Source organism: Lysinibacillus canaveralius, from assembly GCF_047301505.1.
In the GTDB taxonomy this organism is placed as follows: domain Bacteria; phylum Bacillota; class Bacilli; order Bacillales_A; family Planococcaceae; genus Lysinibacillus_B.
Genome location: NZ_CP154840.1, coordinates 4,416,568 through 4,457,500, shown reverse-complemented (window position 1 = coordinate 4,457,500; position 40,933 = coordinate 4,416,568). Strand labels below are relative to the sequence as shown.

38 protein-coding genes (2 of these 38 running past the window's edge) are annotated in these 40,933 nt (G+C 40.8%); 29 read left to right on the top strand and 9 right to left on the bottom strand.

All coding sequences use genetic code 11. The annotated features are described in order from the left end of the window. The 7 genes from AA0Y26_RS22455 to dnaA all read right to left on the bottom strand — a co-directional run. Positions 1–743: the 5' portion of an HD-GYP domain-containing protein gene (locus tag AA0Y26_RS22455; RefSeq protein ID WP_413364193.1), read on the bottom strand. The gene continues 349 nt to the left of window position 1, outside the view; the window shows 743 of its 1,092 coding nt (coding positions 1–743); it begins with the start codon at positions 741–743; the stop codon falls past the left edge of the window. A gap of 202 nt (positions 744–945) precedes the next feature. After that, positions 946–3,423, bottom strand: coding sequence for a DNA gyrase subunit A (gene gyrA / locus AA0Y26_RS22450; protein WP_413364192.1), 2,478 nt, complete (start codon positions 3,421–3,423; stop codon positions 946–948). Between the two features lie 28 nt (positions 3,424–3,451). After that, on the bottom strand, positions 3,452–5,377 hold the full coding sequence (gene gyrB / locus AA0Y26_RS22445) for a DNA topoisomerase (ATP-hydrolyzing) subunit B (protein WP_413368356.1): 1,926 nt from the start codon (positions 5,375–5,377) through the stop codon (positions 3,452–3,454). Positions 5,378–5,445: 68 nt separating this feature from the next. Beyond that, positions 5,446–6,558, bottom strand: coding sequence for a DNA replication/repair protein RecF (gene recF, locus AA0Y26_RS22440; RefSeq protein WP_413364191.1), 1,113 nt, complete (start codon positions 6,556–6,558; stop codon positions 5,446–5,448). Beyond that, a complete protein-coding gene (yaaA, locus tag AA0Y26_RS22435; protein ID WP_413364190.1) occupies positions 6,558–6,785 on the bottom strand; it encodes a S4 domain-containing protein YaaA in 228 nt (75 codons plus the stop codon). Before yaaA ends, recF begins: the two co-directional genes overlap by 1 nt. 131 nt (positions 6,786–6,916) lie before the next feature. Further along, positions 6,917–8,053 carry a DNA polymerase III subunit beta gene (gene dnaN, locus AA0Y26_RS22430; RefSeq protein ID WP_413364189.1) on the bottom strand — a complete coding sequence of 379 codons (1,137 nt, stop codon included), beginning with the start codon at positions 8,051–8,053 and terminating at the stop codon, positions 6,917–6,919. A 168-nt stretch (positions 8,054–8,221) separates the two neighbouring features. Beyond that, positions 8,222–9,565, bottom strand: a complete 1,344-nt coding sequence (gene dnaA, locus AA0Y26_RS22425) for a chromosomal replication initiator protein DnaA (protein ID WP_413364188.1) — start codon at positions 9,563–9,565, stop codon at positions 8,222–8,224. A 530-nt stretch (positions 9,566–10,095) separates the two neighbouring features. Between dnaA and rpmH the strand changes: the two genes are divergently transcribed. From rpmH to AA0Y26_RS22370, 11 genes are all read left to right on the top strand, one after another. Next, positions 10,096–10,230, top strand: a complete 135-nt coding sequence (rpmH, locus tag AA0Y26_RS22420) for a 50S ribosomal protein L34 (RefSeq protein ID WP_036152184.1) — start codon at positions 10,096–10,098, stop codon at positions 10,228–10,230. Between the two features lie 84 nt (positions 10,231–10,314). Beyond that, entirely contained in the window at positions 10,315–10,674 is a 360-nt protein-coding gene (rnpA, locus tag AA0Y26_RS22415; RefSeq protein WP_413364187.1) for a ribonuclease P protein component, read from the top strand. A 95-nt stretch (positions 10,675–10,769) separates the two neighbouring features. Continuing rightward, positions 10,770–11,534 (top strand): membrane protein insertase YidC, encoded by a 765-nt coding sequence (yidC, locus tag AA0Y26_RS22410; RefSeq protein WP_413364186.1) that lies wholly within the window; start codon positions 10,770–10,772, stop codon positions 11,532–11,534. Further along, entirely contained in the window at positions 11,534–12,373 is an 840-nt protein-coding gene (gene jag / locus AA0Y26_RS22405; protein WP_413364185.1) for an RNA-binding cell elongation regulator Jag/EloR, read from the top strand. Before yidC ends, jag begins: the two co-directional genes overlap by 1 nt. 450 nt (positions 12,374–12,823) lie before the next feature. Then, positions 12,824–14,209 carry a tRNA uridine-5-carboxymethylaminomethyl(34) synthesis GTPase MnmE gene (mnmE, locus tag AA0Y26_RS22400; RefSeq protein WP_413364184.1) on the top strand — a complete coding sequence of 462 codons (1,386 nt, stop codon included), beginning with the start codon at positions 12,824–12,826 and terminating at the stop codon, positions 14,207–14,209. A gap of 171 nt (positions 14,210–14,380) precedes the next feature. Then, positions 14,381–16,279 carry a tRNA uridine-5-carboxymethylaminomethyl(34) synthesis enzyme MnmG gene (gene mnmG / locus AA0Y26_RS22395; protein ID WP_413364183.1) on the top strand — a complete coding sequence of 633 codons (1,899 nt, stop codon included), beginning with the start codon at positions 14,381–14,383 and terminating at the stop codon, positions 16,277–16,279. A gap of 133 nt (positions 16,280–16,412) precedes the next feature. Next, complete coding sequence (gene rsmG, locus AA0Y26_RS22390) at positions 16,413–17,129, top strand: 16S rRNA (guanine(527)-N(7))-methyltransferase RsmG (RefSeq protein ID WP_413364182.1); 717 nt, start codon at positions 16,413–16,415, stop codon at positions 17,127–17,129. Positions 17,130–17,292: 163 nt separating this feature from the next. After that, positions 17,293–18,180 carry a nucleoid occlusion protein gene (gene noc, locus AA0Y26_RS22385; RefSeq protein WP_413364181.1) on the top strand — a complete coding sequence of 296 codons (888 nt, stop codon included), beginning with the start codon at positions 17,293–17,295 and terminating at the stop codon, positions 18,178–18,180. Positions 18,181–18,388: 208 nt separating this feature from the next. Next, on the top strand, positions 18,389–19,150 hold the full coding sequence (locus tag AA0Y26_RS22380; protein ID WP_413364180.1) for a ParA family protein: 762 nt from the start codon (positions 18,389–18,391) through the stop codon (positions 19,148–19,150). Continuing rightward, positions 19,143–19,991, top strand: coding sequence for a ParB/RepB/Spo0J family partition protein (locus tag AA0Y26_RS22375; protein WP_413364179.1), 849 nt, complete (start codon positions 19,143–19,145; stop codon positions 19,989–19,991). The genes AA0Y26_RS22380 and AA0Y26_RS22375 overlap by 8 nt, the downstream gene beginning before the upstream one ends. 53 nt (positions 19,992–20,044) lie before the next feature. Further along, positions 20,045–20,758, top strand: coding sequence for a DUF554 domain-containing protein (locus AA0Y26_RS22370; protein WP_413364178.1), 714 nt, complete (start codon positions 20,045–20,047; stop codon positions 20,756–20,758). Here the strand turns inward: AA0Y26_RS22370 and yyaC are convergent. Next, complete coding sequence (gene yyaC / locus AA0Y26_RS22365) at positions 20,678–21,304, bottom strand: spore protease YyaC (RefSeq protein ID WP_413364177.1); 627 nt, start codon at positions 21,302–21,304, stop codon at positions 20,678–20,680. The two genes, AA0Y26_RS22370 and yyaC, sit on opposite strands and share 81 nt — an antisense overlap. Before the next feature lie 108 nt (positions 21,305–21,412). On the opposite strand from yyaC, the gene AA0Y26_RS22360 reads away from it, so the two are divergent. The 3 genes from AA0Y26_RS22360 to ychF all read left to right on the top strand — a co-directional run bounded on the left by AA0Y26_RS22360 (position 21,413) and on the right by ychF (position 23,717). Continuing rightward, positions 21,413–22,282: a mechanosensitive ion channel family protein gene (locus AA0Y26_RS22360; protein ID WP_413364176.1), complete on the top strand. Its 870-nt coding sequence runs from the start codon at positions 21,413–21,415 to the stop codon at positions 22,280–22,282. Continuing rightward, positions 22,282–22,482 (top strand): DUF951 domain-containing protein, encoded by a 201-nt coding sequence (locus AA0Y26_RS22355; protein WP_413364175.1) that lies wholly within the window; start codon positions 22,282–22,284, stop codon positions 22,480–22,482. Before AA0Y26_RS22360 ends, AA0Y26_RS22355 begins: the two co-directional genes overlap by 1 nt. Before the next feature lie 134 nt (positions 22,483–22,616). Beyond that, entirely contained in the window at positions 22,617–23,717 is a 1,101-nt protein-coding gene (ychF, locus tag AA0Y26_RS22350; RefSeq protein WP_413364174.1) for a redox-regulated ATPase YchF, read from the top strand. A 48-nt stretch (positions 23,718–23,765) separates the two neighbouring features. Here the strand turns inward: ychF and AA0Y26_RS22345 are convergent, their stop codons facing one another. Beyond that, the gene (locus AA0Y26_RS22345) at positions 23,766–24,305 is read right to left on the bottom strand and encodes a DUF3267 domain-containing protein (protein ID WP_413364173.1); all 540 of its coding nucleotides are present in this window, start codon (positions 24,303–24,305) and stop codon (positions 23,766–23,768) included. Between the two features lie 238 nt (positions 24,306–24,543). Here AA0Y26_RS22345 and rpsF point away from each other — a divergent pair, with 238 nt between their 5' ends. The 15 genes from rpsF to AA0Y26_RS22270 form a co-directional block, all read left to right on the top strand. Then, entirely contained in the window at positions 24,544–24,834 is a 291-nt protein-coding gene (gene rpsF / locus AA0Y26_RS22340) for a 30S ribosomal protein S6 (protein ID WP_413364172.1), read from the top strand. 39 nt (positions 24,835–24,873) lie between these two features. Then, the gene (gene ssb / locus AA0Y26_RS22335) at positions 24,874–25,434 is read left to right on the top strand and encodes a single-stranded DNA-binding protein (RefSeq protein WP_413364171.1); all 561 of its coding nucleotides are present in this window, start codon (positions 24,874–24,876) and stop codon (positions 25,432–25,434) included. A gap of 44 nt (positions 25,435–25,478) precedes the next feature. Beyond that, positions 25,479–25,715: a 30S ribosomal protein S18 gene (rpsR, locus tag AA0Y26_RS22330; RefSeq protein ID WP_036152155.1), complete on the top strand. Its 237-nt coding sequence runs from the start codon at positions 25,479–25,481 to the stop codon at positions 25,713–25,715. Positions 25,716–26,068: 353 nt separating this feature from the next. After that, on the top strand, positions 26,069–27,010 hold the full coding sequence (locus AA0Y26_RS22325; protein WP_413364170.1) for a YybS family protein: 942 nt from the start codon (positions 26,069–26,071) through the stop codon (positions 27,008–27,010). 13 nt (positions 27,011–27,023) lie between these two features. Further along, a complete protein-coding gene (locus tag AA0Y26_RS22320; protein WP_413364169.1) occupies positions 27,024–28,997 on the top strand; it encodes a DHH family phosphoesterase in 1,974 nt (657 codons plus the stop codon). Beyond that, positions 28,997–29,443, top strand: a complete 447-nt coding sequence (gene rplI / locus AA0Y26_RS22315; protein WP_413364168.1) for a 50S ribosomal protein L9 — start codon at positions 28,997–28,999, stop codon at positions 29,441–29,443. The genes AA0Y26_RS22320 and rplI overlap by 1 nt, the downstream gene beginning before the upstream one ends. 13 nt (positions 29,444–29,456) lie before the next feature. Then, positions 29,457–30,812 carry a replicative DNA helicase gene (gene dnaB / locus AA0Y26_RS22310; protein ID WP_413364167.1) on the top strand — a complete coding sequence of 452 codons (1,356 nt, stop codon included), beginning with the start codon at positions 29,457–29,459 and terminating at the stop codon, positions 30,810–30,812. 144 nt (positions 30,813–30,956) lie between these two features. Continuing rightward, positions 30,957–32,243, top strand: coding sequence for an adenylosuccinate synthase (locus tag AA0Y26_RS22305; RefSeq protein ID WP_413364166.1), 1,287 nt, complete (start codon positions 30,957–30,959; stop codon positions 32,241–32,243). A 304-nt stretch (positions 32,244–32,547) separates the two neighbouring features. Then, a complete protein-coding gene (locus tag AA0Y26_RS22300) occupies positions 32,548–34,011 on the top strand; it encodes a peptidoglycan DD-metalloendopeptidase family protein (protein ID WP_413364165.1) in 1,464 nt (487 codons plus the stop codon). 150 nt (positions 34,012–34,161) lie between these two features. Further along, positions 34,162–34,872 (top strand): response regulator YycF, encoded by a 711-nt coding sequence (yycF, locus tag AA0Y26_RS22295; protein WP_413364164.1) that lies wholly within the window; start codon positions 34,162–34,164, stop codon positions 34,870–34,872. Positions 34,873–34,877: 5 nt separating this feature from the next. After that, positions 34,878–36,707, top strand: a complete 1,830-nt coding sequence (walK, locus tag AA0Y26_RS22290; RefSeq protein WP_413364163.1) for a cell wall metabolism sensor histidine kinase WalK — start codon at positions 34,878–34,880, stop codon at positions 36,705–36,707. Then, positions 36,704–38,032, top strand: a complete 1,329-nt coding sequence (locus tag AA0Y26_RS22285; RefSeq protein WP_413364162.1) for a YycH family regulatory protein — start codon at positions 36,704–36,706, stop codon at positions 38,030–38,032. Before walK ends, AA0Y26_RS22285 begins: the two co-directional genes overlap by 4 nt. Continuing rightward, positions 38,019–38,831 (top strand): two-component system regulatory protein YycI, encoded by an 813-nt coding sequence (locus tag AA0Y26_RS22280; RefSeq protein ID WP_413364161.1) that lies wholly within the window; start codon positions 38,019–38,021, stop codon positions 38,829–38,831. Before AA0Y26_RS22285 ends, AA0Y26_RS22280 begins: the two co-directional genes overlap by 14 nt. A gap of 13 nt (positions 38,832–38,844) precedes the next feature. Further along, positions 38,845–39,633, top strand: a complete 789-nt coding sequence (locus AA0Y26_RS22275) for an MBL fold metallo-hydrolase (protein WP_413364160.1) — start codon at positions 38,845–38,847, stop codon at positions 39,631–39,633. 116 nt (positions 39,634–39,749) lie between these two features. Beyond that, on the top strand, positions 39,750–40,933 hold the 5' portion of the coding sequence (locus tag AA0Y26_RS22270; protein ID WP_413364159.1) for a S1C family serine protease. The gene runs 124 nt beyond the window's last position; only the first 1,184 of its 1,308 coding nucleotides appear in the window; its start codon is at positions 39,750–39,752; its stop codon lies beyond the right edge, outside the window.

The following is a 40,933-nucleotide window of genomic DNA, read 5'->3' as shown; positions in this document are numbered from 1 at the left end:
GCATCCCGATTCCCTTCTGGATACCCACTGCCATCCAATCTTTCGTGATGAGAGTAAATTGCTTTCTTCATATCAGATTTCAACGCAGTTAAATCTTTTACCATTTGATAGCTGTAAACGGGGTGCTTACGTATTTCTAAAAACTCCTGCTCTGAAAGGGCTGTTTTTTTATCCTTTACCCTGGCAGGAATTTTAGCCATTCCGCAGTCTGCCAACATTCCTGCCAGTGCCATTTGAATAGCTGTACCTTTATCATAACCAATTTTTTGCACAATACTGCTTGAAATCAACCCTGTGGCTATACAGTGGTGATATAAATAATCTTTAGGATTTGAATAGCTATTTAAATCAAATATATGAGAACGTTCTCCTAATACTATCTCTATTAACGGGATCATTGTATTACGGACTTTTGTGATATCGACCCTTGCTCCTGCCTGCCAATTTTGAAATTCTTTCTTTAAATATGCTACTCCTTCTTCATAGTAACGAAGGAAAGGCGTAATAGTTGGAACCGGCACGTCGATGATTACCTCTTTACCATTTATTTCTGTAGGTGCGGGTACCTCTTCATCTTTAAATATTAAAACTCTTGAAATATTGAACGCTTTTAACACATGCAGGTGTTCATAATTAATTTTTGTATTTTTCTGTATAATAGAATATTTTGTATTAGCAAAAATGTCTTCAGCTACAACTTTTCCTGGCATCAACTCTGATATGTACATATATGTAGCATCCATTGCTAAAGACCACCTTTTAATTAGTAATTTTCTTTCATTGTAACGGAGCATGTAAACAAATGGAAGGATTAAATTGAGTTTTATAATAGTTCCTTTGTTGCCTTTGCGACTTTTAATAAATTCTTACTAATAGAATATCTTTTCTTTCCGTCTAAATAAAAAGGAACAATCGACCTGCAGAAGGTCGGTTGTTCCTCATTTATTACTCGACTGATGCTTCGGCTTCCTCTATATCCTCTACATCTGCATCGTCTTCTTTATTTACTTTTGCAACTGTCGCTACTAATTCCTCATCAGACAAGCGAATTAAGCGAACTCCCTGCGTGCTGCGGCCAATGACCGAAATATCATTGACATCCATCCGAATCAACATGCCATTAATTGTGATCAGCATGATATCCTCAGAACCATCAACTGTTTTCACGGCACACATTGGTCCATTCTTCTCAGTTACTTGTATTGTTTTAATACCTACACCGCCGCGACTCTGCAGACGATATTCAGATTCAGGCGTACGCTTTCCGTAACCTTTTTCTGTTACGACTAGAATCTCCTGACCTTCTTCTAAAATCTCCATCCCCACTACATAATCGTCTTTACGAAGCTTAATACCTCGCACACCCGATGCTGTACGGCCCATAGAGCGAATATCTTCTTCGTTAAAGCGGACGAGCATACCATTATGTGTACCAATAATTATTTGCTTTTTGCCATCCGTTAAACGAACAGAAATTAAATCATCATCCTCACGCAGGCTAATTGCTATCAATCCATTTGTACGGATATTAGCAAATTGAGAAACCGGCGTACGTTTTGTGATGCCTGTTTTTGTTGTAAAAATGAAGAATGCATCCTCATCATATGATTCTATGCGAATCATAGCTGTAACATGTTCACCCTTTGCAATATTCAGCAAGTTAACAATCGGCAAACCTTTTGCTGTACGGCCATATTCGGGGATTTCATAACCCTTTGCCTTAAATACGCGCCCTTTAGACGTAAAGAATAAAATCGTATCATGCGTAGAAGTAGACAAGAGATGCTCGACAAAATCATCTTCGTTTGTTCCCATTCCTTGCACGCCGCGTCCTCCACGTTTTTGACTGCGGTACGTATTTGCGGCCAATCGTTTAATATACCCATTGTGTGTTAACGTAACTACTGAATTTTCACGTGGGATTAAATCTTCGTCTTCAATCGATTCCAAACCACCAGCAGTAATTTCTGTGCGGCGTACATCATTGTAGCGCTCTTTAATCTCGTTTAACTCATTGCGGATAATTTCAAGAACTTTCGCCTCATCAGCCAAAATTGCTTTTAATTCTGCAATCAGAATTTGCAGCTCCTGATATTCTGCTTCAATTTTCTCACGTTCTAAACCACTTAAACGAACAAGACGCATATCTAAAATCGCCTGTGCTTGCCGCTCCGTTAAATTGAAACGTTCCATCAGAACAGGTTTCGCCTCATCCCCGCTGCGAGAGCTGCGGATGATCGTAATAATTTCATCGATATGATCTAACGCTATACGTAAGCCTTCTAAAATATGCGCTCGGTCTTCTGCTTTACGCAACTCAAAAGCTGTACGACGCTTAATGACTACCTTTTGATGCTCTAAATAATAATAGAGCATCTCTTTCAAACTTAATACACGTGGCTGACCGTCTACTAATGCCAGCATATTAACACCAAATGTAGACTGCATTGGTGTTTGTTTATAAAGATTGTTTAAGATGACATTCGCATTCGCATCACGGCGTACCTCGATTACGATGCGCATCCCATTACGATCTGACTCATCACGAAGATGAGTAATACCGTCAATCTTCTTATCACGCACAAGCTCTGCAATTTTTTCAATCAGCTTCGCTTTGTTTACTTGATAAGGTAATTCATATACTAAAATTGTTTCCTTGCCATTTGATTTTTGCTCGATTTCTACCTTCGCTCGAATAGTAATCGAACCACGACCTGTTTCGTAGGCACGGCGAATACCGGAACGGCCTAAAATTTGACCTCCTGTAGGGAAATCTGGCCCAGGAATAATTTCCATTAGCTCTTCTGTTGTAATTGCTGCGTTCTCCGATACAGCTAATACCCCGTCAATAACCTCACCTAATTGATGCGGCGGAATGTTTGTTGCCATCCCTACTGCGATACCAGCTGCACCATTTACAAGCAAGTTTGGAATACGTGCCGGTAATACAAGGGGTTCACGCTCACTACCATCATAGTTTGGGCCATAGTCAATCGTATCTTTATTAATGTCACGCAGCATTTCCATCGCAATTTTGGACATACGGGATTCTGTATAACGCATCGCCGCCGCTCCATCACCATCGACAGAACCAAAGTTTCCGTGTCCATCCACCAGCATATAGCGGTAGCTGAAATCCTGCGCCATACGTACCATCGCTTCATAAATAGAAGAGTCACCGTGCGGGTGGAATTTACCCATTACGTCCCCGACGATACGAGCACTCTTTTTATATGGCTTATCTGCAGTGTTTCCTAACTCTTGCATGCCGTATAAAATACGTCGATGTACAGGTTTAAGGCCGTCACGTACGTCTGGTAAGGCACGTGAAACAATAACACTCATAGCATAGCTTAAGAATGATGTTTTAATTTCAGTTGTAATATTTCTAGACTCAATGTTTCCATGTTGAATGTCAGACACAATAAGGACCTCCTTCCATTTGCACTAACTAAATATCTAAATCTTGTACATACACTGCATTTTCTTCAATAAAATCACGACGTGGGCCTACTTCATCCCCCATTAGATGGTCGAAAATCTTATCTGCTTCAATCGCATCGTCAAGATTTACACGAATCAATGTGCGGTGTTCTGGATCCATCGTTGTATCCCAAAGCTGTTCTGCATTCATTTCCCCCAGACCTTTATAGCGCTGTACGTTCGGTTTCGGAACGCTTGGTAGACGATCCAGGATTTCTGTCAGCTCTTCGTTTGAATAGCAGTATTCTACATGTTTACCTTGTTTCACCTGATAAAGAGGCGGTTTCGCTGCATATACATAGCCAGCCTCGATTAATGGGCGCATGAAGCGGAAGAAGAACGTAAGCAATAATACACGAATATGTGCACCATCAACGTCCGCATCCGTCATAATAACAATTTTATGGTAACGGGCTTTATTTAAATCAAACTCTTCACCAATACCTGTACCAAATGCCGTAATCATGGCACGGATCTCCGCATTGGAAAGAATACGGTCAAGACGGGCTTTTTCAACGTTCAGAATTTTACCACGCAGAGGCAAAATTGCCTGGAAGTGGCGATCTCGTCCTGATTTAGCAGACCCGCCGGCAGAGTCACCCTCTACAATATAGATCTCACATTCTTCAGGATTTGTGGATGAACAGTCAGCAAGCTTACCCGGAAGACTTGACACTTCTAGTGCCGATTTACGACGTGTAAACTCACGTGCTTTCTTCGCTGCTACCCGTGCACGGGCTGCCATTGTTCCTTTTTCAATAATTTGACGAGCAATTGAAGGGTTTTCAAGTAAAAAGCGTTCAAATCCTTCAGCAAATAGCTGATTTGTAATTTGGCTGACTTCTGAGTTTCCAAGCTTTGTTTTCGTTTGACCTTCAAATTGAGGATCTGGATGTTTTACTGACACAATGGCTGTTAACCCTTCACGGACATCTTCCCCCGTCAAGTTTGCGTCATTTTCCTTAATGAGGCTTCCTTTACGCGCATAATCATTAATAACACGTGTTAAAGCTGTCTTAAATCCAGATTCATGCGTACCGCCTTCATACGTATTGATATTATTAGCGAATGACATAATCGTCGAATTGAAACCTGCATTATATTGCATAGCGATTTCAACTGAAATGCCATCCTTTTCGCCAAAGACATCAATTGGTTCATGAATTGGCTCTTTATTAGCATTTAAGTGTTCTACATAAGAACGAATACCACCCTCGTAGTGGAATACATTCTCGCGTACTTCTTCTCCACGTTCATCACGAATAATAATACGGATGCCACGATTTAAATAAGCGAGTTCACGGCAACGAGTCGCTAAAATATCGAATTCATACTCCGTTGTTTCGCGGAAAATTTCGCTATCTGCCTTGAAGCGGGTTGTTGTACCTGTCTCTTCTGCATCACCAATAATTTTCAATGGCTGAACTGTTTGGCCGCGTTCAAATTTAATTGAGTGAATATGTCCATCCCGCTTTACATATACTTCTGTAGCAATGGACAACGCGTTTACAACTGAGGCACCTACACCGTGTAGACCGCCGGATACTTTGTACCCGCCTCCGCCGAATTTACCGCCAGCATGAAGTACTGTCATAATAACTTCAACAGCTGGAAGCCCCATCTTCTCCTGAATACTTACTGGGATACCACGTCCGTTATCTTCTACACGAATCCAATTGTCTGGCTCGATCGCTACTGTGATATCTGTACAAAATCCAGCTAGCGCTTCATCGATACTATTATCAACGATTTCCCATACAAGATGGTGCAACCCTTTTGAACTGGTAGAACCGATATACATCCCCGGACGTTTTCGTACCGCCTCTAAGCCTTCTAGAACTTGTATTTGATCAGCATCATAATTTTGCTGTACTTTGTTTTCCTCTAAAGCCACCTTGTTCACCTACTCTTTCGTAACCTCAGTCTACATCTATTCAATAGGCATTTTGCCCAAAAAAAATATTATTCAATATCCCCTTGTTTCACGTGGAACATTTTTGCACTTTGAATCGTTTCGTGATGGATACCATCTACGCTTGTCGTTGTGACGAACGTCTGTACTTCACCTTGTATCGTATTTAGCAAGTGAGACTGACGATAGTCATCCAATTCGGACAATACATCATCCAGCAGCAAAATGGGCGCTTCTTTTGTCTCCTGCTTAATTAATTCAATTTCTGCAAGCTTGAGCGACAAAGCTGTTGTACGCTGTTGTCCCTGCGAACCAAATACTTGTACATCATAATCATTGACAAAGAACTGCAAATCATCTCGATGTGGACCTACTAGAGTCACTCCACGGTCTATTTCTCTTTGTTTGGCTTCCGCTATTTTTCTTTCCAGATGTGCTGCCATTTCTTCAGCTGTCCAGCTTGATTCCATTTCACTGACAGTCCGATACTTAATGACAAGCTTCTCTTTCCCTTGAGAAATGCCCGCATGAATAGGTTCAGCCCATGCCTGTAATAACTCCATAAATTCATAGCGCTTCCGTATGATTTTTATAGCTGCCTGCACATATTGCTCCGTATAGACTTCCAGCATGACATCGTTTGTTAAGGCGGATCGGCCCTGATTTGCCTTCAAGTAATGATTACGCTGTTTCAAAATTTTTTGGAAGGTTAATAAGTCATGTAAATAAACCGGTGATATTTGCCCGATTTCCATATCAATAAAGCGACGTCTAATTTGAGGACTCCCTTTTACAACATTTAAATCTTCTGGAGCAAACATGACCACATTCATTTGTCCGACATACTCGCTGAGGCGAGACTGCTCTAAATGGTTTATTTTTCCTTTTTTACCTTTTTTGGATAATGTCAATTCGATTGGCACAGGACCATAACGTTTCTGTACAACACCTTCTATTTTACCATAGTCTTGTTCCCAACGTATCAATTCTTTATCGTTCGACGTACGATGAGATTTTGCCATAGCCAATACATAGATAGACTCCATGACATTTGTTTTTCCTTGCGCGTTTTCTCCAATGAAGACATTAATCTTCGGAGAGAATTCTAAAGCAAGTGATTCATAATTTCGGTAATTCGTTAGCTGCAAGCGCTCGATGTTCATTATTCGGCCCCGTTCTCGCCTACAATTCGAAAACGGCCGATACCTGGGATATTCACTACATCTCCGTCTCGCAGTTTACGTCCACGGCGGTCGTCTATCTCTCCGTTCACATAGACGTCGTGTTCAGATAAAAACCATTTAGCCATGCCTCCTGAACTGATCGCATCTGTCATTTTCAGCAATTGGCCTAGCGTTACAAACTCTGTATCAATTACGATGTCCTTCAAAATATTTCATCCTCCGATTAACAAATTTCATCCTTCTATCATACCAAAAAACTATACAAGAAGTAAAAAAAGAGCCGCTTCAAATTATATTTGAAACAACTCTCTTCCTTTGCTTGGATAGCCAGTGCTTTTTAATATGTGCGGACTGGAAGAATCAATTGTAAGATAGCATCGTCATGAACGGAACGTAAAATAAATGGACGCATTGCTCCTGTAAACTGGATGATGACATCTTGTCCATCAATTGCTTTTAAGGCCTCCATCATATATTTTGCACTGAATGAAATTTTCAGTGTGTCCCCTTCTAATGATTCTACCTGGATTTGCTCTTGAACTTTCCCAATCTCCGGTGAATTAGATGAGATCTCAATCGTATTTCCTTCTAGTGTTTCGAAGCGAACTACGTTGTTACGGTCTTCACGTGCTAATAAAGATGCACGGTCAATGGCTTGCAATAATGACTTGCCGTCCAAGGTAACATTAGTTTGATAGTTTTCTGGAATCAAACGAGATGTATCTGGATAATTTCCTTCCAGCAGGCGAGAGAAGAATAACATATTATTTGCTTTAAACAGCACTTGTTGGTTTGTCATAACTATTTGTACAGGGTTTGTAGAATCTTCTAAAATCTTATTCAGCTCGTTCAAACTCTTACCTGGGATGACTACATTGGATACCCCTGAAGGTAACTGTTCTAATTTTGTTTTACGACGTGCTAAACGATGGCTGTCTGTTGCGACGCATATTAATTCATCATCCTGAATATTCCAGTTTACCCCTGTTAGTACAGGACGGCTTTCTGACGTTGCTACAGCAAATACAGTCTCACGAATAATTGACTTAAGCAGATCCGCTGGAATAGTAAATTGTTGATCTGCAGATACTTCCGGCAATAGAGGATATTCAACAGCATCTTGTCCGATTAGATGGAATTCTGATTTTCCTGAACGAATATATGTGGCAAAGCCGTTTGTTACTTCAATTTCTACGTCATTTGTCGGTAATTTACGCACGATTTCATTAAACATTCGAGCTTGTAAAACAATCGATCCTGTAGTAGTGATTGTCATAATTTGTTCGCCATTCTCTTCGGCAGGAATGAATGTTTGGATTGTAATATCTTGGTCGCTACCAGTTAAACTTAAGCCTTCATTTGATACATCGATTTTAATTCCTGTCAAAATGGGTACAGTAGTTTTAGAGCTGACTGCCTTCATTACATCGTTTAAACCTGCTAAAAGATGATCGCGCATTATTTCAAATTTCATGTTCTTACCTCGCTTATATAATTATTTATTTTTTTAAAAGATTAATAGATATAGTAATAGGGCCTGTGGATTTGTGGATAAGTACCCTTTTATGGCATAAAATCAGTCTATCCACATGTAGATAGACTGTGTATAACTCAGGCAAAAAATACCTCACTTATCCACAACTTATTTACCGAGCATATTGCGGATTTGTTTAATGTCCTGCTGCAATATTTGGTCATTCTTTAACATAGATGCAATTTTTTCATGAGCATGAATCACTGTTGTATGATCACGCCCCCCAAACTCTTCTCCAATTTTAGGTAAAGAAAAATCTGTAAGCTCACGGGATAAATACATTGCTACTTGACGCGGGAAAGCAATTGACTTTGTACGTTTTTTAGCAGAAAAGTCTTCTAACCGGATGCTATAGTGTTCGCCAACAGCATTTTGAATATCTAAAATGGAAATCATGCGCGGCTTTGCGTTTGGCATGATGTCTTTCAATGCAGCTGCCGCCAATTCAGGAGTAACTTCTTCGTTGACAAGAGAAGAATAGGCAACCACCCGAATTAACGCACCTTCTAATTCCCGAATATTTGAATCAATTTGGTTAGCGATATAAAGCATTACTTCATTTGGAATTTCCAGTTCATCCGCTTTTGCTTTTTTACGCAAAATCGCAATACGTGTTTCGAGATCCGGTGGTGCAATATCTGTAATCAGCCCCCACTCGAAGCGTGAACGCAAGCGATCTTCCAATGTAGGAATCTCTTTAGGTGGACGATCACTGGAGATGACAATCTGTTTTGATTCCTCATGCAGCGTATTAAATGTATGGAAAAATTCTTCTTGCGTTGACTCTTTTCCAGCTAAAAATTGAATGTCATCAATTAACAGTACGTCAACATTTCGGTATTTATTACGAAAATCAATCGCTTTATTATCACGGATGGAGTTAATAAATTCATTCGTAAATTTCTCCGAAGACAGATACACGACTTTAGCGTTTGGATTATGCTCTAGAACATAATGACCAATTGCATGCATTAAGTGTGTCTTCCCCAATCCAACTCCCCCATAGATGAAGAATGGATTGTAGGCTTTTGCCGGTGCCTCGGCTACAGCAAGTGAAGCTGCGTGTGCGAACCGGTTGCCAGAACCAATAACAAACGTATCAAATGTATATTTCGGGTTGAGCATTCCTGGTGAAATATCGTGCTGATCTGTTGCTTTGGCTTGAATTTTTGGTGCTGGCAATTCGAAATCATCCGCATCCTGGTCTTTTTGAACAACAAATTTAATCAGTAAGTCTTCACCTGTAAGCTCAGTCAAAATGCCCGTAATTAAATGGACATAATGGTTCTCCAGCCAATCCCGTGCAAAGGAATTTGGTGCCGCAATGGTTACATTAGTTCCTTTATGAGAAAGGAGCTTTGTTGACTTTAACCAAGTTTCGAAACTCGGTTTTGATATTTTTTGTTCAACTTTTGCCAGGACGTTATTCCATAACTGCTCTAAATGTTCCAAGCTATTTTCGTCCCTTCATACAATATTCTCTATCAAAAACATAGAAGCTATTTATTTTTATCTATTTTTCTGTTACATTCACATAGTCACAGCTTGTGGATAAATTCTATTCCCTGGATGTGAAAAAAACTGTCCACAGATTATTAACAATTGTGGATAAAATATTTCCCAGAAAACTCGTCCACAAGGGAAAACATGATTATCGTATCAAAAAAGATGAGGCATTTCAATACTTTAAAGAACTTATCCACATGATTCATGTTTATTTATTTTAAAATTATCCACAGGCTATGAGTTTGTGAAAAAAGTGTAGATAAGAGATGTGGATAAATATTTTTGAAACAAAAAATATCCACAGTTATTCTGTATAAATAAGAATACGTTTGTGGATAAACATAAATTCCATTGTCTTGGACATTGATAGACTTTTTATATTAAACGTTGACAAAATAATTGCTTTTTATATATAATGGTCGAGTCTGTATGTTAAGAAAAATATAAGGACACTCATTTAGGAGGTGCAATATAGAATGAAACGCACATATCAACCATCGAAACGTAAGCACAGCAAAGTACACGGTTTCCGTGCACGTATGAGCACGAAAAACGGACGTAAAGTATTGGCTGCACGTCGTCGTAAAGGTCGTAAAGTTTTATCAGCATAAGCCCACTGAGCCTCATCAGTGGTCTTTTTTTTCATTATTTTTCATAATTGGATTGAAAAATGAGATAGATGGAGCTGGTAAACGGTGAATAAACGCCAACGGATCAAAAAGAATGAAGAATTTCAAAAGGTGTTTAAAAAAGGAAAGTCGTTTGCGAATCGCCAGTTTGTCGTTTATTGCTTAAAGAAGGAAGGACAAACGGAGTTTCGCATTGGCTTATCCGTAAGTAAGAAGATAGGGAAAGCGGTCACGCGTAACCAAATTAAGCGCTATATTCGCCAAACATTTCTTGAGTTAAAAGAGGACGTTCGCCAAGATATGGATTATGTTATCATCGCCAGAAATCAGGCGGCCACATTAGATTTTCATGAAACAAAGAAAAGTTTGGAACATGTATTGAGAATTGCCAAAGTATTAAAGAGGAATCGGTCAGAACGGGATTGAGGATTCTCGAAATAATTAGTAGAGTGTAAGCGTCTACGCATGGTAAAATAAGCTCTATAAAGAAAATTGAATAGTTGCTTTAGGGGGAAGAAGGCTTGAAGAAAAGACTTGGGGTCATTCTTACACTTGTATCGGTAGCCTTATTACTGTCTGGGTGTACAGAATTCGATCAACCGATTTCAGCTGAAAGCAAAGGCTTTTGGAATGAATTTATCGTTTGGCCATTAGTATCAGTCATCAAATATTTCTCAGATCTTTTAGGTACTTATGCGTTCGGGATTATTGCGGTAACAATCATTATCCGTTTAGCAATCTTACCATTAACAATTAAGCAAATTAAGAGTTCAAAGAAAATGCAGGAAATTCAGCCGAAGATGAAGGAGCTGCAGGCAAAATACAGCTCTAAAGATGCGGTTACTCAGCAAAAGTATCAGCAAGAGATGATGGCATTGATGCAATCATCGGGTGTCAACCCGCTTGCAGGATGTTTACCGATCTTTATTCAGATGCCGATTTTAATCGGATTCTACCATGCAATCAGCCGTATGAATGCAACATCTGTTTATGAATTAGGGACATTCCTATCGGTCCCGCTTGCAGAACCTAGTATTTTATTTGCGGTTATTGCCGGTTTAATTCAGTTCGTTGTGTTATTTACTGGTCCTGCAGTGGATAATCCACAAATGAAGGTCATGATGTATATCATGCCATTAATGATCATCGGTTTCGGTGCATTTTTGCCAGCCGCATTATCTTTATACTGGATTGTCGGAAACATCATTTCAGTATTACAAAACCTTGTGATTTACAAACCTTGGAATAAAAAAACTGATGCTACTATTACAGGAGGAGCAAAATAGTGAACCAACTTACGCAATTAGGCGCGACAGTAAATGAAGCGATCTCATTAGCGTTACAAAAGCTTGGCAAGACCCGTGAACAAGTAGAAGTAGAAGTTTTGCAAGAAGGTAAAAAAGGATTTTTAGGTTTTGGCGCACGTGATGCGGAAGTACGCATTACAATAAAAGAAGATGTACGGTCAGCTGTTAAAAAAGAAGAAGCAGTGCCATCGGAAGTTACACCTCACTCCAATACACCGTTGGAGGAGGAGCCGAAAGAGGCTGCATCTGCTGTATCATCAGCAGATGAAGTAATGAGCAGTGAACTTTCTGACATGCCGGCTGTTAATGAAAACGGGGACGAGCCAGTTCAAAACGTGAATGATGATCGATCTACCATGCAAGAACAGGATCCAATTGAAGAAACAAAGACGTATTTAAACAATATTGCTTTGGAATTGGGAGTTACCGATTTAAAAATCCATACGGAATCTGAAGGAAAATATGTATCATTCAGGCTGGAAAGTGAGAAAGCTGCATTTTTAATCGGAAAACGGGGTCAGACATTGAATGCCTTACAGCAATTAACGCAGCTCGTTCTGAATAAAAGCGCAAAATCTTTCATGCTGGTGAGACTGGATGTAGAAGATTACCGTGAACGCCGCCAAGCGTCATTGGAACAACTGGCAGAACGTATGGCTGATAAAGCTATTCGTACACGCAGAAAAGTGACATTGGAGCCGATGCCGTCGTATGAACGGAAAATTATTCATAACGTACTGGCAAATCGATTAGATATCGAAACATATTCGGAGGGAATTGAGCCGAATCGTTATTTAGTGATTGAACCAATCAAATAATATACAGACATTGACGGGGGCGTCGCAGTTTGCGGCGCCTCTGTTTTTATTTTTTTATTAGAGTTATGACCAGCATTTAATAGAAAGCACCAAGTTCTTTTAATGATAGATGTACAGGCGACCTAGGGCATGTTATGCGAGGCATCTTGCACTTGTTAAAAGTAAGTCGGTGTTTTAGTACTTTTCATTGTTTAGTATGAGTTTTATTTAGTAGTTGGGAAAGCTATTATTAGTGTTGTATTTCCCTCTATTTTGAATCTTGTTTGCTTTAGATTTTGCTGAAAATATGTTAGGCTAAATTGTTAGTAAATAAGGTAGGTCGGTAAAAAAAGTTATCCACATGTGGATAATCCTTTGGGCAAGAAGAAAGCCGAATCTGGGATAAAATTACGGCAAATGTAATGGATTAAGGAAAACCAGAATGAAACGGCTCTTATAGGAGGATTTAAAATGGAGTTTGATACAATAGCTGCAATCTCTACACCGATGGGTGAGGGAGCAATTGCCATTGTTCGCTTAAGCGGAGACGAGGCAGTTGAAATTGCAGATAAAATATTTAAATCGCCAACTGGTAAACGGTTAACAGAAGTGGCGACGCACACAATACATTATGGACATCTAATCAACCCGAAGAATCATGAGGTTATAGAGGAAGTAATGCTTTCATTAATGCGGGGACCAAAAACTTTTACACGGGAAGATGTAGTAGAAATTAACTGCCATGGCGGTTTAGTTTCCGTTAATCGGGTATTACAGCTTGTTCTAGCGAATGGTGCCCGTCTTGCAGAGCCGGGTGAATTTACAAAACGTGCGTTTTTGAATGGACGAATCGATTTGTCGCAGGCAGAAGCGGTTATGGACTTAATTCGTGCCAAAACGGATCGGGCAATGAATGTGGCGCTTGGTCAGATGGATGGGAAGCTGTCACGCTTAATTCAATCACTTAGACAAGCGCTGCTTGAGACGTTAGCCCAGGTAGAAGTAAATATTGATTATCCGGAATATGATGATGTAGAAGAGATGACGGTACCAGTTTTGCTTGAAAAGTGTGCCTGGGTACGCGATGAAATCAAAAAGCTGCTGCAGACATCATCTCAGGGGAAAATCCTTCGTGAAGGGCTATCTACTGTCATTTTAGGCCGGCCAAATGTAGGAAAGTCCTCTTTATTAAATAGTTTAGTTCATGAAAATAAAGCGATTGTAACCGATATAGCAGGTACAACTCGTGATATTATAGAGGAATATGTGAATGTTCGCGGAGTGCCGCTGCGTCTTGTGGATACAGCTGGAATTCGTGAAACAGAGGATATTGTAGAACGAATTGGTGTTGAGCGTTCGCGCGAAGCTTTAAAGGGCGCGGATCTCATTCTTCTTGTCCTAAATTATGGAGAGGAATTGACACCGGAGGACGAACGATTATTTGAAACCATTCAGCATATGGATTTTATCGTTGTGGTAAACAAAACGGATATCCCTCAAAAAACCGATTTAGATCGTGTCCAAGAGCTTGCTGGTAATCACCGCGTTGTCACGACTTCGTTGTTAAAAGAAGAGGGTGTAATGGAGTTAGAAGAAGCTATTGCTGCCTTATTCTTTGAAGGACAGATTGAAGCTGGGGATCTGACATATGTATCAAATGCTCGTCATATTGCACTTCTGCATCAGGCAGAGGCAACGATTGAAGATGCTCTGGCAGCCGCTGAAGCAGGTGTTCCAGTTGATATGGTGCAGATTGATGTTACCCGCACATGGGAATTACTCGGTGAAATTATCGGTGATACAGTGCAGGAAAGTTTAATTAACCAGTTATTCTCGCAATTCTGTTTAGGAAAATAAGCAGATATAAACGATTCTGCCCAGCGGATAGAAAAGACAACAGCTTTAAGAATACCCTCAAGAAAAGAGCGTGGTCTTAGCCTATTTTGGCTAAGAAGTGCCTTTCTAATGATAAATTGAAGTTAGTCTTGTGAAATATAGAATGCTACACACAGAAAGGAAGAACCAAGCATGCCAACACAATATGAGGCAGGCACTTTTGATGTTATCGTGGTCGGCGCCGGCCATGCAGGTGCAGAGGCGGCTTACGCTGCTGCGAAAACAGGTGCGAATACACTAATGCTTACAATCAATCTAGATATGATTGCTTTCATGCCATGTAACCCTTCAGTCGGCGGCCCGGCTAAAGGAATCGTTGTACGCGAGATCGATGCATTAGGCGGCGCAATGGGTAAAGTCATTGATAAAACGCATATCCAAATGCGTATGTTAAACACAGGTAAAGGACCCGCAGTTCGTGCATTACGCGCGCAGGCAGATAAAATTCTTTATCAGCATGAAATGAAGCGTCTGCTAGAAGAGGAGCCGAACCTTCAAATTCATCAAGCAATGGTCGATGAGCTTATCGTGGAAGACGGAGAAGTACGCGGCGTCATCACACAGGTAGGTGCCATTTATCGTGCTAAAGCGGTCGTTATTACAACAGGTACATTCTTACGCGGCGAAATCATTATCGGGGATTTGAAATATTCTTCAGGTCCAAATAACCAGCAGCCATCCATCAAGCTCGCGGATAACTTGAAAGAGCTTGGCTTTGACCTCGTCCGCTTTAAAACAGGTACACCACCGCGGGTAAACAGCCGCACAATTGATTATTCAAAAACGGAAATTCAACCTGGTGATGATGTACCCCGTGCATTCAGTTTTGAAACAACAGAATACATTATGGATCAGCTGCCATGCTGGCTAACATATACTAGTGAGAAGACACATGAAATTATTGAGTCCAACCTGCACCTTTCACCCATGTATTCAGGTATGATTAAAGGAACTGGTCCTCGCTACTGCCCGTCCATCGAAGATAAAGTGGTTCGTTTTAATGATAAACCGCGTCACCAAATCTTCCTTGAACCGGAAGGACGAAATACACGTGAGGTATATGTGCAGGGCTTCTCAACGAGTTTGCCTGAGCATGTTCAAAAGAAAATGCTGGCGACAATTCCTGGATTGGAAAATGCAGAAATGATGCGTGCAGGCTATGCTATTGAATATGATGCAGTCGTGCCAACACAGCTATGGCCGACACTGGAGACAAAACGTATTAAAAACCTTTATACTGCAGGTCAAATTAACGGAACATCTGGTTATGAAGAGGCAGCTGCACAAGGCTTGATGGCGGGTATGAACGCTGCAGCTAATGTGCTGGGCAAGGAAGAAGTCATTCTATCTCGTTCTGATGCTTATATTGGTGTGTTAATTGATGATCTCGTAACAAAAGGGACAAATGAGCCGTATCGTTTACTGACATCACGTGCTGAATACCGTTTGCTGCTTCGTCATGATAATGCAGATCTTCGTTTAACAGATATCGGTTATAAAATTGGTATGATATCGGATGAGCGCTATGCAAAATTCCAAGAGAAGCGTCAGCAAATCGAGAATGAAATTGCCCGTCTCCGGGATATTATTGTAAAGCCGAATGAAAAAACGCAGGAAACAATTCGTTCAGTCGGCGGTACCGAGCTGAAGGATGGTATTCGTGCATCCGATCTCGTAAAGCGTACAGAAATGACGTACGATTTAGTAGCTGGTTTAATTGAGCCGGCAGGCATTGAGTTTTCGGAAGAAGTGAGAGAGCAAATTGAAATTCAACTGAAATATGAAGGCTATATCCAAAAAGCATTACAGCAAGTGGATAAGCTGAAAAAAATGGAAGATAAGAAAATACCTGAAAATATCGATTATGATGCTATTTCAGGATTGGCAACAGAAGCCCGCCAGAAACTAAAAGATGTTCGTCCATTATCGATTGCTCAAGCAAGTCGTATTTCAGGAGTAAATCCGGCAGATATTTCTATCCTTCTCGTATATATCGAGCAGGGAAAGATTGCCCGCGTAGCGCATGACTAATCAAGAAGAGGCAACAAATAAGGATTGAGATGAAGCCCTTTTTATAAGTGGATTAGTCTAGTGTTCTTTTCTAATCCGCTAAACAAGGAGCGTTCGAATGTATCGGACGCTCCATTTTATAAAGGAGAGACATATGAACGAAAAACAATTTATTGAAGCGCTTGCCGCAAAAGGCATAGAACTTTCAGATGAACAGATTGCCCAATTTCGAAAATATTTCGAGCTATTGGTTGAGTGGAATGAAAAAATGAATTTAACAGCTATCACAGATTTAGAGGGCGTTTATTTAAAACATTTTTACGATTCTATCAGTCCGTCCCTTTATTTTGATTTCACGAAGGTAAAGTCTGTATGTGATGTAGGAGCTGGAGCTGGTTTTCCATCCATTCCAATTAAAATCTGTTTTCCACATCTGCATGTAACAATCGTTGATTCATTAAATAAACGAATCACATTCCTTAACCATTTAAGCGAAGAACTTGGATTGGATCATATGGAGTTTGTCCATGCACGTGCGGAAGAATTTGGCCAAAATGTGAAATACCGTGAGCAATTTGATGTAGTCACGGCTCGAGCAGTGGCAAGATTGTCTGTTTTATCAGAGCTTTGTATTCCCCTTGCTAAACAAGGAGGCTCTTTTGTTGCATTAAAGGCTGCTGCAGGAGCTGAAGAATTGAAGGACGCAAAAAAGGCGATTTCCACATTAGGGGCAGCTTTAAAAGAAGAGTTTAGTTTCCTTCTTCCTGTAGAGGAAAGTGAGCGTTCATTATTCGTTTTCGACAAAATTAAACAAACACCAAAAAAGTATCCTCGCAAACCGGGTGTGCCAAATAAAACGCCGATTCAGTAAAAAAAAGCGGAAATTAGAAATAATTCGTCAGTTTGAAGCATATACATTTATATTTACGACAAAATGCATGAAATTATCGATTATTGGACTATGTACATTTTCCCTAGAATCATAAATAATAATAATATTGAGCAAGTTAGTTTCTTAAAGGTGGTGCCTTTGGATGAAGAGTCCTTTTTCACGTTGGTTCGGAGGCGGAAAGCAGGAATCCGAAGTGGAAAGTGAAGTAGAAGTGGTGAGTACAGCTACAGAAGAAGTAGTGAAAATTCCAATTGAAAAAATAGTTCCGAATCGTTTCCAGCCTCGAACAGTTTTTGATGATGAAAAAATCGAAGAGTTATCAAGAACGATTCATACTCATGGAGTCATTCAGCCAATCGTCTTACGTCCAAGCTCGGAAGCAGAAGGAATGTATGAAATTATTGCAGGTGAACGACGATACCGTGCAATGAAAAAATTAGAATGGAAAGAAGTACCAGCAATTGTCCGCACATTAAATGATAAAGAAACAGCTTCGATTGCGCTGATTGAAAATTTGCAGCGCGAAGAATTAACAGCAATCGAAGAAGCATTGGCATATCAGCAATTGCTAGAACTTCATTCACTAACGCAGGAAGCACTTGCTCAACGTCTTGGAAAAGGGCAGTCAACAGTGGCGAACAAAATCCGTCTGCTGAAACTTCCGCAATTTGTGCAAGATGCTATTTTACAAAGAGAAATCAGTGAGCGACATGCACGTGCGTTAATTTCGGTTAAAGATGAGCAGCTTCAAATGCAGCTGATTGCGGCAGTGAAAGAATATGATTGGAATGTTCGGCAGCTTGAAGATCAAATTCAACAAATCCTGCATCCTCAGGAGGAAGAGCCGGAGGAGAAGCCAAAACCAAAAAGAGCGCAAAGAAAAGCAATTAGTAAGGACGTACGAATTGCGCTTAATACAATTAAACAATCGTTATCAATGGTCACAAAGAGCGGAATCGATGTGAAAACCGAAGAGGAAGATAACGATGATTATTATCAAATCACGGTAAAAATACCGAAAAGAAAATAGCATATAGCTCCCGGACAAGCTAGTTCGGGAGTTTTTTAGATTATAAGTGGGCCTAGTTTGTGTACAATAACATCCAATAACTTTAAATTTATGAATATTTTGACGACTCGTCGCTTCCTTTTTGCTAAAATAAAAGAGTATTAGTTTAGAAAGTTTCGTGTAAATAGAAAGCGATTAAACGAATAATGTGTTGAAAGCAGGTGCACAAATGGGAAGAACTATTGCCATTGCGAATCAAAAGGGCGGCGTTGGTAAAACAACCACATCTGTAAATTTAAGCGCGTGTCTCGCTTATTTAGGGAAGAAAACGCTCCTGATAGATATTGATCCACAAGGAAATGCTTCAAGTGGTGTAGGAATCAATAAGAAGGAAATTGAAGGTTGTATTTATGATGTATTAATTGAGGACGAGCCGATGGAGTCCTATATTCATGAAACAAAAATTGAGCATTTATGGATTGTTCCGGCCACTATGTCTCTAGCTGGCGCAGAAATCGAGCTCGTGTCAGCCATTTCACGCGAAGTCCGTCTAAAGCGAGCATTAGATGAAGTGAAGGATGATTTTGATTACATTATCATTGATTGCCCGCCTTCATTAGGACTTCTGACGATTAATGCACTGACGGCAGCCGATGGCGTATTAATTCCTGTACAATGCGAGTATTATGCGTTAGAGGGTCTAAGCCAGCTGCTATCGACAGTGCGCCTTGTTCAGAAGCACTTAAATAAGGAGCTCGTTATTGAAGGTGTACTGCTTACTATGCTGGATGCACGAACGAACCTAGGTCTGCAGGTAATTGAAGAAGTGAAGAAGTATTTCCGTGAGAAGGTGTACAAGTCAATCATACCTCGTAATGTCCGGCTGAGTGAGGCACCAAGTCATGGAAAACCAATTATTTTATATGATGTAAGGTCGCGGGGATCAGATACGTATACAGAGCTAGCAAGGGAAGTGATTAAAAATGGCTAAAGGATTAGGAAAAGGAATTAGTGCATTTTTTCCTGAAGAATCCATACATAGCGATAATACGGTAGAGTATATCGTTGTAAATAAATTGATCGTTAACCCATATCAGCCACGCAAGATTTTTAAGGAAGAAGCGCTTGAAGAGCTGGCCGAATCAATTAAAGAGCATGGAATTATTCAGCCGCTTGTTGTACGAAAATCAGGCAAGAAATATGAGATTATCGCAGGTGAGCGCCGTTTCCGAGCTGCCAAAATGGCTGGCTTAAAGGAAGTCCCAGCCATCATTAAAGAGATGACTGAACAGCAGATGATGGAAATTGCCATCTTAGAAAACCTCCAGCGCGAGGACTTAACCCCTGTTGAAGAAGCAGAAGCCTATAGCAGTTTGATTGAAAAGTTAAATTTTACACAAGAAGAGCTGGCAAAGCGCCTAGGGAAAAGCCGGTCGCATATTGCAAACCATATTCGTCTTTTACAGCTTCCGGAAGAGGTGCGCAGCTTTATAAATGCAGGCAAATTGTCAATGGGACATGGGCGTACGTTACTTGGTCTAAAAAACAAGGAAAGTATAAAAGACATAGCTGACCGGGTCATTACCCAGGGACTTAATGTCCGCCAGGTGGAGGCGCTTGTACAACAATTGAATAGCGATGTTTCACATGGAACAAAAGAAAAGCCAAAGAAGGACGTTTTTGTCCAGGCGACGGAGTCTCATTTACGGGAGTATTTCGGTACAGGTGTTCAAATAAGAAAGAATAAAAACAAAGGGAAAATTGAAATTGAGTTTTATTCAGAGGATGATTTAGAGCGTATTTTAGAAATCTTAAAGGTTCAAATAGATTAGATGGAGAGCTCTCATATAAGAGGGCTCTATTTTATTGGAAGAGGAGCTTACTCATGGTTTTACTCGGATCATTGTTAAATGCTTTATTTATCATCATTGGAGCACTTTTCGGAAGGCTGTTTCAAAATATACCAGAAAAGATGAAGGAAACGGCTTTGTCTATTATTGGCCTTGCCGTAGCTGTACTCGGTATTCAGATGGGCTTTGAAAGCAGTAATTTTGTTATTGTTATCATTAGTCTGGTAGTTGGGGCAGTATTAGGTGAATGGCTAGATTTAGAGCGCTGGTTCAAACGTTTCGGTCAATGGGTTGAGAAGCTAGTAGAAAAAAATCCAAACAAGAACAGCAAAGGGTCTATTGCAGATGGATTTGTGACGGCAACACTTATCTTTGTTATCGGTTCGATGGCCATTATTGGAGCACTTGATAGCGGGCTTCGGAATGATCACGATGTCCTTATCACAAAAGGAATCATAGACGGCTTCACGGCTGTTATTCTTGCTTCCACATTAGGAATAGGTGTATTAATATCTGCGTTTCCTGTATTTATTTACCAGGGTGCCATTGCTCTTTTAGCTGGAGTTATCAGTACATATATTCCGGAAGCCGCACTTGATCTGTTCATCCAAGAAATGACAGCTACAGGTGGGGTTATGATTATGGCTATAGGTCTTAATATTGCTGGGCTAACGAAAATTCGAGTAGCCAATTTGCTGCCGGGCATTGCGATAGTCGGCCTGATTGTTGCCATATTGTTTGTTTTTTAGTAGATGGCGCTGCCAGGCAAGTGTTAGAGAACGAGCGATTGTCATACTCATCGAATGCGTTACATGCAGGCGTGTATTTTGTAGTACCATTGCTTCCATAAAGCCGCCTACGTTTACTACTCCTTTTATAGAAAGATCGCCTATTGGTGGTAATTCTTTTTTTACTGCCTTTCCAGGGTATAGAGCCCCGTCTTTTACAATAATTGAACCAATGGAACCTTCTTCACCAAGACATGCGTCAATTGCTACAATGAAAGGATAGGGCGTGCTTGTTTCAAGCTCAGCCTGTGTTTCTAGTAAATTGAGGGCATGAACCGGTTTTTCGAGTGTGCCAAGCACTTTGAATGGAAAAGCGTAATCCTGAATCAATTGATTGCCGACAAGAGGGCCGAGAGCATCACCTGTAGAGCGGTCAGTACCGATACAACAGAAGATAAGCTGTTCATGATCAAATGGAATATGCTGCAAAAATAGTTCACTTAGTTGCCAAACAGCACTTGTTTTTTCATAATGAATAACATAATGAAATACAGGGGTTGGTTGCATAAAATAACCTCACTTTATTATGGGGTTTTCTGGTATTCCGTATTAAAAACCCGTTTTATTTAGGCAGTATATTCAAATTTGTACATTGTTATACAAGAGGTGGTAAATATGGCAAATGGAACTGCACAAGATCCGGTGGAAGATTTGAAGGTCCTCCAGCGGTTGGCCAAACAGTTCTGGGATTATCTAAAAAGTGAAGAATTATGGAGTTTCATCATTGTAGCCTCCATTAAAATTATTGTTATAACGGTAGTTTCCTACTTAGTAGTACGAATCGGAAATAAATTAATTGAGAAGTTTTTTGCTATACGCATGCGGGCACCGCTTCGTTACTCAGAGCGCCGTCAGCGGACAATCTTAAAGCTTCTGCAAAATGTCCTTTCGTATCTCGTCTATTTCTCAGCGATTATAGGGATATTATCAGCGCTGAACATCCAGGTAGCCGGTCTTCTTGCCGGGGCAGGGATTGCATCAGTCGCTATCGCATTTGGAGCGCAAAGTTTAGTGAAAGATATTATTAGCGGATTCTTTATTATTTTTGAGGATCAGTTCGGTGTAGGTGACTATATTAAGCTGAACACGGCAGAAGGAACAGTAGTGGAAATCGGTCTTCGGACAACCAAAATTACGGGTGTTACAGGAGAACAGCACATCATCCCTAATGGATCGATTGGAGCTGTAATTAATTATTCAGTCAATGATACTTCAACCTTTGTAGATTTCGTTGTGCCGACAACGGTCAGCTTGCCCGAAATCGAAAAAAAGGTAGAAACGTATTTACAAGCCCTTTTTGATGAATATGAAGAATTGACAAATGTACCGGTTCTTACAGGAGTGCAAAACTTCAACCCAGAGACAGTAACACTGCGTATTAAAATTGAAACAGCCACAATGCAGCACGCAAAGATGACGGGGATTATACGCCGGGACTTAATGACGCTGCTTGAAGAATATGATGTGCAGGTGGAGGGAGAATAATGGAAGCAAAGAAGTTTGAATTGAATGATGTTGTAGAGATGAAAAAGCAGCATCCGTGCGGGACAAATGCTTGGAAGATTATCCGTATGGGAGCGGATATTCGAATCAAGTGTCAAGGCTGCGGTCATAGTGTGATGATTCCTCGCCGCGAATTTGAAAAAAAGATGAAAAAGGTCATTAACACAGTAAGTGAAGCATAAATAGAGGCCCATTAGACTTTTTAACGCTGAATCAATATAATAGATAAGGTTATAAAAAAGCCTTCACGTATAGAGATAACATAAGCAAAAAATTAGGAAACCACTTACTGAACATAGAAAGGTTGTGTCCATCAATGGCATTAACAGCTGGAATTGTCGGTTTGCCAAACGTAGGTAAATCTACATTATTCAATGCAATTACAAAGGCGGGGGCACTTGCTGCCAACTACCCATTCGCAACAATCGATCCAAACGTAGGAATTGTAGAGGTTCCAGATGCGCGTTTAGATAAATTAACAGAATTGGTTACACCAAAGAAAACAGTTCCGACTGCTTTTGAGTTTACGGATATCGCAGGAATTGTAAAAGGAGCTTCAAAAGGCGAAGGGCTGGGCAATAAATTTCTAGCTCACATTCGTGAAGTAGATGCAATCTGTCAGGTAGTACGCTGCTTTGAGGATGAAAATATCACGCACGTAGCAGGTTCAGTTAACCCGATCGATGATATTGAAGTCATTAATTTAGAATTGATTTTAGCAGATATGGAATCAGTGGAAAAACGTCTGCAGCGTGTATCTAAAATGGCGAAGCAAAAGGATAAAGAGGCATTAATGGAAGAGCCGGTATTGCTGAAAGTAAAAGAAGTACTAGAAGCTGAAAAGCCAGCGCGTGCTGCTGACCTTTCTGATGATGAAATGAAAGTAATCAAAGGTCTTCACCTATTAACGGTTAAGCCAATGCTATATGTAGCGAATGTATCAGAAGATGAAGTGGCAGATCCTGCTAATAATAAGTACTTGAAAATGGTACAAGAATATGCGGCTAATGAAGGCTCTCAAGTCATTGTTGTTTGTGCGAAAGTAGAAGAGGAGATCTCTGAACTAGATGACGAAGAAAAAGCAATGTTCCTAGAAGAGCTGGGTATTAAAGAATCAGGGTTAGATCAGTTAATTCGTGCTTCTTACAACCTGCTTGGATTGGCGACTTATTTTACAGCTGGTGTACAAGAAGTTCGTGCATGGACATTCCGTAAAGGGATGAAGGCGCCGCAATGTGCAGGTATCATCCATACAGACTTTGAACGTGGCTTTATCCGTGCAGAGACGGTATCTTATGACGATTTAGTAGCTGCTGGCTCTATGGCAGCTGCAAAAGAGGCAGGCAAGGTGCGTCTCGAAGGAAAAGAATATGTCGTACAGGACGGCGACGTTATGCTATTTAGATTTAACGTATAATCTTATACAATAAATAAACCGGTTCGCTTTATGCGAGCCGGTCTTTTTTTATCTTTCATATACATATAGTTTTGGCTCTTTGGGATCATCTTCTATTTGAGCATCATTTGGAAATTTACGCAGTTCCTTGTACATCGCAAAGTCACCAACCGCACCTGCTATCAAAAACGCCCCAACAAGGATGACGGTGTAATTGTTGAGCCAAAAACCAATTAGTGCTGGAATAACACCGGTAGCCCAAAAAGGCAGCAGGAGTGCTTTTTTCATGGCAGCATTTGAAAGACGCTCAGTAGTAGTCGCATAGGCAACTCCTTTTTTTAAATCAATACCATAGGATAATGAACGGATTGGCGCCTTGCCAAAAATAATAAAGCCCAGTAGATGAAATGCTTCATGCAAAATAATCAGTAAAATATAATAGGCGCTAAATAAAATGATTGATAGGATAATCGAATCGAAAGAAAGTTCCATTTTTTGCGGCTGAAAGACAAAGTTCAGGCCAATAAGCAATAGACTTACTATTACTGTACAAATAATATTTTGTTTGATCACTTTCTGTAAATCTAATTGGATGACATATGGCTGCATAGAAGGCCCCCCTTTAATAATGAAGATTATAAAGGAAAACACTTGTAAATGGAAAAACGCATGATATAATAAGAATATATGTTCGTATATTGAGTATTTAGTTTCTCTATTAATCCTACTTTAATGTTGAACATCTAATCTATCTATGTTACAATTCATTGATGTGAGTAATACACGTTACTTACTCCTTGCTCCCGCATAGTCGGAGAGCCCAAGTCCATAAGGAGGTGCACAATAGATGAGAAAGTATGAATTAATGTACATCGTACGCCCGAACATTGAAGAAGAAGCGAAAAAAGCTTTAGTAGCTCGTTTCGATGAAATCTTAACTTCAAACGGCGCTGAAATCATCGAGTCTAAAGAGTGGGGCAAACGTCGCCTTGCTTACGAAATCAACGACTTCCGCGAAGGTTTTTACCAAATCGTGAAAGTAAACGCTGGTTCTGAAGCAATCGATGAGTACACTCGTTTAGCTAACATCAGCGAAGACATTATCCGTCACATCGCTGTACGCGAAGAAGAAAAATAATTTTTGAACAACATGCTGAAATGAGGAGGTTGAATACGGATGATTAACCGTGTCGTATTAGTTGGTAGACTTACGAAGGATCCAGAGCTTCGTTATACACCGAGTGGCGTTCCAATGGCACGCTTTACAGTTGCTGTAAACCGTCCATTCTCGAACCAGCAAGGCGAAAAAGAAGCTGACTTCATCGGTTGCATTGCTTGGCGAAAGCAAGCTGAAAACTTGGCGAACTTCATGAAAAAAGGAAGTTTGATCGGAGTAGAAGGTCGTATTCAAACGGGCAGCTTTGAAGGACAAGATGGTAAGCGCGTTTATACAACAGATGTCGTTGCAGACGCTGTGCAGTTCCTAGAACCGCGTGGAGGCGGCAATGCTTCACAAAATATGCCAAACCAGCAGTATGGTGGAGGAAATTATGGAGGCGGCCAGCCGTCTTACAATAATCCACCGCAACCGCAGTTTGGTGGCGCTCCTCAAGATTCGTTTGGTTATCAGCAAAATCAACCACCTCAGAATCAGCAAAATTATACACGTATGGATGAAGACCCATTTGCGAACAGCAAAGGGCCAATCGAAGTATCAGAGGATGATTTACCATTCTAATCGCTTCGCATCCACCCAACAATAATTAAAGGAGGACAACGCTAATGGCACCACGTCGCGGAGGCCGCAAACGCCGTAAAGTTTGCTACTTCACTTCAAACAACATTACGCACATCGACTACAAAGATGTAGATCTTTTAAAGAAATTCATCTCTGAGCGCGGTAAAATTTTACCACGTCGCGTAACTGGCACAAGTGCAAAGTACCAACGTAAATTAACTTCTGCAATCAAAGTTGCTCGTATCATGGCATTACTTCCATTCGTAGCAGAAGACAAATAAGATAATTGAACCCGGTGAAATCTTTTGATTTCACCGGGTTTTATTTTTATTGAGGAAAGAAAAAGTGCAACAATATGAAGAATGGATTGGAAAGGGGTATTTATCAATAAATCATCAGTCTACACTATATATCAGAAATGAGTAAGAATTTGAGCAAGCTGCAGGCCTCTCTTTAAAGGTTATCGTAGAAGACAAGTATTTTAGTGCATTTGTCTTTAAAAAGCATTCAATATAAAATAGAAAGATAAGAAAATGGAAGCATTTGTTCTACTATGGTTTTTGTTTGTCTACGTAAAAGATGGTACAATAGAGAAAGTGAAAAAATGCTTTGACTGATAAAAAGGAAGGTTTTTATGCCGAATAATCAAACAAAAGCTATGACGCAGGGTGCGATGATGATCGCTTTATTTTTACTATTGGTAGCATTGGCGTTTTATGTGCCGTTAATCAATTTACTAGCCTTTATCTTCGCACCGCTGCCCCTTGCCTGGTATAGCGCTACCTATAACAGGAAATTAGCAATTGGTGTAAGTTTATTAGCCGTTGCTGCAAGTATTTTGGTAGGAAATGTATTAATTGTTCCGCTTGCTCTTATCTTGGCCATTGTCGGTCTGGTTATAGGGGTTTGTTTACGGGAAAAGAAAAGCAAAATTTATTTAATGATGGCAGCGGGAACGGCCATCCTCCTTACTTTTGCAATTCAGTTTATACTATTAGTACGCTTCTTTGATATGAATTTTATTGAAGAAAGCTTGCAATTTGCCCGTGATACGTATGAGGAGTCATTGCAATACTCCGCAAAACTTACGGGTGGAGAGGTACAAATAGAAGATCAGCTAAAGCAAGCGTTCGATATGATGGAAATGACGATGCCGGCAAATATAACGATTTCTGTATTTGTCCTTGCTTTCATGTGGATACTTGTTCTCCTGCCCCTTTTAAATAGGTTAAAGGTAGAGGTGCCAAAGTTTCCTCCATTCCGTGACATGCGTCTGCCACGTGCAATATTATGGTATTACCTGATTGTGTTATCGATCAATCTATTTATACAGCCGGAGTATGGTTCAGCGTTTTATGTAGTAATGCTGAATTTATCAATGATCCTTTGGGTATTGTTAACGGTACAAGGGATTTCATTCCTTCATTTTGTCATTGATGCGTTCCATTACCCCCGCTTTTTAAAGGTTCTGGCAACCATCGTTGCGATTCCGATGTATTCCTTCATTGTATTAGTAGGTATTATCGATTTAGGCTTTAATTTGCGGGAGTGGGTTAAAGCGAAGAGTGAAAAATGAGGAGCTGATCAAAATGGGGATTTTTAGGAAACGCTCAATCCGATATCCGCTTTTGTACTTATCGATTTTATCGGTAGTTACAGCTGCCTTACTATTCTATGTAAACATATGGGTTGGCCTTGGATATATAGTCGCTGCAAGTATAATCCTGTATTACGGCTGGAAGGTTGAACAAATTGCATATATAGAGACGGAGAAGCACATTGAATCACTTTCTTTCCGCTTGAAAAAAGTAGGGGAAGAAGCGTTTTTACACATGCCATTTGGGATTATATTGGTTGATGATCAATATAAAATCGAGTGGGCCAATCCCTTTATGCTGAATGCAGCAGAAGCGGAAAGTTTAATTGGAGAAGAAGTCTTCAAATTATCAGATGGACTAATGGCCATCTCAAAACCGGAAGAATTAAAAGAACTGACTGTGACGATAGGGGAACGGAAATATCGTGTCTATTCGAAGCCGGAAGAGAGGCTGCTATACTTTTTCGATATTACGGAACAAGTAGAAATTGAGACCCAGTATTATGCGGATCGTACTGTCCTAGCCATTTTATTCATCGATAATTATGATGAAATTACACAGGCCATGGATGATCAGACACGCAGTATGACGAACTCTACCGTTACCTCCATCGTTAATGAATGGGCTGCCGAATACGGTATTTTTGTTAAACGAGTTTCCTCGGATCGCTTCCTGGCGGTCTTGAATGAATCTATTCTGGAGGAATTAGAACAGAAAAAGTTTTCTATTTTAGATAATATTCGAGAAAGAACTATGCAAAAAAACTTATCTCTGACATTGAGTGTTGGGGTAGGGGCTGGATCGCCATCATTGACTGAACTTGGTGAGCTAGCACAATCCAGTCTGGATTTAGTACTTGGACGCGGCGGCGACCAAGTAGCGATTAAACAGCCAGACGGCAAGCTGCGTTTCTATGGAGGCAAAACCAATCCTGTAGAAAAGCGGACGCGAGTACGGGCGCGGGTAATATCCCATGCCTTGCGTGATTTGATTCAGGACAGTGACCAGGTATTTGTTATGGGACATAAAAATCCCGATATGGACTCTATTGGGGCTGCAATCGGTGTACGTAAAATGGCAGAAATGAATAAGGTAGATGGTTATGTCGTATTAAATTTCCAAGAGTTGAATGGAAGTGTAAGACGCTTGATGAATGAGATTGAGGCGAATAATAATGATCTTTATAGCCGCTTTATTTCGCCGGAAGAAGTGCTCTCCCGTATTACCCATAAATCCTTACTTGTTATTGTAGATACACATAAGCCAGCTATGGTTATTGACAGCTCTCTCCTTAACAGGACCGAAAAGGTTGTCATTATTGACCACCATCGCAGAGGGGAAGACTTTATAGAAAATCCTACACTTGTCTATATGGAGCCTTATGCATCATCTACTGCTGAACTTGTGACAGAGCTATTGGAATACCAGCCGAAAAACACAAAAATTACGAGCCTAGAGGCAACATCTTTATTATCGGGCATTATCGTAGATACAAAGAGCTTTACGTTAAGAACCGGAGCTCGTACATTTGAGGCTGCTTCTTACCTTCGTACCCATGGAGCTGATACAATTTTAATTCAGCGTCTATTAAAAGAGGATATAGATACGTATATCGAGCGCTCTAAGCTCATTCAGACAGTAGACTTTGTAAAGCCTGGTATTGCGGTAGCACATGGAGATGACAGCCGGATATACGATTCAGTGCTGATTGCCCAGACTGCTGATATTCTACTGACGATGAAAGATGTTTCGGCTTCGTTCGTTATCGCCCATCGCCAAGATGGTCTCATCGGTATTAGTGCCCGCTCACTTGGAGAGGTGAATGTCCAGCTCGTAATGGAGAAGCTTGGAGGCGGTGGCCACTTGACAAATGCGGCTACGCAAATGGAAGCTAATTCAATCGAAGAAGTAAAACAATACTTAACAAATGCTATTAGAGAAGTACTTGAAGGGAGTAATGAGTAATGAAAGTAGTGTTTTTGAAAGATGTTAAAGGTAGAGGAAAAAAAGGAGAAATTAAGGAGGTTGCAGAAGGATATGCACGCAACTTCCTAATCAAAAATGGCCATGCAGTGGAAGCAACAAATGCGGCATTAAGCCAGCTGCAAGGACAGAAGCGTCTGGAAGAGAAGAATGCTGCAGCAGAATTACAGGCGGCAAAAGATTTAAAAGAGCAAATCGAGAAACTTGAAGTGACAGTAAAAGCAAAATCAGGCGAAGGCGGTCGTCTTTTCGGATCCGTTTCTACTAAGCAAATTGCAGATGAACTTCAAAAGACACATGGTATTAAAATCGACAAACGTAAAATGGATTGCAATGAAGGTATCCGTTCTTTAGGATACACAAATGTACCAGTGAAGCTTCATCATGAAGTGAAAGCAACACTTAAAGTACATGTGATTGCAGAGTAGGGAGTAAACAACAATGAACGAATCCATGATGGACCGCGTTCCACCGCATAACCATGAAGCAGAACAATCGGTTATCGGTGCTATCTTCCTTGAACCTCAAGCTCTGATTACAGCGTCTGAAATTTTAATGCCTGCTGACTTCTATCGTACTGCGCATCAGAAAATTTTCGAGACGATGCTGCGCTTAAGCGATCAAGGGAAAGCGATAGATGTTGTAACAGTGACAGAGGAGCTCTCAGCTAAAAAAGAGCTGGAGGATGTAGGCGGGCTCTCTTATTTATCAGAGCTTGCAAACGCCGTACCAACAGCTGCGAATATATCGCATTATGCTAAAATTGTAGAAGAAAAGTCCATCCTCCGCAGGTTGATTCGTACTGCCACGAAGATTGTAGAGGATGGTTATACACGTGAAGATGAGGTAGAGGCACTTCTTTCAGAAGCTGAAAAGAAGATGATGGAAGTAGCGAACCGCAAAAATGCGGGAGATTTCAAGCACGTAAAGGATGTACTTGTTCAAACGTATGATAATATCGAGCAACTTCAAGCACGTGAAGGAGAAATAACGGGGATTCCTACAGGTTTCCGTGATTTAGATCGTATTACGGCAGGCTTCCAGCGAAATGATTTGATTATCGTGGCTGCCCGGCCTTCAGTAGGGAAAACGGCCTTTGCTTTAAACATTGCTCAAAGTGTAGCAGTAAAGGCTCGGGAAAATGTCGCTATCTTCTCCCTGGAGATGGGGGCAGATCAGCTTGTCATGCGTATGCTTTGTGCCGAAGGAAACATCGATGCTCAGGTGCTAAGGACAGGAGCCCTACAGGAAGAGGATTGGCGGAAGCTGACGATGGCTATGGGAAGTCTATCCAACTCCGGCATTTTCATCGATGATACACCGGGGGTACGAGTTAATGAAATTCGGGCCAAATGCCGTCGTCTGGCACAGGAGCAAGGTCTAGGGATGATCATGATCGACTACCTGCAGCTTATTCAAGGCAGCGGGAAACCAGGCGAGAACCGTCAGCAGGAGGTATCGGAAATTTCCCGCTCGCTAAAAGGCCTGGCTCGTGAGTTAAAAGTACCGGTCATCGCACTTTCCCAGCTCTCCCGTGGCGTAGAGCAGCGTCAGGACAAGCGTCCGATGATGAGTGACCTGCGTGAATCAGGAAGTATCGAGCAGGATGCCGATATTGTAGCGTTCCTTTACCGGGATGATTACTATGATAAGGAATCAGAAAGTAAAAACCAAATTGAAATCATCCTTGCAAAGCAGCGTAATGGTCCTACGGGGACAGTTACGCTTGCATTCAAAAAAGAGTTTAATAAATTCTTAGATGTGGATTGGTCGCAAGTAGCGCCTCCACCAGCATAATAAGGAAAATAGTATGACAAAAACACGAACATTAAAAATCTACTAGATTTTTATGTTCGTGTTTTTTGTTGACGCAGAGGAAATGAGATTGTTACAATAAAAGGGTTCAATCAAGAGCGATTAATTGTCTTCGGAGGTGCAAATATGTCATCAGTTGTTGTTGTAGGTACACAATGGGGAGATGAAGGAAAAGGGAAAATCACTGACTTCCTCTCTAAAAAGGCAGATATTATTGCTCGTTTTGCGGGTGGAGATAACGCCGGTCATACAATTAAATTTGACGGTGAAACATATAAGCTACATTTAATTCCATCGGGTATTTTCTATCAGGATAAAATCTCGGTGATGGGGAATGGGTTGGTTATTAACCCAAAATCTTTAGTAACAGAACTACAAGGGCTGCAGGCGCGAGGAGTGGATACATCAAACTTGCGCATTTCCAATCGTGCCCACATTATTCTGCCTTATCATATCCATCAAGATAAAGTAGAAGAGGCTTCACGTGGAGACCAAAAAATCGGTACTACATGTAAAGGGATCGGTCCATGCTATCAGGATAAAGTAGCTCGTATTGGTATCCGCGTAGCTGATTTATTGGATAAAGAAGTATTTGAACAAAAGCTTCGTGCCAATGTTGCATTAAAGAATAAATTATTCGAGAAGTTTTATGAAGTAGAAGGAATTCCATTTGAAGATATTTTTGAAGAGTACTATGGCTATGGACAAGAGATTGCACAATATGTAACAGATACATCAAAGATTTTAAATGATGTATTAGATGAAGGCGGCCGTGTATTGTTTGAAGGTGCTCAAGGTGTCATGCTGGATATCGATCAGGGTACATACCCGTTCGTTACATCATCCAACCCGGTTGCAGGAGGGGTTGCCATTGGAGCAGGTGTAGGCCCTTCTAAAGTTTCCCGTGTTGTAGGTGTATGTAAGGCTTATACTTCCCGTGTGGGTGACGGGCCATTCCCGACTGAATTGTTTGATGAGAAAGGTCATCATATCCGTGAAGTAGGCCGCGAATATGGAACAACGACAGGCCGCCCACGTCGTGTTGGATGGTTCGATTCCGTTGTTGTACGTCATTCACGCCGCGTATCGGGTATTACGGATTTAGCATTGAATTCAATCGATGTACTATCAGGACTGGAAACAGTAAAGATTTGTACGGCTTATGAATATAACGGGGAAATCATTACAGAATATCCTGCAAACCTTCACATCATTGAACAGTGTAAACCTGTGTATGAAGAGCTTCCAGGTTGGAGTGAAGATATCACAGGCGTTCGTACAATGGAAGAATTGCCAGAAAACGCACGCCGCTATGTAGAACGTGTTGTAGAATTGACAGGTATTCAGCTAATGACGTTCTCGGTTGGACCGGCACGTGAACAAACAAATGTAGTAAATGCCATTTGGGAATAGAAATAACAGCTTCTTGGGAATGAAAAGCCCAGGGAGCTTTTTTCTGTTTTAGAAAAAGAAAGGGAATATTTCCTTATAGGATAGAATCATAAAAAGGAAAGAACAGTATGTAAAGAGGGAGAGACAGAAATATATAACTCTTTATTAGGTAAAAGGAATTATTTCAGAAATAATACAATTTCATTACAAAACGCTATAATTCTCCAATCTGAAAATGCAATATGATAAATTATAGAAGTGTGATTTTTTAGATAAAAAATAACTACTTCATATATTTATTGGATTGTTTTTTGGAAGGAGCTTTATGATGAGTTTGAGAGAGAAAAGGACAGGTGAGCGGCGAAGCTTTTCAAGAAGCTTGAAAGACCATAGTGTCAAAATTACATTTGTCGCTGCACTACTCATAGCTGGTACATTTACTCCTGATTCTGCAAGCGCAGATTCAAAGGATTCTTTTAAAGAAATCTATCATCTTTATAACGGAGATGAATATATTGGGGCAGTATCGGATCGAGACACTGTCGATGGAATGATTGAAAAGAAAAAGCAAGATGCTAGTAATCAATACAAGGAATTTAAAGTAGATGCAGGTTCTAACATTACTATTATTCCTGAACAAGTGTTTACAGTCGCTGTGAATGAAACAGAAACAATAGAAAAGCTCGCAAGTTCTCTAGTAGTAGAAGCAGAGGCACATGCTCTTTTAGTGAACGGAAAAGCAGTTGCCTATGTAAAAGATGCAAGCGATTATGAGAAAGCAATCAATCTATTGAAACTTCAATATGTTTCCCAGCAGGACTTGGATGCATTAAATAAAGGTGCTGCTACAGAGTTAGTACCCCTTAATCAAAATAATCAAACACGTGTAACGGAAATTTCTTTGAAGGAAACAGTTGCAGGGGAAGAAGCAAAGGTTGACCCTTCGAAAATCCTTACGCCTGAACAGGCAGTTGAACTGCTGCTGTCTGGAACGCTTGAAAAAGAAACTTACAAAGTACAACAAGGTGATGTACTAGGTTCAATTGCAAGTGCACATAATTTAAGTCTTAAAGAGCTATTAGCGCTGAATCCGGGGCTAACAGAGACATCTCTTTTAAAAATCGGACAGCCGCTGAATGTTACAGTTGAAAAACCGCTTGTAACAGTCAAAGTAGTGCTGCAGAAGTTCAAGGTAGAAACGATTGATTTCAAGAAAATCACTGAAAAAGATGCGACAATGTTAAAGGGCGAATCAAAAGTGAAACAAGAAGGAAAGGCGGGGCAAAAGGATGTCCTGTATACGATTACTTCTGAAAATGGTGTTCGTACAGACAAGCAGGTTACGACTGAAGTAGTGACAGCTGAACCAGTGGATTACATTAACGTCATCGGCACTAAAGTGATTCCTTCGCGTGGTACTGGTACATTTTCATGGCCGACAGTCGGCGGCTACATATCCAGCCATATGGGGGCTCGCTGGGGCACTCAGCACCGAGGCATTGATATTGCTCGTCCATCTAATTATACAATCAAGGCCTCTGATAATGGAGTTGTGACATTTACAGGATGGGATGGAACATACGGCAATAAAATTGTCATCAACCATAATAATGGTTATGAAACAATCTACGCCCATTTATCATCTATCACTGTATCGGTAGGACAAGTTGTCGGCCAAGGCTCGAAAATTGGGGTTATGGGCTCTACAGGTAACTCAACAGGTACACACCTTCATTTTGAAGTCCATAAAAACGGCTCACTCGTAAATCCATTATCTTTATTACGATAAACAAGTAGACAGTCCGCATCCACGGGCTGTCCTTTTTTTCCTGCCGAGAGTATTTCTTGGGAAATAACTGCAGGTATATACGTGTTTGATGCAAGTAAAGAAAAAGCGTGATAGAGTAAGAATATATTGCAATGCGAAAGGAAGATAGAAATGAGTAAAACGATTTTAGTAGTTGACGATGAAAAACCAATCGCAGATATTTTACAGTTTAATTTAATTAAAGAAGGATATACGGTTATTTGCGCCTACGATGGAGACGAGGCATTATCCCGCGTAGAGGAGCAACAACCGGATTTAATGTTATTAGATATCATGCTGCCAAAAAGAGATGGTATGGAAGTTTGCCGAGAGATCCGTAAAAAATACGACTTCCCCATTATTATGCTGACAGCAAAAGGTTCTGAAATTGATAAGGTTCTAGGACTGGAAATGGGTGCCGATGACTATGTGACAAAGCCATTTAGTACGCGTGAATTGATTGCCCGTGTTAAGGCCAATATGCGTCGCTTAAATGTTGCGTCACAGGCAGATGAGCCGGTGGAGGAATCAAATAATATCACAGTAGGTTCCCTAATCATCCAGCCGGATGCCTACCTTGTTTTAAAACGCGGAGAGGCAATTGAGCTGACACACCGTGAATTTGAACTATTACACTATCTTGCTAAGCATATCGGTCAAGTAATGACGCGTGAACACCTGCTCCAAACAGTATGGGGCTACGATTACTTTGGCGATGTTCGTACTGTGGATGTGACAATCCGCCGTCTACGCGAGAAAATCGAGGATAATCCGAGCCATCCAACATGGATTGTGACGAGACGAGGTGTAGGGTATTATCTGCGAAATCCTGAACAGGAGTAAGGTGCATGCAAAAGGTAAGCTTTTTTAAATCTATTCATGTAAAGCTTGTATTAATCTATGTACTATTAATTATTATGGCCATTCAGATTATCGGCCTTTATTTTTCAAAAGAGCTGGAAGAGAATTTAACTGAAAACTTCAAGGAATCTATTGAACAGCGTATTGACCTTGCCCAATATAGTATACGGGAAGAGATACTTAGGGAACGGGATGAATCAATGCCTACGATAGAAGGAAGCCTAGCTGCCATTTTACGTGAATTCTCTACAACAGACATTAATGAGATTCTTATCATTGATGAACGTGATCGTGTGCTCGCTACATCGGATGCTAATAATCAGATGCTTGTTGGGCAGAAATGGGCCTCAGACATTGTAAAAACAGCAGTATCTACAAAGGGCCGGCAGGAAGCTGTATGGCTCGATGACGATAACCGTGTATGGGTGCTGGCTACACCAATTTTGGATACAGTAGGGCCAAATGGTGAAGTAATCGGGACCATTTATATAGAATCTGATATTGAACGTGTCTTTGAGCAAATGGGCGAAATCAACCAAATCTTTGCGATTGGTACAGCAATGGCCCTTATTATAACGATTGTATTAGGTATTCTTGTAGCCCGGACGATTACGCGGCCAATTTCCGATATGCGTCGTCAAGCGCAAGCAATGTCAAAAGGCAACTTTTCACGTAAGGTGCGTGTATACGGAACAGATGAAATCGGGCAGCTGGCGATTGCTTTCAACAATATGACGAACCGTCTGCAGGAGGCTCAATCTACGACAGAAGCAGAACGCCGCAAGCTGGCAAGTGTTCTTACTAATATGACTGATGGTGTTATTGCGACAGACCGGAAAGGGCGGATTATTTTAATCAATGATCCGGCACTGGACCTTCTGCATGTTTCGCGCGAGATGACTTTAAATCGGCCAATTGCTTCTGTGCTTGGTGTCGAACAGGAATATAGCTTTGAAGACTTGATTTATATGAAGGACTCAGTCAATTTGAATTTCAGCACGACGGATGCTCCGTATATATTACGGGCAAACTTTTCCGTTATTCAAAAGGAAACAGGTTTTGTTAACGGTCTAATTACCGTCCTGCATGATATTACCGAACAGGAGAAAATTGATATGGAACGCCGTGAGTTCGTGGCGAATGTATCCCATGAGCTTCGTACGCCGCTAACGACAATGCGAAGCTATTTGGAAGCACTGGCAGATGGGGCATGGAAAGATGAAAATATCGCACCGCATTTCCTAAATGTTACACAGACAGAAACAGAGCGTATGATTCGTCTTGTCAATGATCTATTGCAGCTTTCAAAAATGGACAGTCAGGAATATGAACTGAATCGTGACTTTGTGGAATTCAACAAATTCTTTGAACGTATTATTGAACGCTTTGAAATGTCGAAGTCTCAAAATGTTCACTTTATTAAACTATTACCGGAAACAAGCTATTTTGTAGATATTGACACAGATAAGCTGACACAGGTTATCGATAATATTATTTCCAATGCGATTAAATATTCTCCGGATGGGGGGAATATTCGTTTTGGTTTTACCGTGAATAATAACATGTTAAAAGTAATGGTTTCTGATGATGGGATGGGGATTCCAAAAGAAAATGTCGGCCGTATATTCGACCGTTTTTACCGCGTCGATCGCGCCCGCGCGCGTTCTATGGGAGGAACTGGTCTAGGTCTTGCGATTGCACGAGAAATGATTGAAGCACATGGCGGGAAAATATGGGCAGAAAGTGAGGAAGGTGTAGGTACAACAATCTTCTTTACACTTCCATATTCTGAGGATGAAACGGAGGATTGGGAATGAAATACGTAGAACAAGTGAAATCGTTTATCTTACTATTTCTTGTCCTCCTGAGCCTATTGTTTACATTTCTTATTTGGAATTACAAGCCGAATTATTTAACGACCGAAGATACACAAAAAAACCGAGAAGTAGTTAGTGAGGAAAAGAAGCTATTAGCTGAAGTCATTAAGCCTTATCGATTACTTTTTTCTACTGAGGGAGGATTTAAAGGGACAAGTTCAAATGAAGAAGTTGATGCATTCACTCATTATTTGAACAAGCTGGGGGCCAAAAACCTTTCGATAATGGATGCTCCAATATCAGAGAACGAAATAAATGAAATGATCCGAACGAAGAGCCAGATGACGATGTTTTTCCAAACAGAAGTACCAATCCAAACATTATATGAGATTTTTTCGTTGGAGGAAGCAAGAGAGAATGAAGCATCATTTAATCGTCTGATCATAGATTGGAAGACTATTAGAGAAAACGGTCATGCTCAGCTGTATTTCCTAAGCACAAATGACCAATCCGGCTACCGTGCTGATTTGGCCATTCCTAATATTGAAGCTTTTGAACAGCTCTTCGTAGAGAAGCCAAAAAGCCTGCCTGCCTATGTAGAGTTTGAACGTCAGAGGAATCTTTCTCTCTATTTAGTAGAGGAGCCGTTAAAAGTGAGTCAGTACGAGTATTACAAGGATGAAATACCGGTAGATAAATTAAAATCTATCTTGTTTGAGGACCCGGCGATTGCTCAAAAAACATCCGAAGGCGTTCAAGACAAATACTCAGACAGTATGTCACAGTTGATGCTTGATACGAATATGAAGGTCATGAATTATGTATATCCCGCTGCTGAAAGTAGTGCCCCAGTTACGAGATATGAGCTGTTGAAGGATACTTTCGACTTTATCAATGAGCATCATGGTTTTACAGGTGATTACCGACTGACATCCATGAATACAGAGCGACGTGTAGTAGAATATCAGCTCTACTGGCAAGGATACCCGGTGTTCGGTAGTACGGAGCCATTAACCCGTCTCATTACCACGTGGGGTGATGAAGATATTTATCGTTACCGCCGTCCGTATTACTTATTGGACTCCGAGGTTTTTGAAAGAAGTATCAAGGAACTTGAGGCTGGTAAGGATATAATTGAGCATATTAAAGCTGCCAATGAAGTCAATCTCTCTAAAGTTGATGATATTGTTATTGGCTACTATTTGACAGAGAATGTAGAAAAGAAAGTGTATGAGATGGAGCCTGGATGGTTCATTCTTCGGGATAATAGCTGGACACCTTTGATTATGGAGCTGTGGGGAGGTAATGAATATGGATTGGAGTAAGACAAAATCTATATTTATCGGGGTCTTCCTTATTTTAAATATGTTCCTTTATTCACAATATATTGAAACATATCATGGGGAAAACTTGGAGAAAAAGCCGGGAGAAGAAGCTGCTGAGGTACAGCTGCAAAGTGAAAATATCACATATGATAAGCTGCCCAATTCTGTTGAATCAGCATTCTTTATCTCCGCACAGGTAAAAACCTATTCTTCTAATGACCTCCCAACTACTAATAATCAGCAATACCAGCTTCTAAACGATAATCAGCTTGTTGTTAATTTTAAGACGCCGATCAAGCTGTCAAGCACTAAGGAGCCAAGTGCTTTTCAAGATTTTGTGGATCAGTATGTATATGAAGGAAAATCTTTTGATCTGTGGGAAATCGATGAGGAAACACGGACGGCAACGTTTTTCCAAAGTGTAAATGATGGAACAGTGTATTACAATGAGAAGGGTGGATTACAGCTTCATTGGAATACAAAGGGAGAAGTATTTATGTACAAGCAGGCAATGCTAGAGAAAATAGAGGAGGTTGGGCGGCCGAGAACGATCGTTCCACCGCTTCAAGTTTTAAAGGGGTTGTATAACCAGAAGATCTTAAAAACAAATGATCATATCACCTCTATGAAGCTCGGTTATGCGACGCATGTGCAATTTACTGAGAAACAGGTATTAACTCCAACATGGGAAGTTCATGTAGAAACAGATGAAGGAAATGAAGAAATTCATTTTGTTAATGCCAATACAGGTACAGTAATGGAATTACAGCGAAATACACAAGAGGTTTTAGAAGAATAAAGGAGTTTAGATAATGCGATTTAGTGTTTTAGCAAGCGGGAGTACAGGAAATGCGGTTTATGTTGAAAATGATGAACATGCCTTTCTTGTCGATGTCGGCCTCAGTGGGAAAAAGATGGAGGAGCTGTTTGCAAAAATCGACCGTGATATGAAAAAGCTCACAGGTCTTCTAGTGACGCATGAACATAGTGATCACATTAAGGGACTTGGGGTCGTTGCACGGAAATATAATGTCCCCGTATATGCAAATGCGAAGACATGGGAAGCGATGGACGGGCTTGTGGGGAATATCCCTGCTGATTTACGGTTCCAGTTTGATATGGAAACAACGAAATCATTTGGTTCCTTGTCCATCGAATCATTCGCGGTGTCTCACGATGCAGCGGACCCGATGTTTTATGTCTTCCATGAAAACGACCGAAAGCTTGCTCTTATTACGGATACAGGCTATGTCAGTGATAGAATGAAGGGACATATCCGCGGGGCAGATGCCTTCGTATTTGAAAGCAATCATGATGTCGGTATGCTGCAAATGGGGCGTTATCCATGGAATATTAAACGCCGTATTTTATCAGACGTAGGACATGTCTCCAATGAAGACGCCGCTGTTGCCATGAGTGAGGTAGCGTTTGAAAAACCAACGCAAATCTATCTATCCCATTTAAGTAAAGATAATAATATGAAAGAGCTGGCGCGTTTAAGCGTGTCGCAGACATTGCAGTCATGCGGCATCCTTACAGGTGAATATCTCCATTTGCATGATACAGATGCTCAGGAGCCGACAGCGTTAGTAACTGTTTGATAACATGCCCCGCATTTTGCGGGGCTTTTTTAAATGAGTTTAAATTAATTTTCATGTAATTTTAATGTTTCACATGTATTGTAAGGGTACAAACTAAATAGAAGGGGGACGAAAAAATGGACGATCAACGACAAAATCAAAATGAACCAGAATTAACACCTCTACAGGAACGTTTGAAGCGAGAGGAAGAGGAGCGAAATAGACGTACTGCTCAGAAAAAAGGAGGAAGTAAGGCGGGCTATTTCATTACAGGCTTATCAGGGGTCATTGTTGGTGCCCTACTGATGTGGCTGCTGCTACCGTCATTAGCAGGCCAGCTGCCAGGCTCCACAACAGAGAAAACGGATCAATCTAGTTCGACTGCCGGGGTAAAACAAACAGCAACTGTTGTTGAAACTGATGTTACCTCTGCTGTTGAGAAAGTCTCGGAGGCGGTAGTCGGCATTTCTAATTATCAGGCCATTCAGAACTCATTAGGCGGTTTTTGGTTTGGCCAAGGAGGCGGCACGCAGCAAAACCAACAGGAAGAAGGCGAGCTGCAGGAAGCTGGAACAGGTTCAGGTGTTGTCTACAAAATTGAGAACGGCGAAGCCTATATCGTGACGAATAACCACGTAATCGAAAATGCAGAAAAGCTGGAAATCACATTAGCGGATGGCTCTAAGAAGGAAGCAACATTGGTCGGAAGCGATATGTGGACAGATTTGGCGGTTATTAAAGTAAAAGCAGACGGCATTGAAACGGTAGCTGATTTCGGAGATTCTGAAGTATTAAAGCAAGGGGAAACAGTGATTGCGATCGGTAACCCGCTTGGTCTAGACTTCTATGGTTCTGTAACAGTTGGCGTTATTTCAGGAACAGACCGTGCTGTACCTGTTGATTTGAACGGTGACGGAACAGAGGATTGGCAATCAGAAGTACTCCAAACGGATGCTGCCATCAACGGCGGGAACTCAGGTGGTGCCTTAGTAAATCTAAATGGTGATTTAATTGGTATCAATTCGATGAAAATTGCTTCTGAGCAGGTAGAAGGCTTAGGATTCGCGATTCCAATCAATACCGTTATCCCGATCATCAAGCAGCTAGAAGAAAAAGGCGAGGTAGTACGACCAGCAATGGGTATCTCCCTATTGGATCTAACAGATATTCCGGCATTCTATCAGGCACAAACACTTGAGCTGCCAGAAGGAATTACAACAGGTGTAGTCGTAGCGGAAGTAACAGCAGGTTCCTCTGCAGCAGAGGCAGGAATGAAGCAATACGATGTGATTTATGAGATGGATGGAGAGAAAATTGAAAG

What these genes read in the sequence shown, in the direction of transcription:
- recF (WP_413364191.1), bottom strand. Translation starts at nt 6,558, where the DNA reads ATGAACATCGAGCGCTTGCAGCTAACGAATTACCGAAATTATGAATCA.
- dnaN (WP_413364189.1), bottom strand. Translation starts at nt 8,053, where the DNA reads ATGAAATTTGAAATAATGCGCGATCATCTTTTAGCAGGTTTAAACGAT.
- rpmH (WP_036152184.1), top strand. Translation starts at nt 10,096, where the DNA reads ATGAAACGCACATATCAACCATCGAAACGTAAGCACAGCAAAGTACAC.
- mnmE (WP_413364184.1), top strand. Translation starts at nt 12,824, where the DNA reads ATGGAGTTTGATACAATAGCTGCAATCTCTACACCGATGGGTGAGGGA.
- mnmG (WP_413364183.1), top strand. Translation starts at nt 14,381, where the DNA reads ATGCCAACACAATATGAGGCAGGCACTTTTGATGTTATCGTGGTCGGC.
- rsmG (WP_413364182.1), top strand. Translation starts at nt 16,413, where the DNA reads ATGAACGAAAAACAATTTATTGAAGCGCTTGCCGCAAAAGGCATAGAA.
- noc (WP_413364181.1), top strand. Translation starts at nt 17,293, where the DNA reads ATGAAGAGTCCTTTTTCACGTTGGTTCGGAGGCGGAAAGCAGGAATCC.
- AA0Y26_RS22380 (WP_413364180.1), top strand. Translation starts at nt 18,389, where the DNA reads ATGGGAAGAACTATTGCCATTGCGAATCAAAAGGGCGGCGTTGGTAAA.
- AA0Y26_RS22375 (WP_413364179.1), top strand. Translation starts at nt 19,143, where the DNA reads ATGGCTAAAGGATTAGGAAAAGGAATTAGTGCATTTTTTCCTGAAGAA.
- AA0Y26_RS22370 (WP_413364178.1), top strand. Translation starts at nt 20,045, where the DNA reads ATGGTTTTACTCGGATCATTGTTAAATGCTTTATTTATCATCATTGGA.
- yyaC (WP_413364177.1), bottom strand. Translation starts at nt 21,304, where the DNA reads ATGCAACCAACCCCTGTATTTCATTATGTTATTCATTATGAAAAAACA.
- AA0Y26_RS22360 (WP_413364176.1), top strand. Translation starts at nt 21,413, where the DNA reads ATGGCAAATGGAACTGCACAAGATCCGGTGGAAGATTTGAAGGTCCTC.
- AA0Y26_RS22355 (WP_413364175.1), top strand. Translation starts at nt 22,282, where the DNA reads ATGGAAGCAAAGAAGTTTGAATTGAATGATGTTGTAGAGATGAAAAAG.
- ychF (WP_413364174.1), top strand. Translation starts at nt 22,617, where the DNA reads ATGGCATTAACAGCTGGAATTGTCGGTTTGCCAAACGTAGGTAAATCT.
- AA0Y26_RS22345 (WP_413364173.1), bottom strand. Translation starts at nt 24,305, where the DNA reads ATGCAGCCATATGTCATCCAATTAGATTTACAGAAAGTGATCAAACAA.
- rpsF (WP_413364172.1), top strand. Translation starts at nt 24,544, where the DNA reads ATGAGAAAGTATGAATTAATGTACATCGTACGCCCGAACATTGAAGAA.
- ssb (WP_413364171.1), top strand. Translation starts at nt 24,874, where the DNA reads ATGATTAACCGTGTCGTATTAGTTGGTAGACTTACGAAGGATCCAGAG.
- rpsR (WP_036152155.1), top strand. Translation starts at nt 25,479, where the DNA reads ATGGCACCACGTCGCGGAGGCCGCAAACGCCGTAAAGTTTGCTACTTC.
- AA0Y26_RS22325 (WP_413364170.1), top strand. Translation starts at nt 26,069, where the DNA reads ATGCCGAATAATCAAACAAAAGCTATGACGCAGGGTGCGATGATGATC.
- AA0Y26_RS22320 (WP_413364169.1), top strand. Translation starts at nt 27,024, where the DNA reads ATGGGGATTTTTAGGAAACGCTCAATCCGATATCCGCTTTTGTACTTA.
- rplI (WP_413364168.1), top strand. Translation starts at nt 28,997, where the DNA reads ATGAAAGTAGTGTTTTTGAAAGATGTTAAAGGTAGAGGAAAAAAAGGA.
- dnaB (WP_413364167.1), top strand. Translation starts at nt 29,457, where the DNA reads ATGAACGAATCCATGATGGACCGCGTTCCACCGCATAACCATGAAGCA.
- AA0Y26_RS22305 (WP_413364166.1), top strand. Translation starts at nt 30,957, where the DNA reads ATGTCATCAGTTGTTGTTGTAGGTACACAATGGGGAGATGAAGGAAAA.
- AA0Y26_RS22300 (WP_413364165.1), top strand. Translation starts at nt 32,548, where the DNA reads ATGATGAGTTTGAGAGAGAAAAGGACAGGTGAGCGGCGAAGCTTTTCA.
- yycF (WP_413364164.1), top strand. Translation starts at nt 34,162, where the DNA reads ATGAGTAAAACGATTTTAGTAGTTGACGATGAAAAACCAATCGCAGAT.
- walK (WP_413364163.1), top strand. Translation starts at nt 34,878, where the DNA reads ATGCAAAAGGTAAGCTTTTTTAAATCTATTCATGTAAAGCTTGTATTA.
- AA0Y26_RS22285 (WP_413364162.1), top strand. Translation starts at nt 36,704, where the DNA reads ATGAAATACGTAGAACAAGTGAAATCGTTTATCTTACTATTTCTTGTC.
- AA0Y26_RS22280 (WP_413364161.1), top strand. Translation starts at nt 38,019, where the DNA reads ATGGATTGGAGTAAGACAAAATCTATATTTATCGGGGTCTTCCTTATT.
- AA0Y26_RS22275 (WP_413364160.1), top strand. Translation starts at nt 38,845, where the DNA reads ATGCGATTTAGTGTTTTAGCAAGCGGGAGTACAGGAAATGCGGTTTAT.